The 57671-nt window shown below is 53.0% G+C and carries 49 protein-coding genes and 2 tRNA genes (2 of these 51 only partly in view); 31 read left to right on the top strand and 20 right to left on the bottom strand.

What is annotated here, in order from left to right:
• Positions 1 to 384, top strand: the 3' end of a protein-coding gene (locus ACQ66Q_RS04525; RefSeq protein ID WP_377243007.1) for a class II 3-deoxy-7-phosphoheptulonate synthase. Its footprint begins 966 nt before the window's first position; 384 of the gene's 1350 nt are visible here — the last part of the coding sequence; its start codon lies beyond the left edge, outside the window; the stop codon is at positions 382 to 384.
• A gap of 30 nt (positions 385 to 414) precedes the next feature.
• Entirely contained in the window at positions 415 to 1470 is a 1056-nt protein-coding gene (locus ACQ66Q_RS04520) for a 2-dehydropantoate 2-reductase (RefSeq protein WP_430455704.1), read from the top strand.
• A 4-nt stretch (positions 1471 to 1474) separates the two neighbouring features.
• Here ACQ66Q_RS04520 and ACQ66Q_RS04515 read toward each other — a convergent pair whose 3' ends face one another.
• Positions 1475 to 1927, bottom strand: a complete 453-nt coding sequence (locus ACQ66Q_RS04515) for an HPP family protein (protein ID WP_430455703.1) — start codon at positions 1925 to 1927, stop codon at positions 1475 to 1477.
• A 112-nt stretch (positions 1928 to 2039) separates the two neighbouring features.
• On the opposite strand from ACQ66Q_RS04515, the gene ACQ66Q_RS04510 reads away from it, so the two are divergent.
• Positions 2040 to 2633, top strand: a complete 594-nt coding sequence (locus ACQ66Q_RS04510) for a TetR/AcrR family transcriptional regulator (RefSeq protein WP_430455702.1) — start codon at positions 2040 to 2042, stop codon at positions 2631 to 2633.
• Here the strand turns inward: ACQ66Q_RS04510 and ppsR are convergent.
• The gene (gene ppsR / locus ACQ66Q_RS04505; RefSeq protein WP_430455701.1) at positions 2630 to 3439 is read right to left on the bottom strand and encodes a posphoenolpyruvate synthetase regulatory kinase/phosphorylase PpsR; all 810 of its coding nucleotides are present in this window, start codon (positions 3437 to 3439) and stop codon (positions 2630 to 2632) included. The two genes, ACQ66Q_RS04510 and ppsR, sit on opposite strands and share 4 nt — an antisense overlap.
• A gap of 138 nt (positions 3440 to 3577) precedes the next feature.
• On the opposite strand from ppsR, the gene ppsA reads away from it, so the two are divergent.
• The 3 genes from ppsA (at position 3578) to ACQ66Q_RS04490 (ending at position 10085) form a co-directional block, all read left to right on the top strand.
• Positions 3578 to 5953: a phosphoenolpyruvate synthase gene (ppsA, locus tag ACQ66Q_RS04500; protein ID WP_430455700.1), complete on the top strand. Its 2376-nt coding sequence runs from the start codon at positions 3578 to 3580 to the stop codon at positions 5951 to 5953.
• 172 nt (positions 5954 to 6125) lie between these two features.
• On the top strand, positions 6126 to 7094 hold the full coding sequence (locus ACQ66Q_RS04495) for an ADP-ribosylglycohydrolase family protein (protein WP_430455699.1): 969 nt from the start codon (positions 6126 to 6128) through the stop codon (positions 7092 to 7094).
• Positions 7095 to 7187: 93 nt separating this feature from the next.
• On the top strand, positions 7188 to 10085 hold the full coding sequence (locus ACQ66Q_RS04490; RefSeq protein ID WP_430455698.1) for an FAD-binding and (Fe-S)-binding domain-containing protein: 2898 nt from the start codon (positions 7188 to 7190) through the stop codon (positions 10083 to 10085).
• Positions 10086 to 10174: 89 nt separating this feature from the next.
• On the opposite strand, the gene ACQ66Q_RS04485 is transcribed toward ACQ66Q_RS04490, so the two are convergent.
• Positions 10175 to 11566 carry a Na+/H+ antiporter NhaC family protein gene (locus tag ACQ66Q_RS04485; protein ID WP_430455697.1) on the bottom strand — a complete coding sequence of 464 codons (1392 nt, stop codon included), beginning with the start codon at positions 11564 to 11566 and terminating at the stop codon, positions 10175 to 10177.
• A 46-nt stretch (positions 11567 to 11612) separates the two neighbouring features.
• Positions 11613 to 12557 (bottom strand): N-acetylmuramoyl-L-alanine amidase, encoded by a 945-nt coding sequence (locus tag ACQ66Q_RS04480; protein ID WP_430455696.1) that lies wholly within the window; start codon positions 12555 to 12557, stop codon positions 11613 to 11615.
• Between the two features lie 304 nt (positions 12558 to 12861).
• Here ACQ66Q_RS04480 and ACQ66Q_RS04475 point away from each other — a divergent pair, with 304 nt between their 5' ends.
• Entirely contained in the window at positions 12862 to 13710 is an 849-nt protein-coding gene (locus ACQ66Q_RS04475) for a MurR/RpiR family transcriptional regulator (protein WP_430455695.1), read from the top strand.
• 23 nt (positions 13711 to 13733) lie between these two features.
• Here ACQ66Q_RS04475 and ACQ66Q_RS04470 read toward each other — a convergent pair whose 3' ends face one another.
• The 3 genes from ACQ66Q_RS04470 to ACQ66Q_RS04460 are packed head-to-tail and all read right to left on the bottom strand — an operon-like array spanning position 13734 to position 18431.
• Positions 13734 to 14963: an exo-beta-N-acetylmuramidase NamZ family protein gene (locus ACQ66Q_RS04470; RefSeq protein WP_430455694.1), complete on the bottom strand. Its 1230-nt coding sequence runs from the start codon at positions 14961 to 14963 to the stop codon at positions 13734 to 13736.
• Complete coding sequence (gene murQ / locus ACQ66Q_RS04465) at positions 14951 to 16828, bottom strand: N-acetylmuramic acid 6-phosphate etherase (protein ID WP_430455693.1); 1878 nt, start codon at positions 16826 to 16828, stop codon at positions 14951 to 14953. The genes ACQ66Q_RS04470 and murQ overlap by 13 nt, the downstream gene beginning before the upstream one ends.
• The gene (locus ACQ66Q_RS04460; RefSeq protein ID WP_430455692.1) at positions 16803 to 18431 is read right to left on the bottom strand and encodes a sodium:solute symporter; all 1629 of its coding nucleotides are present in this window, start codon (positions 18429 to 18431) and stop codon (positions 16803 to 16805) included. Before ACQ66Q_RS04460 ends, murQ begins: the two co-directional genes overlap by 26 nt.
• Positions 18432 to 18593: 162 nt before the next feature.
• On the opposite strand from ACQ66Q_RS04460, the gene ACQ66Q_RS04455 reads away from it, so the two are divergent.
• From ACQ66Q_RS04455 to ACQ66Q_RS04425, 7 genes are all read left to right on the top strand, one after another.
• Positions 18594 to 20429, top strand: a complete 1836-nt coding sequence (locus tag ACQ66Q_RS04455; RefSeq protein ID WP_430455691.1) for a glycoside hydrolase family 3 N-terminal domain-containing protein — start codon at positions 18594 to 18596, stop codon at positions 20427 to 20429.
• A gap of 72 nt (positions 20430 to 20501) precedes the next feature.
• On the top strand, positions 20502 to 21296 hold the full coding sequence (locus ACQ66Q_RS04450) for a putative hydro-lyase (protein ID WP_430455690.1): 795 nt from the start codon (positions 20502 to 20504) through the stop codon (positions 21294 to 21296).
• The gene (pxpB, locus tag ACQ66Q_RS04445; protein ID WP_430455689.1) at positions 21297 to 22025 is read left to right on the top strand and encodes a 5-oxoprolinase subunit PxpB; all 729 of its coding nucleotides are present in this window, start codon (positions 21297 to 21299) and stop codon (positions 22023 to 22025) included.
• Positions 22022 to 23050, top strand: a complete 1029-nt coding sequence (locus ACQ66Q_RS04440; protein WP_430455688.1) for a biotin-dependent carboxyltransferase family protein — start codon at positions 22022 to 22024, stop codon at positions 23048 to 23050. Before pxpB ends, ACQ66Q_RS04440 begins: the two co-directional genes overlap by 4 nt.
• Entirely contained in the window at positions 23043 to 23960 is a 918-nt protein-coding gene (locus ACQ66Q_RS04435) for a DUF4392 domain-containing protein (RefSeq protein WP_430455687.1), read from the top strand. The genes ACQ66Q_RS04440 and ACQ66Q_RS04435 overlap by 8 nt, the downstream gene beginning before the upstream one ends.
• A gap of 39 nt (positions 23961 to 23999) precedes the next feature.
• Positions 24000 to 24845, top strand: coding sequence for a D-amino acid aminotransferase (locus tag ACQ66Q_RS04430; protein WP_430455686.1), 846 nt, complete (start codon positions 24000 to 24002; stop codon positions 24843 to 24845).
• A 349-nt stretch (positions 24846 to 25194) separates the two neighbouring features.
• The gene (locus ACQ66Q_RS04425; protein WP_430455685.1) at positions 25195 to 28203 is read left to right on the top strand and encodes a carboxypeptidase regulatory-like domain-containing protein; all 3009 of its coding nucleotides are present in this window, start codon (positions 25195 to 25197) and stop codon (positions 28201 to 28203) included.
• 135 nt (positions 28204 to 28338) lie between these two features.
• On the opposite strand, the gene dacB is transcribed toward ACQ66Q_RS04425, so the two are convergent.
• A complete protein-coding gene (gene dacB, locus ACQ66Q_RS04420; protein ID WP_430455684.1) occupies positions 28339 to 29829 on the bottom strand; it encodes a D-alanyl-D-alanine carboxypeptidase/D-alanyl-D-alanine endopeptidase in 1491 nt (496 codons plus the stop codon).
• Between the two features lie 21 nt (positions 29830 to 29850).
• On the bottom strand, positions 29851 to 30765 hold the full coding sequence (locus tag ACQ66Q_RS04415; RefSeq protein WP_430455683.1) for a L,D-transpeptidase family protein: 915 nt from the start codon (positions 30763 to 30765) through the stop codon (positions 29851 to 29853).
• Between the two features lie 75 nt (positions 30766 to 30840).
• On the opposite strand from ACQ66Q_RS04415, the gene ACQ66Q_RS04410 reads away from it, so the two are divergent.
• Together ACQ66Q_RS04410 and ACQ66Q_RS04405 are read left to right on the top strand one after the other, a co-directional pair.
• Complete coding sequence (locus ACQ66Q_RS04410) at positions 30841 to 32295, top strand: SH3 domain-containing protein (RefSeq protein WP_430455682.1); 1455 nt, start codon at positions 30841 to 30843, stop codon at positions 32293 to 32295.
• Entirely contained in the window at positions 32282 to 33400 is a 1119-nt protein-coding gene (locus tag ACQ66Q_RS04405; RefSeq protein ID WP_430455681.1) for a dipeptide epimerase, read from the top strand. The genes ACQ66Q_RS04410 and ACQ66Q_RS04405 overlap by 14 nt, the downstream gene beginning before the upstream one ends.
• Positions 33401 to 33416: 16 nt before the next feature.
• Here ACQ66Q_RS04405 and ACQ66Q_RS04400 read toward each other — a convergent pair whose 3' ends face one another.
• The 3 genes from ACQ66Q_RS04400 to ACQ66Q_RS04390 all read right to left on the bottom strand — a co-directional run bounded on the left by ACQ66Q_RS04400 (position 33417) and on the right by ACQ66Q_RS04390 (position 36539).
• Positions 33417 to 34706 (bottom strand): serine hydrolase, encoded by a 1290-nt coding sequence (locus ACQ66Q_RS04400; RefSeq protein WP_430455680.1) that lies wholly within the window; start codon positions 34704 to 34706, stop codon positions 33417 to 33419.
• 125 nt (positions 34707 to 34831) lie between these two features.
• Complete coding sequence (chrA, locus tag ACQ66Q_RS04395) at positions 34832 to 35998, bottom strand: chromate efflux transporter (protein ID WP_430455679.1); 1167 nt, start codon at positions 35996 to 35998, stop codon at positions 34832 to 34834.
• A 67-nt stretch (positions 35999 to 36065) separates the two neighbouring features.
• A complete protein-coding gene (locus tag ACQ66Q_RS04390) occupies positions 36066 to 36539 on the bottom strand; it encodes a rhodanese-like domain-containing protein (RefSeq protein ID WP_430455678.1) in 474 nt (157 codons plus the stop codon).
• A 166-nt stretch (positions 36540 to 36705) separates the two neighbouring features.
• On the opposite strand from ACQ66Q_RS04390, the gene ACQ66Q_RS04385 reads away from it, so the two are divergent.
• On the top strand, positions 36706 to 37677 hold the full coding sequence (locus ACQ66Q_RS04385; protein WP_430455677.1) for a GlxA family transcriptional regulator: 972 nt from the start codon (positions 36706 to 36708) through the stop codon (positions 37675 to 37677).
• A gap of 102 nt (positions 37678 to 37779) precedes the next feature.
• Positions 37780 to 38940 (top strand): RsmB/NOP family class I SAM-dependent RNA methyltransferase, encoded by a 1161-nt coding sequence (locus ACQ66Q_RS04380; RefSeq protein ID WP_430455676.1) that lies wholly within the window; start codon positions 37780 to 37782, stop codon positions 38938 to 38940.
• A 34-nt stretch (positions 38941 to 38974) separates the two neighbouring features.
• On the opposite strand, the gene ACQ66Q_RS04375 is transcribed toward ACQ66Q_RS04380, so the two are convergent.
• The 3 genes from ACQ66Q_RS04375 to ACQ66Q_RS04365 all read right to left on the bottom strand — a co-directional run bounded on the left by ACQ66Q_RS04375 (position 38975) and on the right by ACQ66Q_RS04365 (position 40632).
• On the bottom strand, positions 38975 to 39538 hold the full coding sequence (locus ACQ66Q_RS04375; RefSeq protein ID WP_430455675.1) for a hypothetical protein: 564 nt from the start codon (positions 39536 to 39538) through the stop codon (positions 38975 to 38977).
• Positions 39539 to 39626: 88 nt separating this feature from the next.
• The gene (locus ACQ66Q_RS04370) at positions 39627 to 40058 is read right to left on the bottom strand and encodes a hypothetical protein (protein WP_430455674.1); all 432 of its coding nucleotides are present in this window, start codon (positions 40056 to 40058) and stop codon (positions 39627 to 39629) included.
• 10 nt (positions 40059 to 40068) lie between these two features.
• Entirely contained in the window at positions 40069 to 40632 is a 564-nt protein-coding gene (locus ACQ66Q_RS04365; protein WP_430455673.1) for an acyloxyacyl hydrolase, read from the bottom strand.
• A gap of 107 nt (positions 40633 to 40739) precedes the next feature.
• On the opposite strand from ACQ66Q_RS04365, the gene ACQ66Q_RS04360 reads away from it, so the two are divergent.
• Complete coding sequence (locus ACQ66Q_RS04360; RefSeq protein WP_430455672.1) at positions 40740 to 41582, top strand: AraC family transcriptional regulator; 843 nt, start codon at positions 40740 to 40742, stop codon at positions 41580 to 41582.
• Between the two features lie 417 nt (positions 41583 to 41999).
• Here ACQ66Q_RS04360 and ACQ66Q_RS04355 read toward each other — a convergent pair.
• A tRNA-Met gene (locus tag ACQ66Q_RS04355) sits at positions 42000 to 42076 on the bottom strand.
• A 55-nt stretch (positions 42077 to 42131) separates the two neighbouring features.
• Positions 42132 to 42208: transfer RNA gene (locus ACQ66Q_RS04350), tRNA-Met, on the bottom strand.
• Between the two features lie 228 nt (positions 42209 to 42436).
• Here ACQ66Q_RS04350 and rlmKL point away from each other — a divergent pair.
• The 5 genes from rlmKL to rmf all read left to right on the top strand — a co-directional run bounded on the left by rlmKL (position 42437) and on the right by rmf (position 48891).
• On the top strand, positions 42437 to 44557 hold the full coding sequence (rlmKL, locus tag ACQ66Q_RS04345; protein ID WP_430455671.1) for a bifunctional 23S rRNA (guanine(2069)-N(7))-methyltransferase RlmK/23S rRNA (guanine(2445)-N(2))-methyltransferase RlmL: 2121 nt from the start codon (positions 42437 to 42439) through the stop codon (positions 44555 to 44557).
• Positions 44557 to 44793, top strand: coding sequence for a glutaredoxin family protein (locus ACQ66Q_RS04340; protein ID WP_430455670.1), 237 nt, complete (start codon positions 44557 to 44559; stop codon positions 44791 to 44793). Before rlmKL ends, ACQ66Q_RS04340 begins: the two co-directional genes overlap by 1 nt.
• Before the next feature lie 16 nt (positions 44794 to 44809).
• The gene (gene uup / locus ACQ66Q_RS04335) at positions 44810 to 46726 is read left to right on the top strand and encodes an ATP-binding cassette ATPase Uup (RefSeq protein WP_430455669.1); all 1917 of its coding nucleotides are present in this window, start codon (positions 44810 to 44812) and stop codon (positions 46724 to 46726) included.
• A gap of 12 nt (positions 46727 to 46738) precedes the next feature.
• Positions 46739 to 48442, top strand: a complete 1704-nt coding sequence (locus tag ACQ66Q_RS04330) for a DUF3466 family protein (RefSeq protein ID WP_430455668.1) — start codon at positions 46739 to 46741, stop codon at positions 48440 to 48442.
• Positions 48443 to 48708: 266 nt separating this feature from the next.
• Complete coding sequence (gene rmf / locus ACQ66Q_RS04325; protein ID WP_377242831.1) at positions 48709 to 48891, top strand: ribosome modulation factor; 183 nt, start codon at positions 48709 to 48711, stop codon at positions 48889 to 48891.
• Positions 48892 to 48970: 79 nt separating this feature from the next.
• Here the strand turns inward: rmf and fabA are convergent, their stop codons facing one another.
• Positions 48971 to 49483, bottom strand: coding sequence for a 3-hydroxyacyl-[acyl-carrier-protein] dehydratase FabA (gene fabA / locus ACQ66Q_RS04320; protein WP_430455667.1), 513 nt, complete (start codon positions 49481 to 49483; stop codon positions 48971 to 48973).
• Positions 49484 to 49642: 159 nt separating this feature from the next.
• On the opposite strand from fabA, the gene ACQ66Q_RS04315 reads away from it, so the two are divergent.
• Positions 49643 to 49900, top strand: coding sequence for a hypothetical protein (locus tag ACQ66Q_RS04315; RefSeq protein WP_430455666.1), 258 nt, complete (start codon positions 49643 to 49645; stop codon positions 49898 to 49900).
• Between the two features lie 72 nt (positions 49901 to 49972).
• Complete coding sequence (locus tag ACQ66Q_RS04310; RefSeq protein ID WP_430455665.1) at positions 49973 to 50827, top strand: 6-carboxytetrahydropterin synthase; 855 nt, start codon at positions 49973 to 49975, stop codon at positions 50825 to 50827.
• A 51-nt stretch (positions 50828 to 50878) separates the two neighbouring features.
• On the opposite strand, the gene ACQ66Q_RS04305 is transcribed toward ACQ66Q_RS04310, so the two are convergent.
• The gene (locus ACQ66Q_RS04305) at positions 50879 to 52702 is read right to left on the bottom strand and encodes a M61 family metallopeptidase (protein WP_430455664.1); all 1824 of its coding nucleotides are present in this window, start codon (positions 52700 to 52702) and stop codon (positions 50879 to 50881) included.
• Between the two features lie 66 nt (positions 52703 to 52768).
• Between ACQ66Q_RS04305 and hinT the strand changes: the two genes are divergently transcribed.
• The 4 genes from hinT (at position 52769) to ACQ66Q_RS04285 (ending at position 55608) form a co-directional block, all read left to right on the top strand.
• Positions 52769 to 53119 carry a purine nucleoside phosphoramidase gene (gene hinT / locus ACQ66Q_RS04300; RefSeq protein WP_430455663.1) on the top strand — a complete coding sequence of 117 codons (351 nt, stop codon included), beginning with the start codon at positions 52769 to 52771 and terminating at the stop codon, positions 53117 to 53119.
• 86 nt (positions 53120 to 53205) lie between these two features.
• Positions 53206 to 53607 (top strand): acyl-CoA thioesterase, encoded by a 402-nt coding sequence (locus tag ACQ66Q_RS04295; RefSeq protein ID WP_377242821.1) that lies wholly within the window; start codon positions 53206 to 53208, stop codon positions 53605 to 53607.
• Between the two features lie 110 nt (positions 53608 to 53717).
• Positions 53718 to 54812, top strand: a complete 1095-nt coding sequence (locus tag ACQ66Q_RS04290; protein WP_377242819.1) for a sensor histidine kinase — start codon at positions 53718 to 53720, stop codon at positions 54810 to 54812.
• On the top strand, positions 54781 to 55608 hold the full coding sequence (locus tag ACQ66Q_RS04285; RefSeq protein ID WP_430455662.1) for a LytR/AlgR family response regulator transcription factor: 828 nt from the start codon (positions 54781 to 54783) through the stop codon (positions 55606 to 55608). The genes ACQ66Q_RS04290 and ACQ66Q_RS04285 overlap by 32 nt, the downstream gene beginning before the upstream one ends.
• A 79-nt stretch (positions 55609 to 55687) precedes the next feature.
• Here ACQ66Q_RS04285 and ACQ66Q_RS04280 read toward each other — a convergent pair whose 3' ends face one another.
• Entirely contained in the window at positions 55688 to 56686 is a 999-nt protein-coding gene (locus ACQ66Q_RS04280; protein ID WP_430455661.1) for an ATP-dependent 6-phosphofructokinase, read from the bottom strand.
• A gap of 190 nt (positions 56687 to 56876) precedes the next feature.
• Here ACQ66Q_RS04280 and ACQ66Q_RS04275 point away from each other — a divergent pair, with 190 nt between their 5' ends.
• Positions 56877 to 57671: the 5' portion of a DMT family transporter gene (locus ACQ66Q_RS04275; protein ID WP_430455660.1), read on the top strand. The gene runs 147 nt beyond the window's last position; 795 of the gene's 942 nt are visible here — the first part of the coding sequence; it begins with the start codon at positions 56877 to 56879; the stop codon falls past the right edge of the window.

The following is a 57671-nucleotide window of genomic DNA, read 5'->3' as shown; positions in this document are numbered from 1 at the left end:
GGCGCCGACAAACTGGCGGACAAATTACCAGCGCTGGTGCGCCGCGTGCAGCGCGAAGGTCGCAAAGTGGTGTGGAGTTCAGATCCGATGCACGGCAACACGGTTAAAGCCAGCAATGACTACAAGACCCGTGATTTTGAAGCCATTTTGCGCGAGATCCGTAACTTCTTCGCTGTTCATCAGGCAGAAGGTTCGCATGCTGGCGGTATCCATCTGGAAATGACCGGCGAGCACGTCACTGAATGTACCGGTGGCGCTTATGGCTTATCCGAAAACGATTTGAGTCAGCGTTACTTTACGCAGTGCGACCCGCGGTTAAATGCTGATCAGGTGCTAGAGCTGGCGTTTTTGATTGCGGATACGCTCAGAAGCGTACGGAAATAAACAGCCGGTTTTTCCGGTCAAGGACAACCGATGCAGGATCTGCAAACCAAAGTGCAAACCAGTGGTCGTAAATACCGGGTGGGCATTGTCGGAGCAGGCAGCATCGGTTGTTTTTTAACTGCGATTCTGGCGCAGGATTCCGACTTAGAATTATTGTTGTTTGGTCGTGATTACATGGGCCTGGAGCTGGCGGCACATGGTCTGACGGCCAGTTGGCAAAGTGGCTCCGAACATTTTCAGGCGAGCGTTGCGGCGGTTGCTTTTTATACTTCATACGTCAGTCTGATCGAAGCGGACATCGTATTCTTGACCGTCAAAGCCACAGCGTTGGCAACGCTGGTTCACCAAATAAAACCACATCTGCGGCCGGACGTGCCGGTGGTTGCATTGCAAAATGGCATTGGCATCACGGACATCATCCAGTCGCAACTACAGAATCCGGTCTATCGCGCCATTGTGCCTTTCAACGTCGTGAAAACGGCGCCAGGGCAGTTCCAGCAAAGCAGCAGTGGCAGCTTGATTTGGCCAGTCACATCCCATGCCGTCATGCAGTATTTGGCTAAGCTGTTGCAGGTTGAGGGATTGGCAGTACAGGCAGAAGCCGATATGCAGGCAGCAGAATATGGCAAGTTGCTGCTGAATTTGAACAACGCTTTAAATGCGATCAGCGATTTACCGCTTCGACAGCAGCTGCTGCACCGCGATTGGCGGCGGTTACTAGCCGCATCGATGCGGGAATGGCTGGCTATCTGCGACAAAGAGCAAGTGAATCCCCGCCAATATACCGCTGTGAATCCCGGCTTGTTACCGCGAGTGTTAAATCTGCCAGACTGGTTGTTTCGCCGCTTAGCCAGCCGGATGTTGCGGATAGATCCAGAAGCCCGTTTATCCATGTATCAGGATTTACTGCAGGGCCGGCGTACAGAAATTATGTTTTTAAACGGTGCTGTTGTTGCGTTGGGCCAACGCTACGGCATCGCAACACCGGTGAATCAGGCGATTGTGGATTGGGTCCATCAATTCGAAGCAGGCAGCAGCACTAAGCCTGAACCGGCGCAGTGGTGCCGGCAATTAGGACTGAAGTAGCCGCTTAGGAACGCAACGGATGCGCGCAATAGCGGTGATAACACTTTGCCAGCAGTACCAAGCCAATAGCGCCGGCAGCGACTGGTGTCAGCAAAAATAACCAACCGGGTTTGGTCATCATCACGACTAAAGCAGTTGCACCTGCCGGCGGATGTACCGTGTGCGTGCGAAACATCAATAGAATCGATAACCCGACCGCGGCGGCAGTGACTTCGGCACCGTTACCAAAACCATGCAACAACGCCAATGCAACTGTGGCAGCGAGCAGATGGCCGCCAATGACATTGCGTGGTTGCGCCAGTGGGCTGTCAGGCGTGGCAAAAATCAACACCAGCGTCGCGCCAAAAGGCGCCATCAGCAGGCTGTAACCTTGCAGCCAGACTGCCGACTGACATAACAACCAAATCGCCAGAACAGCGCCAAGCGACACCACTAATTGCCAACGAAACAAAGACATGTTCCAACATCCCCACGCAGCAGGCACTGCGGTTTATTTATCTGAAATAGCAGGGTAGACAAGTCGGTCTACCTCTGTCAATCTGTTTCTATGGTCACGATGGAACAGAGTCATGAGTCACACAGCAACACCAACGGTCGTGGATAAAAAACAGCAATTAGTCTCAGCAGCTTTTCAGTTGTTTTATCAGCGCGGTGTCCATCAGGTGGGTATTAATGAAGTGCTGAGCGCAGCCGGCGTCGCTAAAAAAACGCTGTATCACCATTTCCCGGCTAAGCAGGAATTATTACTCGCAGTTTTAGAGCAGCGGGCCACTGCTTGGCTCGACTGGATGGCCGGGTGTTTAAGTCAGGTGCAGCAGGGGGCGCCAGCGCTACAAGTTTTTTTTCTCGCGCTGCACGACTGGTTTGCCGGCGAAGTCCCGCAGTTACACAGTTTTCACGGTTGTTTCTTTACTAAGGTGGCATTGGAAGTGCAGGATCCGGCGGTCCAGGCGCGGTGCCAGCAGTTTCGGCTGGACTTGGCGGCACTGTTAATGCCGCATCTGCAATGCTGTTGGCCACAAGAGCAACAGGCCAGTGCGAAGCTCGCAATGTTGCTGCTGCTAAAAGACGGCGCTGAAACAGAGGCCGCCTTAAACGCCGATCCCACTGCTGCAATGCGGGCTTTGTCGCTGTGGCAACTGGCGGCCCGGCATCCAGCTTAATATTTCTGCCGTTTCAGGCCGGTTTCTGCCATGATTTTCGCGCTGATCTCTTCAATCGACAACGTGGTCGAATTTAAAAACGGCACCCGCTCTTTCTGGTACAGATTTTCCACTTCATCCAGTTCCAGTTTGCATTGGCGCAAAGACGCATAGCGGCTACCCGGCCGGCGTTGTTCACGAATTTGGCTCAGGCGCTCCGGCGTGATGGTCAGGCCAAACAGTTTGTTGCGGTGTGGCCGCAGTGCTGCCGGTAAACTTAACGAATCCATATCCTCTTCAACAAACGGATAATTAGCCGCTTTGATGCCGTATTGCAGCGCCAAATATAGCGACGTTGGCGTTTTGCCGCTGCGGCTGACACCAACTAAGATGATATCGGCCTTGGCATAATCTTTCAGATTGGCGCCGTCGTCATTGGCCAAGGCGTAATTGACGGCGTCGATGCGAAAATCGTAGGTTTTTTCGTGAATGCTGTGCGTGCGGTGCGTTTTTGGTTTCGCCGGAATGCCCAGTTCGCGTTGCATGGGTTCAACAAAGGCGTTCAGGAAGTCATAACAGACCCCTTCTGAGCTGTTGATAATCGCGCGTAGTTGTTCGTCGACAAAAGTTAAAAACACCAAAGGCCGAACTCCGGTAGTTTTATAACGATCGTTAATCCGTTGCTTGGCTTGTTCTGCCTTCAAGGCAGTTTCGACAAATGGGATAGTGACATGGTCGAATTCGGCTTCAAACAGCGATAACAATGCATGTCCGAATACTTCGGATGTAATGCCGGTACCATCAGAGATATAAAAGGCTGTACGCATCTGAAACTCCATTTGTTGTTATAAATTTTCATGAAAAATTAGCGTTTTAATTCAGACGGCCAGCAGTGTAGAATTATTTCGCTTTAGTGGCTGCCGCTGTAAGCTTACATAACCTGCAACAAAAATTGGAGACATACTGTGCAAGAATTCGTTGTTTGGTATCAGGATTTGGGCATGCACGATGTCCCGCGGGTTGGAGGCAAGAATGCCTCTTTGGGTGAGATGATTAGTAACCTGGCCGGCGTTGGCGTGCAAGTCCCGGGCGGCTTTGCCACCACGGCGGACGCATTTAACCAGTTCCTTGAGCAAAGCGGCGTCAACGAGCGGATTTATCAGCTGCTTGACGGCCTGGATGTTGATGATGTGACCGCCCTGGCGAAAGCCGGCGCTCAGATCCGCCAGTGGGTGATCGACACGCCATTCCAACCGGAATTTGAAACTGCAATTCGCGAGGCCTTCGACCAGCTGTGTGCCGGCATGGGTAACGACGCCTCATTTGCTGTGCGCTCCAGCGCTACTGCGGAAGATATGCCAGATGCGTCTTTCGCCGGTCAGCAGGAAACCTTCCTGAACGTGCGTGGTTATCAGCATGTCATTGAAGCCATCAAACACGTTTTTGCCTCGTTATTTAACGACCGTGCCATTTCTTATCGTGTGCATCAGGGCTACGACCACCGCGGTGTCGCGTTATCAGCCGGTGTGCAGCGTATGGTGCGTTCAGATTGTTCTTCCAGCGGTGTGATGTTCTCCATCGATACCGAATCTGGTTTTGAAAACGTAGTCTTTATCACATCAAGCTACGGCCTAGGCGAGATGGTGGTGCAGGGCGCCGTCAATCCGGATGAATTCTATGTACATAAACCAACCGTCAGTGCCGGCCGTCCTGCAGTGGTGCGTCGCACCTTAGGCAGCAAGCTGGTGCAAATGGTCTACTCCAGCGAGCAAAGCCACGGTAAGCAAGTGCGCATTGAAGATGTTGCAGTGGACAAACGCCGGCAGTTCTCACTGACCGATGCCGAAGTCGAAGAGTTGGCCCGCCAGGCGGTGACCATCGAACAACACTATGGCCGTCCGATGGATATCGAATGGGCCAAAGATGGCATCGACGGCAAGCTGTACATTGTACAAGCGCGGCCAGAAACGGTGCGCTCACGTGAAGACAGCAATTCAATGGAACGCTACCAGTTACAGGGCAGCGCCGCCATCGTCACCGAAGGCCGTGCCATCGGCCATAAAATCGGTTCAGGCACGGCCAAAGTCCTGGCCAGTATTGCCGACATGGACCAAATCCAGCCCGGTGATGTGCTCATTACTGACATGACGGATCCGGACTGGGAACCGATCATGAAACGCGCATCTGCCATCGTCACTAACCGTGGTGGCCGTACTTGTCACGCCGCTATTATCGCCCGTGAACTCGGTATTCCGGCGGTCGTAGGTTGCGGTGATGCCACCGAAAAAGTCAAAACCGGTCAGCAGGTCACCGTATCTTGTGCCGAAGGCGATACCGGTTTTGTCTACGATGCCATTCTGCCATTTAACGTGGTGACCTCGCGTGTTGATGCGATGCCACCACTGAAAATGAAGATCATGATGAACGTCGGTAATCCGGAGCGCGCTTTTGGTTTTGCCAAGCTACCGCATGCCGGTATTGGTCTGGCGCGCTTAGAATTTATTATCAACCGGATGATCGGTGTGCATCCGAAAGCCTTGCTGAACTACAGCGTGCAGCCGGCTGATGTCAAAGCGCAGATCGACGAAATGATGGCGGGTTATGCTTCCCCGGTGGAATTTTATGTCGCTAAGCTGACGGAAGGTATTTCGACGCTGGCCGCCGCTTTTGCGCCGGAACGCGTCATCGTGCGGATGTCAGATTTTAAATCGAACGAATACGCCAATCTGGTTGGCGGTCGTCAGTATGAACCGCATGAAGAAAACCCGATGATTGGTTTCCGTGGTGCTTCCCGTTATATCTCCGAAGACTTCCGCGATTGTTTTGCGCTGGAGTGCGAAGCGTTAAAACGGGTGCGCAACGACATGGGCCTGACCAATGTTGAGATCATGATCCCGTTCGTACGCACTTTAAGTGAAGCCGAGGCGGTGATTGGCCTTCTGGCTGAACAAGGCTTAAGACGCGGTGAAAATGGCCTCAAAGTCATTATGATGTGTGAACTGCCGTCGAACTGTCTGCTGGCGGAAGAATTCCTTGAATTCTTTGACGGTTTCTCGATTGGTTCGAACGACCTGACCCAGCTGACTTTAGGTCTCGACCGCGATTCCGGGTTGATTGCGCATCTGTTTGATGAACGCAATCCGGCGATCAAAAAACTGCTGTCGATGGCCATTTCAACGGCCAAAGCCAAAGGCAAATATGTCGGGATCTGTGGCCAGGGCCCATCAGATCACGAAGATTTTGCCGCCTGGTTGATGGATCAAGGCATTGACTCAGTGTCACTGAACCCGGATACAGTACTGGAAACCTGGTTGTATCTGGCAGAAAAATACGGCGGTTAATTCGTTAACCTCGTTTTTATTTGCACATAACAAAGCCAACCCTCGGGTTGGCTTTGTTGTCTGGATCAGGCTGCAAGCCGCATAAATACGGACTTTTGTAAAATCCTAAGCTTGCAATGTGTCTGCACAGCCTGCAGACTGTGCAACAGTTTTAATGCATACAGGAGGTGTCATGTCTTTATCCACATTGCAACGGGCACAGGGCGCGCTGACTGCGGCATTAGCAGCAGATGCACTGGGCACTCAGTTTGAGTTTTGTCAGCCGGCGGAACTCAGACGGAAGCCAGCCGCCGAACTGTTGCAACTACAGGATTGTGGTCCATGGCACACGCTGGCCGGGCAACCGACCGAAGAAGGCGAACTGATGCTGTTGCAGGCCCGCATGCTGCATTATTGCCGCAGTTATCACGAAGATCAGGCGCTGTCAGCTTACCGCTACTGGCTTAGCACTGAACCTTTTGCGCTCGGCGCATCACTACAACGCGCCATTGTCGGTGGTGCCGATGAAAGAGACTACACCGCTAACGCGCTGGCACGGTTAACGCCACTGTGTATTCTGGGCGTCCATTATTCGCTGCCGCAAATTGCCGCCTGGGCAATGGCCGATACTGCGTTGACCCAAAATGCCTTGCAGATGCAGCAGTTAAGCGGTTTGTATGCGATGGTACTGGCCAAAGCCATTGATACCGGCGCAGATGCAGAAATGCTGTATCAGGATGTCGACGTCTGGGCGCAAGAACTCAAGGTTGATCTGGCGATCCGGCAAAGCATCCAACAAGCTTTGTTTATGCCGGGAAGCGCTGAGTTACGTCAACAAAATCCGGCATTGGCAGCTTTTCAGAATCTGTTATTTCAGCTGCTCTACGCCAAATCGCTTGGTGAGGCCATGGTCGACACCATCAGACTCGGTGGCGATACCGGTTCGAATACTGTGATTGTGGCAGCTGTCTTTGGTGCTATAGGTGGAATTGACCAAGTACCGCAGGAATGGCGTGATGCCCTGAAAAACTGCCGGCCACAAGACGGTGTCACCGGGGTGGAACAACCGCGCGACGAAATGTTTTGGCCGGTCGATGCGGAACTGCTGGCGCAACAACTGACGGAGTTGACTCCGCATAGCGCAGCTGAAGCCAATAGCTGACTAAAGCCAGCGCTGCCGACAGTCACCTGCTACCATTCGAATAATTACTGAAGTATATTGGGTAATAGGCGAATAAATTATCGGGTGACTGTGATGGCAATGCATGGCAATCAGGCTACAACGGAACAAACCGTTGCTACGGGCCGGAACCTTTTCAACCAGTCTGCCACCAACGCAGCAGCGATCGCAGCTTTTGCCCGTGATATCAGCCCGCAGTTGCCCGCAGGCGCACTCAACACTAACCCGTTAGATCTCATCGCCAAAAGCCACGATGCCAGTTTTTACCAACTGATCCCTCAGCTTATTTTACGTATTGATAATCTTGAACAACTACAGCAGGTATTGACCGCAGCCCAGCGCTATCAAGTTGGCCTGACGTTCCGGGCTGCCGGCACCAGTTTATCCGGCCAGACGCTGACTGATCAGGTGTTGGTGCAACTTGGAAATGGCTTTTGTTATAGCCAGATAGAGCAGGACGGTTTGTTAATCAGATGCGGTCCGATGGTCAGAGGCGGCGATGCCAACAGCTTGCTAAAACCCTATGGCCGGATGATCGCGCCGGTGCCGGCGTCGCTGGCGAGTGCAACTATTGGTGGCATCTGCGCTAATAATGCTTCCGGGATGAATGCGCTGGATACCTATCAGGTGTTGCACGCAATAAAACTGGTGCTGGCGGATGGTACCGTGCTCGACAGTGCCGATCCGCATAGCGTTAGCGCGTTTCGGCAACACAAAGCCAAGCTGCTGATGGATCTCAGTGCCGTCGCTGCGACGCTGCGTAGTGACGAAGTGCTTAGTAACCGGATCCGTCGTAAGTATCAGCTGAAAAATACCACTGGCTATGGCCTGCGTGCACTGCTGGATTTTGCTGATCCGCTGCAGATGCTGTGTCACTTAATGATCGGATCAGAAGGTACGCTTGGTTTTATTGCCGAAGTCACGCAGCGCACTGTTGCGCTGGATCCCTGCAGTGCCAGTGCGTTTTTGCTGTTTCAGGACTTGCAGCAAGCCGGTCTTGCGGTACAGGCGCTGGCGTTATTGGGACGTCAGGTGGTCGGAGCCTGCGAGTTGCTGGACGACAAAGCGTTGGCGGCGGTCCGGCATCAGGCAGGCGTCCCGCCGGTTGTGGCGGATCTGGAAGCCGGCGTGACAGCACTCTTAGTACAAACCGGCGCTGATACAGCTGAAGCCTTAGCCAGTCAGATCGATCTGATTGAACAGACCATCACGCCATTCAAAGACCGGCGTAGCCTGACATTCAGCACCGATGCAGGGGTATGTCAGCAGTACTGGAATGTGCGCAAAGGCGTGTTTCCGGCGGTAGGCGCCACCAGAGCCGCCGGTACTACGGCGTTGATTGAAGATGTCTGTTATCCGGTGGCGCGGCTGACCGAAGCCTTGGCAGCACTGCGTACTTTGCTGAATCAACATGGCTACGCCGATGCAGTGATCTACGGCCATGCGCTCGACGGCAACATGCACTTTATTTTTGCCCAAGGGTTTTCCACCGAAGCCGACAAACGCAGATATCAAGACCTGATTGATGCGGTGGTTTGTCATGTCGTTGATGGCTTCGACGGTTCTCTAAAAGCTGAACATGGTACCGGCCGCAATATGGCGCCTTTTGTCCGGCGCGAATGGGGCGACAAGGCCTATGCGGCGATGCGCCGGATCAAACAGCTACTGGACCCAAATGGTATTTTTAATCCGGGCGTTTTACTGAATGATGACCCGCTGGTGCACCTGAAACAGTTAAAACCGTTGCCGATCAGTAATCCGTTGATCGACGCTTGTATCGAATGTGGTTTTTGTGAACGGGTGTGTCCATCCCGCAATCTGACAATGACGCCACGCCAGCGCATTGTCGCGAACCGGCATCTCGCCACTTTGGATGCAGAAGGCAAAGCGAAATTGTCGGCCGAATTGTTGCAGCACCATGATTATCAGGCCGTGCAGACCTGTGCCGCCTGCGGTCTTTGTGCAACGCAATGTCCTGTTGGAATTAACACCGGCGATTTGACGCGGCAAAGTCGCAGTCTCGCCCGGCCGGAAGGCAAACTGAGTCAAACCTTGGCCGAACATTTCTCCACAGTGACAACAATCGCGGGCGTGGGTTTGACGCTGGGACATGCCACCGCACGCATCGTCGGTGCCGGCCGGCTACAACGGCTGACCCAGCGTTTACATCCTTATGGTTCGCCGGTTTGGCTTAGTACCATGCCAACCAGTGCCGGTGCATTGGCGCCAGCAGATGAACAGAATGACGTGGATTTTATCTACCTGCCGAGCTGTGTCAGCCGGGTGATGGGGCCGCAGACTGACAATCCGGATCCGCGTAATCTGACTCACATCGTGCGCGCACTCGCGAACAAAGCTGGTTTGCGGTTTGGTTATCCGGCCGCGCTCGCAAGCCAATGCTGTGGTTTGCCATTTCAGAGTAAAGGCCAATTTCATGCTTCAGCGGGTAAATCCGCTGAGGTGCTGGAAGAATTGTGGCAACAAAGCCAGCAGGGCAAGCGTCCGGTGCTGGTTGACACCAGCCCTTGTGCGCACAAACTGCTGGAAGATGCGGCGAAAGATCCGCGCTACGCCCAGCTACAGTTATTAGAACCGGCCAGTTTTGCGCTTAAGTATCTGCTGCCAAGATTGCAACTGACCCCGACAGCGCACAGTATTGCTTTGCATCAGACTTGCTCCAGCCGGCGGATGCAAGCAGACGGCGCGCAGTTGCAACTCGCGATGCTACTCAGCCGCAATGTGGTGGTGCCACAGGATATCCATTGCTGCGGTTTTGCCGGTGACAAAGGCTTCCAGTTGCCAGAACTTAATGCCGCGGCACTGGCACCATTGCAGGCTCAGGTCAGTAGTTGTCAGGGCGGTTATTCTACCAGCCGCACCTGTGAAATCGGTTTATCGGCCCATAGCGGTTTGATTTATCAATCTTTATTACAGCTGCTGGACCAGCAATCGAGTGCCGACGCGAAGTGCTGACTGCGCCGAAAATAGCGTCTGCAAGTTTTGCGTGTCAACACCAATAAAAAAAGCAGCACCAGGCTGCTTTTTCGATGCCATCGTGTTGTTTACCCGATCATCACCAGGCCACAGATCAGATAACCGACCAGAGCCAGCCCTGCGCAAATTAACGCGTAGGGTAGTTGGGTGCGGGTATGCTCCAGCAGGTCACAACCTGCGGCGACTGCACTGACGGCAGTGGTATCGGAGATCGGCGAACAGTGATCACCAAATACACCACCACCCAGAATGGCGGCCAGCACCAGCGGCGGCGGTAAGCCAAGATTCACCACCAACGGCATGCCAATCGGGATCAGGATGGCAAAAGTGCCCCACGAGGTCCCGGTCGTAAACGAAATCAGCGCGCCGGCTAAAAACAACATAGCCGGAATAAGCCACAGTGGCAGGGTTTCAGCGACGACGCCCGATATATACAAACCAGTGCCGAGATTCTTCAGGCTTTGACCGAGCGCCAGCGCCAGCAACAAAATACTGACCAAGCCAAGCAACTCACTCATGCCTTTAAAACCGATGTTGACCAACTGCTGATGATTGTATTGTTTGCTCAGCAGCAACATCAGATAAGCGACCACACAACTTAACGTCGTGGCATACAACACGGATTTAGAGCCAGAACCCTGCGATAAATCACCGTTCCCGGTCCACAGCATAAAACCAACCATGCCGACAATCATCGTCAGCAGCGGTACCAGCATGTAGCGAGCTTTCGTCGGCGCCACTTCCTGCTCATCATGACCGTCGATTTTGTTCAGCTGCTCATTGGCGCGGCGCATCGGCGCCAGATGACGGCCGGTCCAGATAGTGAAAAACAATAAGACCAAGGTGAAAATCGCATAGAAGTTCAGCGGAATCGTCGAGATCAACACCGACACCGGGTTGTCTTGCAGCGCATAAGGTGAAATCAGCCCCAAGACATAGGCACCCCAGCCATTGAGTAAGATCAGGATACAAATCGGTGCACTGGTACTGTCGATGATGTACGCCAGTTCGGCCCGGCTGATCTTGAATTTATCAAACAGACCACGCGATAAAATGCCGGCGGTCAACACCGACAGATTGGATTCAATGAAGATAACGACACCGGTCCAGAATGCCAGCAGCTTGCTTTGCCGCGCGGTTTTGGCGACGCCCCGGTTGACCAGACTGGTCACCAGCGCCGCAACGCCGCCGGAATAGCGCATATAGGCCATCAAGGCGCCCACCATCAACGCAAACAGCAGCAGGCGGGCATTGCCCGGATCTGTCAGTACCGTGGTCATGGCCTCCAGTGTATTGACTGCACCAACTGCGGTTGCGCCAACGACTGAACTGCCGCCTTTGATCAATAACAGCAACTCAGCGCTGAATAATGACAATAACAATGCAACTATTACTTCTTTTCGCCACAACACCACCGCAATCGCCACCACAGCGGGGATCAGCGTCATCCATTCAGCCAAAGTTTCACCTCAATTCAACCAATTAAAAAATTCGATATGGCGCTTATTATTCTAATGTCAGCGCCAGATTTTCAGGACCGCTCAGACTGTCAGGAAAATACTTTTCCAGCAAGGCCCACAGCACTGCAACGGTTTCCGGATCTAATTCGCCACTCACCTGGTTTGGCACAAAATGCCGCTGGAATGCCAGCAACACATCGCGGCTTTGCGCATCCCATTCACCGGTCACGACAATCCCATAGCCATAACGTTGCAGCGCACGTTGCACGGTGCGGGCATCGGGCATCGCCTTGATCCCTTGCCAGTACTTTAACAACGTTGGATTGTCATACCAGGCACCAATGCCTTGGTTTGCCAGCCATTGCCATGGAAAGCGCGGGCCCGGGTCTTGTTTGCGCGACGGTGCGATATCACTGTGCGCAACGACACGGGTGGGGCTAATCTCCGGGTTTCGCGCCAGTATATCTTTCAGTAAAGTTGCCAGTAACTGTAGCTGGGCCGGGTCAAAATCCGGCGTCAGGCATAGTTCGTTGTTGGCGGGATAACTAAAAGGCACTGCGCGTTGATGACACCAGCCCAGATTGACCAGTTCAATGCCAATTGACTGGTCATTCAACGCGCTGCGATCTTCCCAGCGACTGGCGCCGGCGTGCCAGGCTCGTTGATTCTCCGGTACCAGTTGATAGACCTGCAGCGGCTTGTCAGCAGGATAGGTTGGGTCAAAACTCTCCGGTATTAAGTAATGTGCGCTGACGGCAGTGGCACCCGGCTGAGTCAGTGCTTTGAGCGAACGTTCCCAGTTAATTGCCGTGTAATGCAACACCAGCAGCCGGACCCGCTCATTGCGGTTCACTGACTGGTGCTCGGTATTGATTGGCACTGGGCCGGTTTGGCTGCAACTTTGCAGTAACATGGCAAGTAACATCACGAATAACAGTTGCGTTGTGCGGTAACCGAAAAGGGCGCTGCGCGACCTGCCCAAATAATCCATGTTCTGCTCCGCAATAATAGTAGGTAACGCCTATTTTTTAGCACAAATATTCATCTGATAATATATTTGAGGAATAATATATTACGATTATAATCTCGCCAATATGCCACTGTAACTCTGTATTTTATTGGGGTACTGACCAAGCTTACGAATTTTATCGCGAAACTCAGGCATAAGTCATTCGCAACGAAAGCCGTTATTCCTGTCATATGAAATTGCGCGCAGAAAATGCTTTACCGCGGCCTTCGCCTGTAATATTTTCAGGGCAAAAAGGTAAACAGCACTTTAAAGGAAAACCACCAGAATGTCCTGTTTAGTCAAAATTCGCTCGATCAAAGATACCCTGTCGGCCAATGAGCTGAAAATCGCTGATTTTGTGCTGAAATCACCGGCTTTGATCCGGGAGCTGTCGTCGCAGAATCTGGCAGGCGCCGTTGGCGTCAGTCAGAGTAGCGTGGTCAAGTTCACGCAGAAATTAGGCTATCGCGGTTATCCGGATTTTAAGTTTGCGCTGAACGAGTCGGTGTTATCTGAGCCCGACAATACCGCACTGCATGGCAAAATCGTGCTCAGTGATAATCTGCAGCAGGTCAGCGACAAACTGCTGGCCAGTAAAATTGCCGTGTTAAATTCCACCGCCACACTGAACAGTACCGAGCTGGTGGAACAAGCAGTGCAAATGTTACGTGACGCCCACCGCATTCATATCAGCGGTATTGGCGCGTCCGCGCTGGTGGCAAAAGATTTTGCCTACAAGCTACAAAAACTCGGTTTTTGCGCCATGGCCGAAAACGACAGTCATGTGCAGCTGGCGGGCGTATCTACCCTTGGCAAAGGTGATTTGTTATTTGCCATCAGTCAATCCGGCAATACCCGGGAGATTGTAGAGATCAGCCGTCAAGCCCGTGCCAATCAGGCCAATGTGATGAGCCTGACTCGCTATGGCCAGTCGCCGGTTGGTGATCATGCCCATTTACAGCTGTATATGGCGACCGATGAAGAATCCGCGCGCTTATCGTCGATCCTGGCGCGGACTGCGCAGGAATATGTCATTGATTTATTGTTTATCGGTCTGACGCAAGCCTGCAAAACCGGCCGCAGTCTGATGGAAAAATCCAATCAGGCGGTGGCACAGTTTTATCGTTCGCGTTGAGTTCTGGCATGCGAAAGCAGACACTACGGATACAGCAAATAAGGTGTCCGTCGCTTGGCAAACGCCGTTAAATCGGCTTGCCAGCTTTGGCGGATCTGGGCGGCAGTCTGGCCTTGTTCCAGTTGCTGTCGCAGCTGACTGCTTCCTGCCAGTTTGTCAAAAAAAGCGGGTTTATCAATCAAACGCATACCCTTTGCGGCAAAACGTTGCTGCCACTCCAGCCAGACTTCCACCATCAAGCCATGTTCTGGCAGACGTTGCCGAAAATCTTCAGCGCCAATCAATGTATCGCGCCACGGTGGGTTTAATGCCGCACCGGGCGTACTGACCGGCGTCAATCGCCAGACAGCCGGATCTTCGAGTCGCAGCGGATGACCCAATAACTGAAAAGGCCAGGCGGTGCCACGGCCCACCGAAACCGAAGTGCCTTCAAATAGCGCCAGCGTCGGATACCAGGTGATGGCCTGCCGATTGGGTAAGTTTGGGCTCGGTGCGACCGGTAAATCATAGGGCAGGTCACGTTGGTACTGCGCTACCGGCAACACGGTCAGCGATAACGCCTTTGCGCCAGATATCCAGCTTTCGCCTTTGATCATCCGGGCCAGTTCGCCCAGCGTCATGCCATGCAGCAACGGGATCGGATGCAGGCCAACAAAAGAGCTGAATTCGCTGTGCAATAACGGACCATCCAGCCAGCGACCATTGGGGTTGGGTCTGTCGAGTACCCAGAGCGGTAGCTTTGCCGTCGCGGCCGCCTGCATCACATAATGTAAAGTCGATAGGTAGGTATAAAAGCGCGTACCGACATCCTGCAAATCAAATAACAACAGATCAACAGCGGCAAGTTGGCGAGAAGTCGGGGCTTTTTGCGCGCCATACAAAGAGTAAATCGGCACGCCGCTGGTTCCATCACGACTGTCGGCTACCGCAGCGCCGGCATCCGCGTCGCCGCGAAATCCATGCTCTGGCGTAAAAATCACTGTGACTTGCAAACCCAGTTCACTGAGCACATCGACCAAATGACAATGTCCCAGCCGGGAGCTCTGATTGACCACCAGGCCCAGCCGTTTGCCCTTGAGTTCCGCCTGTCGTTGTTTGAGTTGTGCGGTGCCAACCCGGGCGGACAAATCCTGCTTCCATTGCACCTTGTCGGCAAAACAGCTGTTGCGAAGCGCTTCGCCGGCGAACAATGGGCTAGCAAGCAGACCCGCACTGAGCGTCAGCACCCAGGTTAAAAGTTTTAAACGGCACATGGCTGCACGACCAGCGTTTGGATAGCCCGCTGCAGATGGCCGTGCGTCTGCTGCAAGAGCTGTTGCGCGGCTTGCACCTCAGCGGAGCTGATGGCAAGCCGGTCGTGGGCATAGTGATATAACAGAATGGCCAGTTTGACACTTTGTGCGGCCTGATGCAGTAGGTACGCGGCCTCTTCTAAGCTGCAGCCGGTGGCCTGACCGATAATGTTCAGCGCCCGCGCTTTGAGTTTGGCATTGCTGGCATGCAAATCGACCATCAGGTCCTGATAGACCTTGCCACTTCGTACCATGGCAGCGGTTGAAATCATATTCAGCAGTAGTTTTTGCGCAGTACCGGCTTTAAGGCGGGTGGAACCACTGAGCACCTCAGGGCCTACCGCAGCACAAATGGCCAGCTCTGCGCAGGCCAATACTTCAGTTGCCGGATTACAACTGATGCCGGCCGTTAATGCGCCCAGACTGCGGGCGTAGCGCAGACCGGCAATCACATAAGGTGTGCGGCCGCTGGCGGCAATACCAACCAGCACGTCACGGCTACTGAAACCGATAGCGGTTAAGTCGGCCACGGCGAGGGCTTCGTCATCTTCTGCACCTTCTTTGGCGCGAAACATCGCACTGTGGCCACCGGCGATGAGGCCCATCACTTGCTCAGGTTGCACACTAAAAGTGGGCGGGCATTCCACCGCATCCAGCACGCCAAGCCGCCCGCTGGTACCCGCGCCGAGATAAATCAACCGGCCGCCGACCGCAAAGGCTTCCACGATCCGGTCAACCAGCTTAGCCAGCGTTGGGATCGCCAGCGCCACGGCATAGGGCACGGTTTGATCGGCCTGATTCAGTGTTTTTAACAAACTTTCGCTGTCTAACCCGGCTAGATCAAGCCGCAGGGCGGCGCGAGACTCAGTTGGCAACTGACTCAATTGCCGCGCCAACGCTATCGCTGACACATCAGTGTGACAATGTGGTGCGGATGGGGGCAGTGTGCCTGGCTTTGCAACATCAGCCAGTTGCCGCGCAATCAAAATAGCGCCACGCACACTATCGGCTTTGGCGCTCTGACACCAGCTTTGTACCTGTTCAGATAAATAAGGCACAGTTGCAGCGGCAAGGCCGCCAAGCACAACCACGGGTAATGTTGTATCAGCACGCGTCGCTTTGATCAGCAGTTCTACATCGGCAGCATGTTTGTGCAATACACCAAGTGCGGCCTTGCAACTGCCGGCCAGTTCAATCACCCGGGGGGCGAGCGCCGCATATTGATTGGCATTAGCTTGACGTAGCCAGGTCAGCATGTCGGTTTTGTTCTGGCCAATGACGGAAAAAATATACTGGGCCAATGACGAGTAGCTATCCGGGTGACAGTCCTGCTCCCACAGCGCCGCGCGTACGGCGGCTTTGCCCATTGCAGCGCCGCCGCCTTCGTCGCCAATACTAAAACCCCAACCGCCGACTTGTTGTTCTTGTTGGCGTTGATCAAGCCGCATCGCCACAGAGCCAGTGCCTAGTGCAATCGCTACCACTGGCGCGCCGTTATTAGCACCGTGTAAGGATGTTTTGGCATCGGTCGTGACATAGCAGCCGGCATATTGTTCCGGCTTGAGTGCAGTGAGAAGATGCTGTTTTAAGCGGTCATCTCCAGCGCCGGCAATGCCTACGACTAACACGATTTGCGCCGGCGTTAACTGCGCTTGATGCAAGACAGTGGTGATGAGTGGTAAGACAGTGTCGCAGGCGCCAGTCAAATCGTTGGTCAGATGCGCCGGGCCGCTGCTGGCCTGCGCTACCTCGACCCCTTGTGCATCACAGAGCAGCGCCAGCGTTTTGCTGCCGCCACCATCAATTCCGAGCAGATAAACAGGCATCAGGCACCTCATCAGATCGCTGTGCAGACAAACCTTCAGACTTTTCAGTCCAGGTAATAACCGGCTGGGGCTTGCCACTTAATGCCACCAGCGTCGCCAGAATAAAACCGATACAAAGTTGCCAGGTAAAGGCCAAATCAAATTGCCAGGCCGGCGGTAAATACCATTGCTGAATATAGGGCTGCTGCAGCGCGGCAACGACAAAGCCGGTTAACAAAGCGAGGGCACAGCTAGCGGTATTGCCGCGTTGGCTAAACAGGGCAACTGCGAATACCGCCAGCAAACCGCTGTAGGAAAACACCATCACGCCAAGCGCAAATGCCAACAGCGGCGTATCGCTGTATTGCTGCCAATAAAAGCACAACATCGCCATTGCTCCGAGCGCCAGCATTAACAAAAACATCAGGGCTCGTGCCAGCGGCACTTCGGCACGCGCCGATAGACGCGAGCCCAGCCTGGGTTTCAGCATATCTTCCATCAGCACAGAGGCCATGGAGTTTAACCCGGATGTCAGCGTCGACACCGCCGCAGCGATAACGCCAACGGTGACTAAACCACGTAAACCGGCTGGTAATTCGTGCAGCACATAAAACATAAAGACGGTGATCGTCTCACCGGCAAAGCGGCTTTGTGGCGCCAGTCCTCCTGCGCTGTGGTAAGCCGGGTCCTGATAAAATAGAAACAATAACAAGCCGATACCCAGTAAAACGCTGACCACCGGAACCACCAACAGCACCGAACCGACCAAGGCCCAGGTGCCCTGACGGGCATCGCGGCACGACAACGCGCGTTGGGTTAAATCCTGATCCAAGCCAAAGGAGGCGATGAACAGCAAAAAGAAGCCGGTAAAAGTCGACAGTAAATTAAAAGCACCAGCCGGGCTTAGATCGGTACCAAAATCAAGCAAACGGAGTTTATTGCCGCTGCCATCAGCCGGCGTTTGCAGTGATTGCCAAATTTGATTGCTATCGCCCGGCAATTGCCAGAACAGATATCCCAGCACCAGCACCGCAGCCCCAACATAAACCGCACACTGGATCGCATCACCATAAATCACTGAGCGGATCCCGCCCCAGGTCGAATAGGCAAAACTGACCAGACACAGCAGCGCAATAGCACCCAACACATGGGCCGGGGCGATATCAGTAAACAGAATCATCGACAAGGCAATCGCGGCCATATAAAGCCGGGCACCGCTGGCAAACAAACGACCGATCAAATACATCCAGCCGGCGTGCCGTTTGGTTTGCTCACCAAAGCGATGCTGCAGCAACGCATAAGCAGTCGTGACTTTGTATTGATAAAACTTCGGCAGCAGAAAATGCGCGACAAAGAACGCTGCGACTAAAGCGCCCAGATTAGTGGTCAGATAGGTTAAGTCGCCGCGGTAGGCATAATCCGGCGCGCCGAGAAAAGTAGCTGCAGATTGGGCGGTCGCCAGCACCGATACCGCAATGACCCAGGTTGGAATTTGGCGGTCGCCGGTAAAAAACTCGCGACTACTGCCAATATTGCCACGGTTAAACCACCAGCCGGTGAACGCCAGTAAGACAAAATAACCAACGAAAATACTCCAGTCTGCCGACTGAAACGCCGAATTCATCTGGACCCCTGTGCCTTTTTTGCCGCCTTTGTTTATTTTCCAAGCATAGGGGGTATTAAATATTACTTCAAACTATTTCATTCGGAATAATATATTCTTGATTTTCACCACAAGCTCCGGCATAACTAACAGCATTGACTGTTTTTTCTGTGCGAAGAGAAGATGCAAAGCCGCGGTTTTTCCCGTTTAGCCCTGTATGGCCTGTTACTGCTGTTGCTGATTGGCGCAAGTGGTGCTTGGCTGTGGTATCAGCACGCACAGCAACAACAGATCCGTTTTTGGCTGGGGCAAAAACTGATGCTGGACTTGCGTCACTTTTGCACTGAGGCAGTGACGGTTGAAAAGCCTTGTCAGCAACCGGTCACCGAACTCCCGGCTTTATGGCAACAAAAACTGCGCGAGTTGCAGATTGGCGGTGTGGTGTTATTTGCTGTCAATCTGCAGGAGCGGCAGCAGATTAGTGATTTGACCGCGGCCTTGCAACAAAGCGCCATCGACGACCTGCCGTTATTAATCGCCACTGACCAAGAAGGTGGCCGCGTCGCCCGGCTGCCGGAATCGGTGCTTCCGGCATTTCCAGGCGCCATGGCTCTAGGCGCAACTTACGCCAAAAATCAGCAGCATTTTGCTGGCGCGCAAGGCGCGGCACAGGCGCAGACTTTGCGCCAACTCGGTATCAACATCAATTTTTCGCCGTCCATGGATGTCAACAGCGATCCGGCCAATCCGGTGATTGGCGTCCGCGCTTTTGGTGATGATCCTCAGCAAGTAGCCGCGCTGGGAATTGCGTTAGCGCGCGGTCTGCAACAAGGTGGGGTGGCCGCGACACTTAAGCACTTTCCGGGGCATGGGGATACCGCAACCGACAGCCATACCGGTTTACCGCAGGTAGATCATGTGCGCGCTGTCGCTGAAACCATCGACTTAGAACCGTTTCGGCAGGCCGTGCAAGCCGGTGCTGCGCGACTGGTGATGACCGCACATATCCAGTATCCGGCATTGGATGACAGTCAAATCCAAACACAGCACGGCGAATGGATCGCACCGCCAGCAACGTTATCCAACACCATTTTGACTGGTGTACTGCGGGAACAGCTCGAATTTGACGGTGTGGTGATCACAGATGCGCTGAATATGCAGGCGATAAGTGACGCTTTCACGCCGTTGCAAGCGGTCAAATACAGTTTTGCTGCCGGCGCCGATATTGCGCTGATGCCGCTGGAGATCCAAAGCCCAGCCGACTTTGCCAGACTTGAGCAGCTCTTAGACGAACTGGTCGCAGCGGTACAAAACGGGGAACTGGACGTGCAGACACTGGAGCAGTCTTATTTACGCATCCGCGACCTGAAGCTGTGGCTCACGCAACAAGCGAAAACTGCTGCGCCTGCTGCAAATGACGCGAATGCGTTGTATCAAAGCCAACAGCAGTTGGATCTGGCTATTGCAACCAACGCGTTAACGCAACTGGATGGCGATCTCAGCGTTATTGCCAAGGCCAAAGCCTGGTATTTGTTGATGCCGGATGCAGACAAATGCCGGCGTTTTGGCCTTGCGCTGCAACATGAATTCCCGGCAATAGCGCTGCAATGTTTTGACCTTCGCAGCAATCAATCCTTGCCGCAACTTGAACCTGGCGCAGTAGTGATTGGTGCTTATGTCGCGCCGGAACAAAGTGCAGTTGAAGCCGGCGTGCTGGCGGATTTACGTATGGATGTTGCATTCAATGCGCCGCTCAGTGTCGACCAGCAACTGGCAAAGCTACAACAACAGCAACTGGCTGTGGCACGCAGCCAACAGGCCGCTACAGTGGTCGTCGCGCTGCGTTCGCCTTATCAGTTGCCGCAATTTGCCGGCAAAGTGGATATACGTCTCGCCACTTATGGCTATCCGTTTAGCCTGAAACCGGACAAGGAACCCGGCGCGGTGTTTGTCGCGCTGGCGCGATTAATCAGCGGTAAAACCACGGCAACCGGCGCACTGCCGGTGCATTTGGATTGATGCTGCTGGTATGTGTCGTGGCAATATGGCAGTGTAAAAAACGCAAAGACGGCTAAGGATTAAGGAACATCGATGTTATTGGACGCCCATTCAAGCCCGGCAGCGGTCAGAGCAGCCGCGCGGCAAGGACTCTGGCATGGACCGACAGCCGGCCTTGCCAATGGTTATGTACAGGCTAATCTGGCGATACTGCCCAAAGCGCTGGCGGATGACTTTTTGAAATTCTGTCTGGCCAATCCTAAACCTTGTCCGCTGCTGGCGTTCGCCACAGTGCCCGGTCAAACCGAATTTTTGCTGGCTGACCAAAAGCTGGATATCCGCACGGATGCGCCGCGTTACAACATTTTTCGCAGCGGCGTGCTGACCGAATCGGTCGGCGATTTAACTGCACACTGGCGCGACGATATGGTCAGTTTTCTGATTGGCTGTTCTTTTTCGTTTGAAGAGGCGCTGCAACAAGGTGGCATCGAACTGCGCCATCAGACAGAACAGAAGAATGTGCCGATGTACAACACCAATATTGAGTTGACGCCAGTCGGGCCTTTTCAGGGCAAGATGGTGGTCAGCATGCGGCCGATGCGCGCTGCGGATGCGATCCGCGCCATCCAGATTTGTAGCCGCTTTCCGACTGTCCACGGCGCGCCGGTGCATTTAGGCGATCCGGCGCTGATTGGTATTAAAGATCTGCAAGCGCCGGATTATGGCGACGCCGTTAGCATCCATGCTGATGAGATCCCGGTATTCTGGGCCTGTGGTGTCACGCCGCAGGTGGCGATTAAAAATGCCAAGGCCGATTTGGCCTTTAGCCACAGCCCCGGTTGTATGCTGGTGACCGATTTAACCAATGCCAGTCTGGCGGTGCTTTAAATGCATGGCCAGGTGGTAAGCACAGGCATTCCGGTACGGCTGCGGATCCACAGCGAGCAGGCGTTGCTGTTAGATTTATCCGCGCTGGCGCCACAAGGCCCTGGGCCGGACCTGATGCAGATCATGCAGAACTTACGGATGCAGTTACCGCTATTGCTCGGTGATGTGCTGTTGGAGCTGGTGCCGTCTTACACTTCGGTGTTAATTATTTTTGACGTCCTGAAAACTGACCACAGCGAGATTTGGCAGAAAATTGTCTCGGCACAAACAGCGTTGTTCCGGCCAGATCTGCAGGCAAGCACGTTTAAAACCATTGAGTTGCCCTGTTATTACAGCCTGGAAAGCGGGCCAGACCTGCAGCAGGTCGCAACGTTACATCAGTTGAGTATCGCTGAACTCATCCAGCTGCACAGCGGTCAGGCCTATCAGGTGTATGCCATTGGTTTTGCGCCGGGTTTTGCATATCTCGGCTTTACCGACCCGCGCATCAGTACACCGCGGCTTGCCAACCCCAGACCTGCGGTGGCCGCCGGCAGTGTTGCCATTGCTGACCGTCAGACTGCGGTCTATCCGGCCGCATCGCCCGGTGGTTGGCATTTACTGGGCAATTGCCCAACACCGCTGTTTGATTTAACCGCCGACCCGATGTTGCCATTTGCGGTGGGTGATACCGTGCGCTTTGTGCCGATTGAACGCGCTGAGTTTCTGCGGTTAGGGGGCCAATTATGAGCGTTCTGGCCAACCCATCTGAACAGCAAGGCTTATGGGTGCTGCAAAGCCATAGTGGTGTGCAGTTACAGGATGCCGGCCGATTTGGCGGTGCCAGCGCGGGCCTGACTCAAGGCGGCGCTGTGGATCTGACGGCCGCCCGGCTTGCCAATGCGCTGGTCGGTAATCATAACCATGTTGGCAGCACATGTCCGGCAGTGATTGAAATCACGCTGGGTGCCGTTGCCTTTCGGGCGGAGCAGCCGGTGTTAGTGGCGCTGACCGGCGCGGCGATGCCACTGTTAGTCAATAGTCAGCCGGTACAGCGCTACCGCACCTTGTTGTTACAACCCGGCGATCTACTCGAAATTGGTTATAGCCGGGCCGGCGCTCGTGCTTATCTGGCAGTGGCTGGCGGTTTTCCCGCACCGGCCATTTGTGGCAGTGTGGCCACAGTGCTTCGGGAAAAAGTCGGCGGGCCAGACGGACAGGGCAAAGCGATCAGCGCCGGCACTTTGTTATCCTGCGCCGCCTGGCAGCGGCCAGACCCACAGATTTCGTTGCCGTATCAGCAACATTACCGCCACCAGAGTATCCGCGCTATCCCTGTGATTGCCGGGGCTCAGCTGGAAGATCTCGATCCACAGCTGCCACAGCTGCTGACGCAGCGTCTATTTCGCGTCACCGCCCGCAGCGACCGGATGGGTATGCAATTAGGCGGTGAGCCTCTACCTGTTACTGCACAGCAGCTGTATTCAGAAGGGATCTGTTTAGGTGCGATGCAATTGCCGCCGAATGGCTTGCCGATTGTGATGCTCAATGATCATCAAACCATTGGCGGTTATCCCAAAACCGGTGCTTTAACGCGAGGCGCCTGCGAATGTCTGGGCCAACTGATGACCGGCAACTTTGTACGGTTTTATTGGTTGGATGTGGCAGACGCTGTGCTGCAGGAGCGTCAACGTCTGTATTTGCTGCAACAACAGCTGGACGCAATTGCTGCTGACTGGCAGCAAGGCCAAACGCGCGGAGATGACAATGAATAAGCCGGTCAGTTCGCCACAAACGCCTGTTCTGCCTGAAGCCGGACAGCAAGAAACCTGTCAGACAGGCGCCGGACAGACAGAAGCCACAGCGATCGAAGCGTTGCTGGTCGCCCGCAATCCGCGTGGCATGGCGCTGGCACGTCAGGCGCTGCAACCGGGTTATTTAGCGCGCGCCGCAACTTTGCTGAACCAGCCTGGCCGCACTGTGCTCATTGGCACCGGTTTTCCGGTGGCGGGGACCTTCGAAACTGATGGACCTGTTGGTGCCATCGCGATCTACCGCATGTTGCAGCAACTTGGCGTGCAACCGGTGTTGGTGTGTGGCGACCCGTTGTTGACTGTATTGGACGGACATTTCCAGGTCGAAGCTTTTCCGCTTGGTATTGATGGTCAGCAGCGTGCCGCGCAATTATTGGCGCAGTATCAGCCCGCTGCGGTGCTTTGTATTGAAAGGCCAGGGCAGGCGGCAGATGGGCGATATTACAATATGCGCCACGAGGATATCAGTGCCAAAGTCGCCGATTTAGATGCGCTGATGCGACTTGCCCCATGTCCGACTGTCGGTATTGGCGATGGCGGCAATGAAATTGGCATGGGCAAGATTATCGACGCAGTCCGGGCGCTCGATATCAGGCCCGCAGTGACCAGCTGCAGCGAACTGATTGTTGCAGATGTCTCGAACTGGGCAGCGTATGGTCTCGCTTATCACTGGTCGCTGCAAAGTGGCTTGGATCTGTTTGCCTGCTGTGATGCCCTGCCAAGCCTGCAGTTTTTATCCAATCACGGCAGTGTCGATGGTGTGACCCGGCAAAATACCCTGACCGAAGATGGCCTTTCGCCAGAGATTGGCGCGCAGTTGTGCCAGCAGATTTATCAATTGTATCAACAACACCGGTTGGCGCCGGTGTAAGGACCTGAATTGTCAGATGTATATCTAAACGGCAGTTTTATGCCCACCAGTGAAGCCCGTATTTCTCCAATGGACCGTGGGTTTTTGTTTGGCGATGGTATTTATGAAGTGATCCCGAGTTATCAGGGCAAGCTGGTCGGTTTTACCCCGCATATCGACCGGATGCAGCGGGGCCTGGCGGAGATTGGCATTCAGTTTGACTGGAACCATGCCAGCTGGCTCGACATGATCAAGGAATTGCTTGCGCGTAACGGCAATGGCGACCTGGGTGTTTACTTACACGTTTCCCGCGGCACAGACAGCAAACGCGGTCACGCTTTTCCGGCCGGAGTCACGCCGACAGTGTTTGCTTTTACTTTTGCGATCAATCCGCCGCCGACCGGGTTGCCGGGCTCAGCCAAACCTATTCAGGTCGCCTCGGCCAGTGATTTACGCTGGAAACGCTGTCATATCAAATCAACGGCGCTGCTTGGCAATGTATTGCACCACCAGCAGGGCGTCGATGCCGGTTATCAGGAAACGATACTATTTAACGAACAGGAAGAGTTAACAGAGGGCAGTTCCTGTAACGCCTTTATTGTCAAAGATGGTCTGATCAGCACACCACCACTGGATCAGCAGATTTTACCCGGCATTACGCGATTGTTACTGTTACAGATCCTGCGAACCTATAGCACGCTACCAGTGCAGGAACGTGTGATTAGCAAAGCCGAAGTGCTGGCGGCCGATGAAGTCTGGCTTACCAGCTCATCAAAAGAGTTAATGCCGGTAGTTGCCATCGATGGGCAGCCAGTTGGCTCTGGTGAAGTTGGCGCTATCTGGTATCAGGCCCAGCAATTATTCGCTGCGCATAAATTTACTGATTATCCTGCCGCTGAAAGCTAACTGCAGCGTCCCCCGCACTTCCTGAAAGTGCGGGGGTTAAAGCATATATAATTCAGTAAGATATAGGTCCGTCACGCCAACAGTGTGCACATTTTTGTGGTCTGGCATCTTCCTGCCACTGCACTTAATAATTGAATATTCCTAACTTATAAATTAATTCGCATAAGCTATTTCTCATAAAATAATTTATTGCTATCTTTGCTGTGGGCGGGAATAAAATTTCGCCTTGATGGACCGTCTGTGATCAGACGGTGGCAGCGGCAGCGCTTTTGCAGTCGGGCTGGTTTGGCAGCAAATCAGCGTGAAAAGCAGGTCAGCGGTACAGACAATAATAATCCGGGACTTAGCAATGAAAACAACAACATCACCGCAGTATCCGACGACGCCGGTCCGGCGTTTTGGTATCAACCTTATTACCAGTGCACTACTTGCCAGCGCTTTATGTGCCGCGCCAGCGATGGCCCAGCAGGCAGGGGGCATTAAAGGCAAAATCAGTGCAGATTCGGCCCAGAGCTCAGTCGCAGGCTTAACAATCACTGCCAGCAGTAATGTAATGCCAAAACCACGCACCGCAGTGACCAAAGCCGATGGCTCTTATTCTTTGCCATTGTTACTCCCGGGCAAATATGACCTGACGATCAGCAACACAACCGGCGTTGTGCGCAAAATGCAGGTTGAAGTGCAACTTGAGCAAACCTCTACCGTTGACGTTAATCTCGGTGCCGGCGGCGCCGATGTTGAAGTGATCCAGGTGTTGGGTAGCGCCATCTCGCGGGAAGGTAATTCAGCACTGACCAACTCACTAGGCGCAGAAAATATCGAATCTCTGCCGGTGGGTCAGGAATATCGTGATTTATTAAAACTAGTGCCGGGCGTGCAGTACTCAGAAAATGGCACCTTAGGCCCATCCGCCGGCGGTTCCGGTGTTGACAACAAATATGGTTTTGACGGCGTTGATGTCTCTTTACCATTATTCGGTAACCTGGCGTCAGATCCATCTACCCATGATATCGCCAGTGTATCGATGGACCGTGGCGGTGCCAAAGCGGTTGGTTTTAACCGCGCCGGTGGTTTTTCGATTAACACCATCTCCAAATCCGGTACCAATGAATTTGAAGGTTATGTCGAATATAAGCTGCAAGACAAAAGCCTGACAGCCAAAAGTGAGGATGTCGCTAAAGCCTTTAAGTCAGAAAGCAGTTGGATCACCATGGGTCTGGCTGGACCGCTGATTGAAGACATGTTGTATTTCTATGGCTCTTTTTACCGGCCAGAAACAGAACGTGCCAATAAAGAAACCAACTATGGGCCGGTAAAAGATTACAGCAGCGAGCGTGATGAATATTTCGGGAAGCTGACGTTCGCACCGACAGACGACTTGTTGTTCAACATGAGTCTGCGCGATTCTAGCCGTGAGTCAGATGGGGCTTCTGTTGGCGCTTTTGATTCAGATACAGTATCAGTCGGCGAAATATCCGATCAGACGATCCTGACTTTCGATGGCTCTTACCTGCTCAGCAGTAATACCAGTCTGACCTTTAACGCAGGCCGCTTTGAATTAGAAACCGCCACTGCCCCTGATAACCGCTTTTCGTTCCAGCCAGTCATTGGCAATAAACTGGATTTAAACAATCTGACCGGCCTTGGCACTTTGGCGGTCCCGACTTTAATCGCTAACGCGACCACACCGGCGCAGTTGGCATTTAACAACTTTGCCCAGCAGCTGATTAATCAATATGGTTATACCAATGCAGCCGGCGCCAAAGCTGGTGGTGGCCGTGTCGGTGGTGCGCCGCAAATCAACAATCAAAACTTCTACCGTGACAGTCTGGAATTTGCCATTGACCATGAGCTCAGTCATGGCGATACCACGCACAAATTGCATGCTGGCTTTAAATATTCGGATATCGAAGAAGAATTAAGCCGTTTATCCAATGGCTGGGGCTCAATCGCTTACACCGGTGGCTTGCAAAAAACCGCAGCTGGCGTGCCATATTTTTACCAAACCTCGACCGAACAAATGAGTTTGCTCGACGCCAGCGGTAAAACAGTACCACCGATTAAATCTGCTGCACGTTCCTATAACTTTGAGATCAATGACACTATCACGCACGGTGATTTCGACTACAACATCGGTGTGTTAATCAGTAAAGACGAGCTGTTTGGTCAGGGTTTACGCGAAAAAGCCGGCACTGTATCCGGTTTTGAACTGGCGCCCGGCAACAAGTACAAAATGTACACCATCGACTGGAAAGACATGATCCAGCCACGTTTGGGTGCTACCTGGCGTTATGACGGCGAAAATACCATTTTTGCCAACTATGCCTCCTACAATCCGGAAGCGAGCTCGCTGGCCCGCGCGGCATCCTGGGATCGCAGCACGCAGCGCACGTTATTAGTGCGGTTTGATGAAAACGGCAACTATCTGGAAACTGCCAACCGCGGTTCGTCCAGCGGTAAAGTATTTGCCGATGACCTCAAACCGCGCCGGATCGATGAATTCACCTTAGGCACGACTAAAGCGCTGGACGGCGGCTGGTTCCTGCGCAGTCACATCCGTCACCGCGAAGGTTCGCATTTCTGGGAAGATATCTGGAACTATGCGCGTTCGCGTGAAGGTACTTATGGCCCGAATGGTGGTGTGCCGGCAGATTTGCGCGCGCTTGGCGATTATGTGAAGAATCTGGAAGACATCCGCAAAGAAATCGGCGGTTCCACTTATGTTATTGCCGAAGTTGATGGCGGTTACACCAAGTATTGGGAAGCCAGTTTTGAAGCGGAGTGGGTTGGTGACCGCGCCTATCTGAACGCGTCTTATGTCTGGAGCCGTTATACCGGTAACTTCGATCAGGACAACACTACTTATACCAACGATGCCAATACCTTTATCGGTTCGTCCTATTACAACGACGACAAAGGCAAATACGTCTGGGATAACAAGGACGGCACACTGTCGGCCGACAAGCCACATCTGCTGAAAGTCTATGGCTATTACACATTAGACTGGGAAGCCAATATTGGTGCCTACTTCCTGTTCCAGTCCGGCCAGGCCTGGGAGAAGTGGTCAGGCGCTTATTATGGACTGAACCCACGCGGCGCTTATGAAGCCGTCAGCGCTTATGCGGAAAAAGCCGGCAGCAGACGCAGCAGCAGTCATTGGCAAATGGACCTGAACTATACGCAGGACTATGTGATTAATCCGGAACTGGTGGTTAAATTCCGTGCCGATCTGTTTAACGTCTTTAACCGGCAAACCGGTTATGACATTGAACCGATCGATTATGATCCGGAATACGGCACACCAAGACGCTGGTACAACCCGCGCCGGGTCCAGTTGTCAGTACGGGTAGATTTCTAACCTTTGCTAAAATCGCCGCAAACAGCTGCTGTGTTTGCGGCGTGCCGCAGGTAGGAAATAAGTTAATATAGAGAAACAAAAGCCAGTCGTTTGTGACTGGCTTTTTTATTGGACAGCTTGCCAAGCTTTCGCGGTTTAGAACTGACTAACCTGCAGCACCCATTGGTCCAGCAAAGGCCGGCCTTTGGCAACCCCTTGCTCTGCGTTCACCAATCCTACAAAGACCCAGGGCCGTTGCTGGCGGTCAAATACATAGCCGGCAAGGCCAGTGCCATTGCGTAAAGTACCGGTTTTCAGTCTGGCACGGTCGAGAGCCGACGTGGTCCGCATCCGATTCTGCAGAGTTCCGTCCACGCCAGCGCGTGGCAGACTGCTGGCCAAATCCAGCCCCCAGGGTTGCTGCCAGACATGTTGTAATAACGCCGCCAGCTGACTGGCGCTGATGCGGGCCTGGCGCGATAAACCTGAGCCATTGTCCAGCACCAGCCCTTGTGCCGGCAGTTGGCGCTGAGTCAGCCAATGCAACACCACTTGTTCTGCGGCCTGCACCGTATCCGGTTGTTGTGGATCTGCACCCACAGGCGCCAAACGGCCTAGCTGCAATGCCAATATACGCGCCAGGCCGTTGTCAGAATTCTTATTCAGCTGTTGCAGCAATTGCGGTAAAGGCCGGCTGAAATGTTGTGCCACTACCACGGCATCAGTCGGCGTTAGTCCCGGTTGTACGCGCAAAGGGGCGCCAAAACGGCCGCCAAGTTGGCGCCAGAACTGGCTTAAGCTTAATTGCCACTGAGCATCGCGGCTGAGCCAGGCCGCATCTTCCTGAAGCAGGCAGTTACGTGGAAAATCACCACGCAGCACCAGTTCAACGCCGCCGTTTGGCAGTGCGCGCTCATTAAGCACCAGCAAATCAGCATTAAACTGGTCACAGCGCGCGTCGGTTAGTTGCAATTCAGACTTAAGCTGTAAGTCTTTCAGCACCGGTAAACTGGTCAGTTGCACCGAGGTTGCATTGCTGTGTAACTGCAGTTGCAGCATCTGCTGATTGAGCCCGAGCGCATCCGGAATATAGTTGTAACGGGCGCGTGGCGACTCATCAAACGGCGGCGCTGCCGGGTCGGGCAGTAACGGACTAAACCAACTGCGGTCGAGCAGCACGCCAGCGCGTAACTCGCGCACGCCTTCGTTATACAGCTGCGCTAACATAGACGACACTGCCGCATAATCCAGCTCTGGATCGCCTTTGCCGCGCACATACAGCGGCTTGGTTAAAATGCCGCTTTGACGGGCTTGAGCCAAATCTGCGGCATCAGCCAAGAATTCCGTTTCACCGCGCCATAACGGCCCGAGCTGATCCAATGCCACGGCACTAGTGACCAGTTTTAAGGTGCTGGCCGGTTGAAGTAATAAATCTGCATTGTGCTGGATCACGGCAGTGTTCGCTGCAGGCTCACCGGGCATTGCGACCGGCAGCACCACCAGTGCAACCTGATCTGGCTGCAGACCTGCTGCGAGGATCTGCTGCTGAAGGTCGTGACGCAGTTGCATACCGGTCTGATTGGCGCAACCACTGAGCAACAGGGCCACAATAGAAGAAAGTAGGTACCGGGAAACGGGTCTCAACATCAGGGAAAACCTCGGTTTAACTTAGCGAACAGTGGGCAACTGTGGGAGTTGCCAGTCCTGTTTTAGCCGTTGATATTCGCTGGCGGGCAGCAGCAGATACAGCGGTTCGGCCTGAGGACTTAACCATTGCAGCAAAGCCGTCAGATGTTCAGGCGTCAACGCAGTGCAACCGGCCGTTTTACGACCATCCGGTGACTTTAGATGCATAAAAATACAGCTACCGGCACCAGTCTGGCGCGCTTCGCCGGAACTGAAATTATGGTCAATAAACAAACCTTGTTCGTACACGGCGTCTGGTTTTGCCATCAGGTCACGCCGCATCGGCTCTGAACTGCCGGCAGTCCATTCGGATCGATATTGCCGGATATCCAGTGTCTGGTTGTACAAAGGTGAGGCGGGTACATCGATACAATAATCAAACCGGCTCATCTGCTGGTACGGCATCTGGGTGGCAAGTGTTGGCAAAGCGCCAAACGCCGCACTTAACCGAAATAAACCCGCCGGCGCTTTGCCATCACCTTCCTGTTTTTGCGGGCCTTCACTTTGTGCCGGATGTAGACCAAGGCCCCAAGCGGTGCCATTGCGCCCGAGGTCGACCTGGCTAGTCTGACCGTTGTCTTGCCAACGCTGTCCGGCTACACGGGAAAACTGATATAACTGACCGCTGCTGGCATCCCAGCTATCACTGATCACGACTACTAACTGCGTTGTCCCGGCAGGGATCACAGTTTCTGCTGTCACCGGCTGGATCGCGGGCTGCATCGACTGGCTACACCCAGCCAGTAATAAGAGCGACCCCGGCAACACCCCGGTTAACCAGCGCCAGGTGTTTTTGTTCTCTAACTGGCGGTTTGTCGCGCGTTCGAGCACCAAGCCAAGCGGTAAAATGATTGATTTAACAGCTGATTTTGCAAGTTGTTTTGGTCTTCGCATCATGTCGCCTGTGCTTGTAATTTGATCTTGGGTCAGTATACTTGAATAAATAATTCCTGACACACCAATAGGTTTAGAATGATTGGAATAACGAACCGCTACTGCTCTGTGCTGTCCAATCTGGTGCGTTGCAGTCTGCTTATCATCAGCACAGGAGTGATCACGGTGATCCCGACGGCAACAGCCAGTTCGCACGATATTCCATTCCTGAACGCGGCGCAATTGGCGCCGGACTATTGGCTGGCACGCAGCAAAGCGCCTGACCAGATCCTGCGCACGCCAAAACAAATCGCCGCCAGCAATGCGCAGCTACTCAGCACTTTGCCGGATATGCTCGATCTTGCTAAAGCCCCTGGTTCTTACAGCCCACAACAATTACTGACGCTCATCAACCAAAGCTCGGGATTGCCCAAAGCGGCGCGGTTTTATGCCGATGGCAAGCAACTCACGCCGGCGGACTTTGCGCGTTATCAACAAGCCATGGCGCTGCATACCTTGGCTGACAGTAGCGGGGCGAAAGCTGGGGCCAGCGTTCAGGCCGCTTACGCACTCGTTACTAGTCGCGGCATAATCCGCGCTTTTCCGACTTTAGATCGGGTGTTTAATGATGGTATGGACACGGATATCGACCGTTTTCAGGAAACTGCGGTGTTTCCGGGCCAACCTTTGCAAGTGCTGCATTATAGTCAGGACCGGTTATGGGCCTTTGTCCGGCATTATCACTACAGTGGCTGGCTACAGGTTAAACATCTGGCACTGACCGATAAACAAACCGCACTCAATTTTGCCAATAACCCGGACTTTTTGCTGGTGACTGGTGCACGGGCGTTTACCAACTTCACCGCTGAACAGCCAGATGTATCCGAGGTAGCGCTGGATATGGGCGTGCGCCTGCCGCTATTAAAAGATTTCCCGGCGCTGGTGCATGACCAGAATCCGGCATTTAGTTATGTGGTGCAACTACCGGTACGCCGTACGGACGGCACCTTAGCCTTGAAGCCGGCGCTGGTTGCGCGTAGTCAGGATGTGCGCACCGGCTTTTTGCCGCTGACCCGCGCCAATATCATCCGTCAGTCATTTAAGTTTCTCGGCGAGCGCTACGGCTGGGGTCATGACTACAATGCGCGCGATTGCTCCGGTTTTATTGGTGAAGTGTTTAAGACCTTTGGTGTGCTGCTGCCACGCAATACCAGTAGCCTCGGTAAACAACGCTTTGCCGCGGAACTGCAGCTCGATAACGCCACAGCCGCCGAAAAAGCGCAGGCGCTGAGTCAAACCGATACCGGCGATTTATTGCTGATCCCGGGCCATGTGATGCTGGTGCTGGGGCGCGCCGACGACGGGCAGCTTTTTGTCATCCATTCGGTTAATGGCCTGAGTTATTTCCACAACAATGGCCAGTATTATCAAAGTAAATTAAATGGCGTCAGTATCACGCCGTTGTTGCCGCTGCAGCTCAATCAGCACACCAGTTATCTGCAAGCGCTATACAACATCAAAAGCCTGACGCGGGAGATCTATGCGCATCCTTAACATCGACACCTTTTTGTTAGAAGTGCCGTTAAAAACGCCTTTTGTTACGGCGCTACGCCGCGTCGACAGCGTGCAGGATTTAGTGGTTCGGCTTGAGCTGGAAAACGGGATTTGTGGCTATGGCGAAGCGGCGCCGACGCTGGTTATTAGCGGCGATAGCCTGCAATCGATGCAGGCGGTGATCCACACGGTGTTTAAACCGATGCTGGTCGGGCAATCCATCTTCAATTTCCAGTCACTGCTGCATCAGTTGCAGCGGCGAGTGGTCGGCAACAGCAGCGCTAAAGCTGCGGTTGAGATCGCACTTTATGATGTCCGGGCGCAATTATTCGGCGTCCCGCTCTGTCAGTTACTTGGTGGAGCAGTCACCAGCGTGACCACCGATGTGACTATCAGCATGAACCCGGTTGAAGCCATGGTATTGGACGCCCGCAACGCCGTCGCCGCCGGTTATCAACAGCTGAAAATCAAGCTGGGCAGTGAGCCAGAACTTGATGTCGAAAGAGTTCTTGCCATTCATCGCGCCGTACCCGGCCATATCAAACTGCGGCTTGATGTGAATCAGGCCTGGACGGCGAAACAAAGTATCCGCGCGCTACGCCAGATTGAAGCCGCCGGCATTGTGCCAGAGCTGGTGGAGCAACCGGTGCCGGCGGCTGATCTTGCCGGCTTAAAAGCGGTGAAAGACGCGGTGCTGACGCCGGTGATGGCGGATGAAAGTGCCTATAGCCCGGCCGACGTAGTGACGCTGCTGGCGCAGGATTGTTGCGACATTATCAACATTAAACTGATGAAAACCGGCGGGATCAGCGGCGCCCTGCAGATATTGGCGTTGGCTGATGTGGCCGGCAAACCCTGTATGCTGGGTTCTATGCTGGAGTCATCGATTAGTGTTGCCGCGGCCGCACATCTGGCCGCCGCTTATCCGCAGACTATCCGTTATCTGGATCTGGATGGGCCAACCTTATCCAGCTTTGACCCGGTCAGCGGTGGCACGCGCTTTGAAGGCCCGACCATTTCGCTTAATAGCAGCGCAGGTTTAGGCATTCAGGCTGTGAAGGGCTTAACGCATTGGCCCTTGGCAGCGCTGCCAACGCAGCACTAAAACCAATAACGCAGCATTAGGGGCGGGTAGTGCGCTGGCATTGCCCGTTTTTCTGAGTCGTGGCATTGGCCCGCACATGCGCCAATGCCAGCTCGCCGAGACGTTTTAATAATGGCAAACCGACAGTGTCATAGTCGTATTGGTCATCATTTAACACGCCATCCTGATTGACATATACAGCGGCCGACAGGATAAATTCGGCGCCACTGCATTCGTCGCGCACGTAGGCACTGTCTAGCAAAAAGCCATAAGCGTCACCAACTTTATTGTAAATATGGACGCGGGGATCGGGTACGATATCTTTAGCAGCGCCATACAGCAGAAATTTGACATAAGTCGGCCAATACTGCGCCGGATCATAACGAGGGTCCTGGCTGTCACCCGGCAACTGTGCCATTTGCTGTTGCAAAAACTGTAATTCCGCCGCAGACAACAGCAAACGCGTGGCTGGGAGTGCTGTTTCAGGCAGCATAATCAACTGCGTCAACCGATGCATATGCGACAAAGTCCAGCGGTTCTTTTGACTAAAATCCAGCGGCTTGCCCTGCAGTAAACCGTCTTTGAGATAGTCGTTGCCGACTGGCGTAAAAGGCCGTGCTGGCATTGCCGGTGCGACACGGGCAGGCTGGCGATATAACAAGCGGCCCGTCGCGTCGTAAAACCCAATGGCATTAGTGGCCCGGTTATCTTCTGCACTCAGCGGTCGTTCCAACCGGTGTAAGATCTGTGCATCGCGAAAACCTAAAGCCGCGAGCCGTGCATTGATATATTGCTGTCCCATCAATTCATACAGGCGGTTGTACGCGTCGTTATCGCTGACTAACAAGATTTTTTTCACATAATGACGCACGGTCGGCAGGCCAGACGCTGCGCTGTCATCGCGATTGACCAGCACATCGCCGGGTAACAATGGCTCTGTTTGCATCACAGAGTCAGCGGTAACGCCATACACAGCCAGTTGCTGCAGATATTCCAGCGCCAGCGCGGCGATCGCCAGTTTCACGGTCGACGCCGGATACAAATATTCTGCATCAGCCCGGTACTGATGTTCGTGCAGAACCGCTCGGCCAGCGCCATCGCGCTGAATTTCGGTGAATAGAATTTGCAGCCGATATGGATCAGGAGTTCCGGCGATCTGCGGTGCCGCCTCGACGACCCAATGTTCTGGTAACTGGTGTTGTCGGGTGTTCGTCGCCGGTTGTGGCGTTTGGCTGCGGTCGACCCGTTGGGAGTCAACAGTCTGACAAGCGCTCAGCAGTAACAGGATCGCGCCGAGCAGTGGGGCGCGTTTTACGCAAATTGACATCGTTGTGCTCCAGTCGGACGACCATGAAGGGAATAGTTTATTCTTTGTGTAATTTATATCCAGAATAGCTGCGAGACACAACTGCGCAAAACGAAAAGCCTGCAAAACCGCCGATGTTTTGCCTTTTACAATGCCGCGCTCAGGAAAAACAGCAGGCTGCCAAGCGGAACCAACAGTACCGGCGAGCACCAGCCACGCAGCACCAGTGCCATACCGCAGCCGATAAACAACCAATGCCAGCTGGCAGTAACCGCGTGCGGCACGACAAACTGCCACCAACCGGTAGCCAGCAGTCCAACCACAGCGCAATTGACGGCGGCCACAGCGCCAAGCAGCGTGCGGTTCGCACTTAGCCGGTGCCACCATGGCCAGATCGCTGCTACCAATAAAGCACCGGGTAAAAAGATGGCAATTGTCGCCACCAGAGCGCCCGAGACGCCGTGTCCGGCGGCAGCGCCCAGATAAGCGGCAAAACTAAACAGTGGACCAGGCATTAATTGTGCTGTGGCATAACCAGCGAGAAATTCGGTTTGACCGATGGCGCCGGTGGCCTGTTGCTCCAGCAGTGGCAACACGACATGCCCTCCGCCAAACACCAGGGCCCCAGCCTGAAAATAGCGTTCGAACAACAGCAAAAGCGGCGCCTGGCTGTAAAACATGGCCAGAACAGGCAGGCCGAGCAGCAGCACCAGTAAAATCAGCAGCAAGATAAGTCCGGGTTGTGCGAACCTTGGCATGGCGGTCGCTGGCACTGCGGCCGGTGTAATAGGCGCCGGTCGGAGCCACCAAGCACCTGTTAAGGCAAATAACAACAAGACCCCCAGTTGCAGCGCGGGTTGTTGCACCGACAAAAAAACTGCAAAACCAAGCACGGCGAAAGCCCGGCGTGGCCAATCCGGCGTCAGCGATTTGCTCATCAAAAAAATCGCATGGGCGACAATAACGACCAGCGCACAAAGTGCACCCTGGATTGCAGAAGCCCCGAGCCACTGCAGGCCATACAAACCAGCCAGGGTCATCAGCGCAAAAGATGGCAGCGTAAAGCCAAGAAATGCCAGCAAGGCACCGGTATATCCAGCGCGTTGCAGACCGATACCAATACCAACCTGACTGGAGGCCGGGCCCGGTAGAAACTGACACAGCGCGACCAGTTGCTGGTATTGCGCTTTGGTTAGCCAGGATTTTTCAGCGACAAAATGGCGTTCAAAATACACCAGATGCGCCGCCGGGCCACCAAACGAAGTGGCGCCCAACCGAAGAAACTGCAGAAAAATGTCGACACAAATCGCCATGAAATTCAGCCTGAAAAATCTATCAGGCTGCATTTTTACTGAAGCGGCGCTGGAATGCCAGTGTTGCTTAACAGCCACATTGCAGTGCTTGAACGCCTGTTGCAACAGGTGCTGTCACAGCAAATCCTTCGTCCTGATAACCTTGCAGGCCGCCAATCATCATTTTCACCGGGTAGCCGAGCCTGGCGATTTTCAGCGCGGCCTGATCAGCGCCATTACAGTGCGGCCCGGCGCAATACACCACCAACAACCGATCTGCTGGCAGCGCCTGCAACGTCGCGGGGCTGATTTGCCGGTGTGGCAAGTTCAGTGCACCGGGCACATGGGATTGGGCATACGCAGCTTCACCGCGCACATCCAGCAGGACAAAATCATCGGCACCGCTAGCGTTCGCACTGTGCACATCACTGCAGTCGGTTTCAAACTGCAGACGCTGACTAAACCAGCTGATCACTGCGTCTGCTGCTGCGGCCGGGAACTGACAAACCAAAGAAGGGCTCTGTGGCTTGGTATCTGTAAACTGACTATTTGATACGGTCATGCGGACTACTCCTGTGGGGTTGAATAAACACAGCGCTATTTCAGCAAAGTAAGTCCAGTGATAACACTGGCTAAAATGACAAAGAACGCCTGTTTTCAGCCAGGCGCTTGCTGACCTGCCATAGCACCTGCACAATGCTGCGTATCAAACTCAGTGAGTAAAATTTATGTCAACCCAAGTATCGCACCGCGTGGTCATCTGCGCCTATCACGGCCTGTCGATGCTGGAATATGGCGCTGCTGTGGAGATTTTTGTCAGTCACGGCCGGACCAATTCGCCGTGGTATCAAAGTCAGGTGATTGGCACCGATGGGCCGGTGCTGCAACTCGGCGACGGATCGGCGCTACATTTGTCGGCAGATCTCAGTCAATTACAGCTGGCGGATACCATAGTGCTGCCGGGCTGGCGCAATATTGAAGAAAAGCCGCCGCAAGCCTTGCTACAGGCGTTGCAGCAGGCCGCAGCACGGGGCGCCCGTCTGGTCAGTTTTTGTTCCGGCGCGGTGATCCTGGCTTATGCCGGCTTGCTGGAGGGGAAAACCGCCACCACACACTGGAAATATGCCAACGCATTCCGGCGGCTGTTTCCAACCGTAAAACTCGATACCGATCCGTTATATGTGCAGGCCGGCCAGATCTTTACCTCTGCCGGCAGTGCCGCTTGTATTGATTTGGCGTTGGCATTAATTGAAGCTGATTTTGGTGCAGCACAGGCAAATCGGTCAGCCCGGCGGCTGGTAGTGCCGTTTAGCCGCCAGGGTGGGCAACGGCAATTTATCGAGCTGCCGGTATCAACCGCCAGTAAAACATTAAGTGCGGTACTGGACGCGGTACTGGCAGATCTGACTCAGCCCTGGGACATTGATCAATTGGCACGGCAGGCCGGCATGAGCCGGCGTAGTTTTGACCGGCATTTTCAGCACAGCGTCGGGCAAAGTGCCAAGCAATGGTTGCAACAAGCCCGGATTGAGCAGGCAAAATTGTTGTTAAGCCGCGGCGAGCGGGTTGAGTCTGTGACGGGGCTCTGTGGCTTCGCCAGCAGCTCGGCGTTCCGGTTGCAATTTGCCCAGTGGACCGGCGTGTCGCCGAGTCAATATCGCCAGCAGCAGTTACAGCATGTTAGTTTGATCCCGGCCTGATCTCAGCATAAAGCGCAGGCTGGTAGCACGGGGCTTGCCAGTGTGACACGTAGCTCTTATGATCGCGCCTCTTTTAAGCAGCCTGACCTGCCGGAATTATTCATGTCACTTGTTCAGCAAGAAGCCACATCACCGTTGTTGTACGCCATCCTGCAACTAGTCCTGCAACAGGACCAACAATTGGAAAGGGCGATGGCGCAAGTGTTTGGCGCAGCGCGGCCGGCGGTTGGCTTGCAAAGTCAGGTGGTATGGCACTGTGGTGCTTTTCTGCGCAAATTAAATGCCTATCAGCAATTGGCCGGTGCTGACGCCAGCTTAGCGGACACTGTGGCGCTGTATTTTGCAGTGCAGCAGCAAGGTGCGGGCGACATCACAGCGCGTTGGCAGCAGCTGCCGCCTGCAATGCAGGATGGCTGTCCGGATTGGCTGGACCAGCTTGGTCACACCGAACTTGGCACTGCATGGCCTGCAGAGCGCGCAGCGCTGGCGCAGGCTGCACCTCGTTTTATCCGGGTCAACAGTTTAAAAACCAACCGAGATGCGCTGCAACGAGCCCTGGCACAGGGCGGCATCCAAAGCAAAGCAGTCGATGGGGTCGATTCGGCGCTGGAGATCACTTCCGATGGCGCCTTGTTTCAGACAGAGCCGTTTAAACTAGGCTGGTTTGAACAACAAGATGCGGGTTCACAACTCGTTGCAGCTGCTTTACCGGTAAAGCCAGGTAGCCGCGTGATAGATGCCTGTGCCGGTGCTGGCGGCAAAACACTGGCGCTTGCTGCCAGAATGCAGGCCAAAGGCCGCTTATTGGCGATGGATGTCGAACAATGGAAGCTGGACAATCTGCAGCAGCGCGCCAACCGGGCCGGTGCTGCGAATATTGAAACCCGCCTGATCAGCAGCAGCAAAACGATTAAACGTCTGGCTGGCAAAGCGGATTTTTTGTTGCTGGATGTGCCGTGCAGTGGCAGTGGTGTGCTCAGACGCAATCCCGATGCGAAATGGCGTGCGCCGATGCGTCTGACGGAGCTCAGAGTTTTGCAGCAGGACATTCTGCAGCGATACAGCAAAATGCTCTGCGTCGGCGGCGAGCTGGTTTATGCCACCTGCTCGATATTTCCATCCGAGAACCGCGCACAGATTGACGCCTTTTTGGCCAGCCGGCCGGATTTTCAGCTGCTGTCTGAGCAACACATCAGCCCGGCGACCTCTGGTTTTGACGGATTTTATGCCGCACATTTACGCCGGATCAGCGAGCTGAGCTGACCGGCGTGACTGTTACTGACTTGATTTGCTCCGATCAGGTTTTGCTGGCATCCGCGGCCGGTGTGGTTTCCTTGACTTCGTAGGCTTTGCACGTGCTGATCAACGCTTGTAAATGACCACCTAAATCTTTGCTGGCGAACTGCTGGGTTTGGCTCACCAATGTTTTTAGCGTCGCAAGCGCTTGTTCCAACCCTTGCTGATCGATTAGCGTCTTGGCATAAGCCGCTGCATCCGCACCTTGTTCCAGCATTGCCGCGACACTGTCAAAACTGAGTTCCTGCGAAAAAACCTGTTCAATGTCAGACAGTAATTGCGCTACTTTGGCGGATTCGACCAAAGCACCTTCAACAGTAATGAGTTTCCCCATTGGATCTGCCGCCAACCGGCTGGCGACACAAGCTGCTACTGTGCCGGCTTCAGCACTACCGGCCACAGCCGCCAGACCTTGTTCACGAATTTGTTTGACCGCTTCCGCGATTTGCGGATCTTGTTGCAACCATTGTTGCTCCAATGCAGTTTTTGGATTTTCACTGAGGTAACCACAACTGGTCAGCAAAAAGACCAATCCAGCGGTTAATAAAGGACGGGTAACAGACATAGGCAGCTCCATGGCAACAAGACAAAGGACTACAGCGGTCAATAACGCGCTGCGTATAGCTATTCAATTGGCGTTGCTGGCGCAGAATTCAAGGGCAGGCAGCGAAAATCAGTTTTTTTTCTGGCGTGAGCGCGGCTAGCAGGCGCTGGCGCAATGCGGTCATTTGTCTGGCCTGTTTCTGGGGGGAAATTTCAGCGTGACTGTGTAAAGCGACCTGCACCTGAACCTGATATTGGTTATAGAGCTTGTTTAAAACCGGGCTTTGACTGAGGGCAAACAGCTGCTGCCACAGATCTTCGATGTGCTGCAGCTGCGACGCAGACTCTGCGCTGATTTTCGCTTGTTGCAAAGTCTGACTGAGCCGGCGCAACTCCAGATCAAGCTTGCGTAACACCGGCTCTCTGCACTGTGAACTGGTGGCCGCCTGCGGCAGCGGCTGGGTGGCGGCACCTGGTACTTGTTGCGGCAGGAGCAGGGCCAACAGTAACAAAATGGCTTTTGCCAGCACTAAACGTTGCATCTGGGCCTCCTCAGAAATACCAGCCATAGGACAGGCTGATAAAATCAAGACCAGGATTAGGCCGTTTAAAGCCTGCGTTTGAATAGTGCAGATAACGCAGGGTCAGACTTTCAGTGGGGCTCAGCCATGAAACTAAGCCCAACCGATCTTCAAACTGGTAGTGGGTGCTGACGTCTTTGCCGGCAAAACGCGTGTCATCCAGTAACGACACTCCAATGCCAAATTCAAGGTCCCATTGCAGGTCAAACGCCTGTCCGAGCGGGTAGCGCAGCACCGGCGACACGGCGAGCACGGCGTTACTGTCGGAACTGTTGGTTGGGCCGTAACGCCAGAAATTGGCGCTGGCTTCAAACAACATGGTCAGACGTGGGTCCAGGCCGGATAACCAGTCGACATGATGTTGATACGCCAGTTTTAACCCCTGCACATCGCCTTCACCCTGCAGATAATCGATGGCAATCGCCTGTTCACGGCTCTGGGCCTGAGCCATATTGAACAAACCAGTACAAAACAAAGTCAGAACTAACGCCTTAAAAATTGCGCGGTTGATTCGAAGGTGGAAGTTGGCAGTCATTGGATGTTCCTTACAGTCAGTAGCGACTTGGCGCTTTCTCGAATGACTGCTATTATCCGGAACGAACGGTAGCAATAAGTGCTTTATCAGTTGCAAAGAGTATCAAAATGGATCGATTAACCCCATTGCTGGCACATTTTTCACCTCAGGCATCGGTATATTTTCACGGCACCAGTTGTCAGAAAACACAGTTTTGCCCGCAAAGTGGCCGCGCTTATCTGCACTTGATCGAAGCCGGCAGCGGCAGTGTAGAAGTCAATGATCGTCGTTATGCCATCAACGAACCTTGTTTGTTGTTTATTCCACGCGGCAGCGCGCATCAGTTTGTCGTTGACCATCAGCAATCGTTGTTATTGTTCTGCGCTACGTTGGATTGCGGTGAAGTGGCGGGCAATCCGTTATTAGCTGCGTTACCGGATCTCAGTTTGATCCCGTTGTCCGGCTGTTCGTCGCTGCGCAGTACCATTTCATTGATTTGGCAGGAAAATCAGGCCGAATATTGTGGCCGCGACGCCGCATTGCAACGCCTGACGGAGTATCTGCTGATCCTGTTACTGCGCCATATCATGGCGGTGGAACCACCACAATCGGGCTTGTTCGCCGGCCTCGCCGACAAACGACTGGCAACACTTATCACGGCACTACATCGTCAGCCTCAACTGGACTGGACCTTAGACAGCATGGCGCTCGAAGCTGGCATGTCACGCGCGCGTTTTGCGGAACATTTCCGTAAAGTGGTCGGCCAGACCCCGGCCGAATACCTGCAGTACTGGCGTCTGACACTGGCGCGCAAACAACTGTTATCGGGAAATGCACTGAAACAAATCGCGCCGGCCGTCGGCTACCAGAGTGTGGCCGCATTTCACCGCGTGTTTCGCCAGCGCTTTGGCGTCTCACCAAAAGAATGGCTGGAACAACTACAAAGCCCGCTGGCAGAAGCGGCGGCTTAAGTGGTTTATTGAGGCAAGGGGCTTTAAAAAGCGAACCGACGACCGTCGTCGTGATCTGATATGCGTATTGTCGGGATACCAAGCGTATTGTTTGAAGCCACCAAATTTCAGATACAAAAAAACCAGCAAAATTGCTGGTTCTTAAGTTGGTTGCGGGAGCCGCCGGGGTTTTGAAGAGCGAACCGACGACAGTCGTCGGGTTCTAACAGTCGTCGGGTTCTAACATTCGTATTGTCTGAAAACACCAAATCGCAGATACAAAAAAACCAGCTTGATGCTGGTTCTTAAGTTGGTTGCGGGGGCCGCCGGGGTTTTGAAGAGCGAACCGACGACCGTCGTCGGGTTCTAACATTCGTATTGTCTGGAAACACCAAATCGCAGATACAAAAAAACCAGCAAGATTGCTGGTTCTTAAGTTGGTTGCGGGAGCCGGATTTGAACCGACGACCTTCGGGTTATGAGCCCGACGAGCTACCAGGCTGCTCCATCCCGCGTCCGAAAATTACATTTGAGCAGTAAATGTAATTCTTTGTTTTGCAATGATTTAGTTGGTTGCGGGAGCCGGATTTGAACCGACGACCTTCGGGTTATGAGCCCGACGAGCTACCAGGCTGCTCCATCCCGCGTCCGTCATTGCGGGGCGCATCTTATTGCTTTTAGATATCGATAGCAAGCGACAATTGACAGAAATACAGCGACTTTGCACTGACTGCTGATTTTATCAGCACCTTGTGTTTTAAAGCATCGATTTGCGGCTTGAACAGCGCTTTGGCTGATGCAACAGCCAAATTCGACGGCAGTCCGGTACCAACTTCTGATATACTTCGCGCAATTTTTTTGCTGTGGATTTTCTTATGTTGCAATTCTGGGCGTTAACCTCCAAAGGCGTTGAAGAAGTACTGGCCAGTGAACTGACCAGCCTCGGCGCCACCGTCAGTAAAGTCAGCCTAGGCGCTGTTCGGTTTGAGGCAACGTTAGAGCAGGGCTATCAGATCTGTTTATGGTCGCGCCTCGCTACCCGGATCATGCGCCAGCTCGATCAACTCACTATTAATGAACAGTCTGATGTCTATGCCGTCGCCAATGAACTGGACTGGACCACTCAGATGGACCTGCGCCAAAGCCTGGCGGTGGAGTGTGTTGGTAAACATGCCACTATAGATAACAGCCAATTCGGCGCGATGCGTGTGAAAGATGCCATCGTTGACCAGTTCAGAGCCAAATTCGGTGAAAGACCGGATGTCAGCCGACTGGAACCGGATGTCCGCTTCCAGCTGCGGATGGAACGCCAGCACTTTTACTTCCTGAAAGACTTCTCCGGCCCGTCGCTGCATCAGCGGGGTTACCGTAAAGAGCAGGGCGAAGCGCCGTTAAAAGAGCAGTTGGCTGCAGCTTTACTGATCCGCTCTGGCTGGCAGTTCCAACAACCGCTGGTCGACCCGTTTTGTGGTAGCGGTACTTTGTTGATTGAAGCAGTGTTAATGGCGCGGCAATTAGCGCCTGGCCTGAAGCGACTCAAGTTTGCCTTTGAAAATGACAGTGATTTTGACACGAATTTGTATCAGGAATTACGCGCCAAAGCGCTTGGTCAGCGTCAGGTATTAGCGCCAACCAGCAAATTTATCGGTTTTGACACCGATCCTCGCCAGCTAGACAAAGCACGCCAAAACGCGGCGCGAGCCGGTGTGGCAGAATTCATCGAATTTAAATCTGGTGATGCCACTACTTTAGACGCTGCCGGCACGCAAATCCCGGGCGTGGTGATTTGTAACCCGCCATATGGTGAACGTCTGGGCGATATTCCGTCGCTGATCCCGGTCTACAGCGAATTTTCCGTGCGGCTGAAACAACATTATGCCAATTGGCGTCTGGCGATTATTACCAGCAACAGCGATCTGCTGCGCTCGCTGAAACTTTCTAAGCTGAAATCCTACAAATTTGCTAACGGCCCGCTCGATTGTGAATTCACCTTGTTTGACCTGACCGAAAAGCAGGTGCAAATCACCAGTAAAACCCCATCAATGTTTTTTGCCGAAAGCGAATCTTTTGCCAACCGGTTGAAAAAGAACCTGAAACAGCTGGAGAAGTGGGCAAAACGCGAACAAATTAGTTGTTATCGCTTGTACGATGCCGACATCCCGGAATATAACGTGGCGGTCGACTGGTACGACGGCGAAGTTGTGATCCACGAATATGCCGCACCATCGAATGTCGATGAGCAAATTGCCCAAAAGCGACTGTTTGATATCGTCAATCTGGTGCCACAGGTGCTACAGGTGCCAACCGACGCCATAGTGCTGAAAGTCCGCGAAAAGCAAAAAGGCAAAGAGCAATATCAGGCTTTGGCCAAAGCTGGCCAGTACAAAACGGTCAGTGAATATGGCGCGAAGTTTCTGGTGAATTTGCGGGATTATCTCGATACCGGCCTGTTTTTAGATCACCGCGTGACGCGTCGTAGTATCCAGCAGCAAGCCAAAGCTAAAGCCGTACTGAACCTGTTTGCTTATACCGGTTCCGCTTCTGTACATGCAGCACTCGGCGGTGCGCGCAGTGTCACGACAGTCGACATGTCCAACACTTATCTGGACTGGGCAAAACGCAACTTTGCGATTAACGATCTGGCCGGTAAACAATATCAGTTCGTCCAGGCCAACGTGCTGGAATGGCTGGCCGATTGCAAAAACCAGTTTGAGCTGATTTTTGTCGACCCACCGACGTTTTCGAATTCGAAACGGATGGAAGACACCTGGGATGTGCAGCGTGACCACGTCAAATTGCTGACGATGATCAGCAAGCTGGTGGCGCCCAATGGCAAAGTGATTTTTTCTAATAACAAACGTAAATTCAAAATCGCCCGTGAAGAGCTGGAAGCCGCTGGCTGGTTGATTAAAGACATCAGCGCGGCATCGCTGCCGGAAGATTTTAAGCGCAACCCACAGATCCATGTCTGTTTTGAGCTGACGCGGACCGCCTGATGCTGACGTTGTACAGCACCTGGGGTTGCCATTTGTGCGAAGAAGCAGAAGCGCTGCTGCGCGCAGCTGGCGCTGACTTCAGCCTGGTTGATATCGTTGATGATCCGGCCGCATTTGCCTTGTACCGCGTCGAGATCCCGGTACTGACTTATCAACGAGCGGCACAAACCACCGAATTAAAATGGCCGTTTGACGCGGCCGCATTGCAGTTATTTATCACACAGCAAGCGCTGTGAACGGGAAATATTAAGCGTGGAATTACTCAGATTTCAACAAGCCTGCCTGGCTTTTGGTACTCACCCGGTACTGGACCATGTCGACTTTAGTTTGTTTGCCGGTGAGCGGGTTTGTCTGGTTGGCCGCAATGGCGCCGGCAAATCGTCGATGCTCAAAGTGCTGACTGGCCAGCAGACGCTGGATGATGGTCAGGTCGTGAAGGAAAACAATGTCGTGCTGGCGCGGCTCGAGCAAGACCCACCAGCCCGCATTGATGTGACTATCGCCGATTTTATCCGCGAAGGTGCCGGCGACCTTGCCGACAAACTGCAGCGTTTTTATCAAATTTCTGCTGAATTTGACGCCGACGACGAAGCCTTACTGCGTGAATTCTCAGACTTACAAAGTGAGCTGGACGCGCGTGATGGCTGGCAGCTTGAAGCCCGGGTTAATCAACTGTGCGAACAGTTTGTCATGGCACCGGATGCGACGCTCGCCAGCCTGTCGGGTGGTTGGCTCAGAAAAGCGGCACTGGCGCGGGCCTTAGTTGCCAAGCCGAATATTCTGTTGCTGGATGAACCGACTAACCACTTAGACGTTGCTGCCATTCAGTGGCTGGAGCAGTTTTTGCTGCAATTTGCCGGCGCTATTATTTTCGTTTCGCACGACCGGGCATTTATCCGCAATGTCGCCACCCGCATTATCGATTTGGACCGCGGCCAGCTGACGTCTCATCCTGGCAATTACGCTGAATATCTCGACCGTAAAGTTAAAATGCTGGAAGTCGAACAACAACATAATGCATTGTTTGACAAAAAGCTGGCCGAAGAAGAAGTTTGGATCCGTCAGGGCATTAAAGCACGGCGCACCCGTAACGAAGGCCGCGTCCGTGCATTAAAAGAGCTGAGAAAAGAACGGGCGTCGCGCGTCGAACAACTCGGTAAAGTCGATTTTGCCATTGAACAGGCGAATAAATCCGGCAAGCTGGTGTTTGAAGGCAAAAAGCTGAATTTAAGTTTTGGCGGCAAAGCACTGTTACAGGATTTCAACTTTTTGTTGATGCGTGGCGATCGTGTCGCGCTGGTTGGGCCTAATGGTGTCGGTAAAACCAGCCTGATCAAAGTGCTGCTCGACGAATATCCGGTCGAAAGCGGCGACATCAAACGCGGTACTAACCTCGAGGTGGCGTACTTTGACCAGCACCGGATGGCATTGGATTTAGATGCAACAGTGCAGGACAACGTCGCTGAAGGTCGCCAGGAAATTGTGCAAAACGGTCAGAGCCGGCATGTGCTCAGTTACCTGCAGGATTTCTTGTTTGCACCGGCGCGTTCGCGCACACCGGTACGGGCTTTGTCCGGTGGTGAAAAAAACCGTTTGTTGCTCGCCAAGTTATTTGCCAAACCAAGCAATTTATTGATCCTCGATGAACCAACCAACGACCTTGACGTCGAAACGCTGGAGCTGCTGGAAGATATTCTGCAGCAATATCAGGGAACTGTGATCCTGGTGAGCCACGACCGGGAATTCGTCAATAACACGGTGACCAGTGCGTTGTGGTTCACCGGTACAGGCAGGATTGTTGAGATCGCCGGTGGTTATGACGATGTGCTGGCCTACCAGCAGATGCAACAAAGTAAGACTGAAGTTAAAAAAGCGTCGAATGAACAAATAATTACAAAACCAACGGAGCAATCAGCCGCACAGGCTTCAGCTTCGTCGTCGAAGAAGTTATCATACAAAGAGAAACGCGAACTGGAACTGTTGCCCGCTGAGATTGAAAACCTCGATCAGCAGCTCAGTGCCTTACAGACGCAGGTCAATGATCCGGAATTCTTCCGCCAGAGTGCCGATGTCACCACAGCTCTATTGAACCAAATACAGCAGACTGAGTCGAAGCTGGCGCACGCTTATCAGCGTTGGGAACAATTAGAAGCATTAAACCAGCAGTAGCAGGGGAATTGAATGAAATTTTCGCCGTTGTTTGTCGCCATGTTACCGGCCGTTGTGGCCTTTACGGGGCAGGCAGCCACTTACCAGGTCGTTGAACTTGGGCCGGTTGACGGTTATAAATCAAGTTTTGTCGCTGGCCTGAATAATAACAACCAGATTGTCGGCAATTTAAGTAACAGATTTAACTATCCTATTGATTTAAATTCGGTTGATTTGACCAGTACAGCTATTACCGGCAGTTTGACTGCAGCGGAGATTGAAGAGGTCAAAAAGGGCAATATCAACGCGAAAGCGCTGTCTGTGCTGACTAATTACCTGCAGATCGCCAGTGGCCTCTATACAACGCAACGTTTTGCCGGCACTTATCCGGCGCGTCTCGATACCAAGCAGTTGGTGCGGGTCCGCGAAACCGCAGCGGTGCAAACCAATAACGAATACCTGTTGGGTATTAATGATCTGAATCAGATGATTGGTTATGCCACGGCGCCATTCACTAAACAGTCGTTTACGCCAGCCGCAACCACCACCACGCCAAATCCGGTCGCACAACAACTGTGGGTTCCAGCGCCTATGCATATGGCGGGCGTGGTGTTCACTGACAAAGGCAAATATACATTACCACCTGCCTACACCGACTATGGTGGCGGCTACAGCGTCGGCCGTGGTCTGAACAACAACGGCAAAGTGATTGGTTATGGTAGCAGTACCATGACCACAGAGGCACAAACGGCGATCGCGGCCTCATGTGACGGCAAAGCAGAACCAAAAGACTTATGCTATTACCGTAACGCCGTGTCCAACAGCTATGAAACCCGCGGCATGGTGTGGCAACTGGATGCGAATGGCAAACCAGGAACCCCACAAATTCTTGGCTTCTTGGGTGACAAAAACTCTGGTAAAGCGCATACCCGCACTGATTATCCGACCGTTGCCTACAGCAGCACGCCAAATGATGTGAATGATCTCGGGCTGGTTGTCGGTGCATCCATGTACTCAGACAGCGACGACATTCGTTTTTATGCATCGGGTTTTTCTGGTCGCGATGAGGTCTACCATGCATTCCACGCAACTATTTTTGATGGCACTGAGCTGAAGTCATTTATTGATGCCAAAGAATGGAACAGCAGCTTTGCGACCGGCGTGAACAATAAAAACATCGTCACTGGTTATGCGGTGAAAACCATTACCAGTGTCGATCGTAATCGTTTCTTTATTTATGATTACAACACTCAGAAGCTGACATTCCCGGCGGATTTGTTTTCATCTGCCTCGACAGCTCCGGAAGCGATCAACGACAACAATATCATCGTAGGGACAACCGAGACTGCTACAGCCGGTACATCGACTCGTCGCAATGTTGGTTTTATCTATGATATCGCGGCTAATAGTTTCAAAGATATCAATACCTTATTAAGCTGTAAGTCTGCTTATACCATTGTTACTGCAACGGACATCAATGAAAAGAATGTTATTGTCGCCACTGCAGTGAAAGAGGTTGAACGTCGTGACAGTAAAGGTGAAGTGATCAAAGACAGTGCAGGCAATGTGCTCAAAGAAGAGATCGCAGTTGCAGTACAGTTAAATCCAATTGCTAACGGCACTATCGATAACTGTGATACCAGCGCAGAGCAAACTTATGAACGGCAAGGCGCTAGTTTTGGTCTGTTTGGCTTGTTGGCCTTACTGCCATTCGTGTGGTTCCGCCGTCGCGGTTAATCCTCCGCTCGATTGGAAACAAGCCCGCGTCAGCGGGCTTGTTTTTGGCATTTCCTGGCTGGTTCTGAATAATTTAAAAAATAATTTTATTTTTTTGTCGTCAAATTGCAATAAAGTTCAGTTTGTTACTGAATGTCAAACAGTATATCCGCTATTTTGATTTGAACCTTTCTGCACTCAGGTCTATCTATTAAATGTGCGCCGGTGTTGCACCCCAGCAGCTGGTGCTTTCTTCGAAGAACAATTGAGTTGAGGAAGACTGCCGTATGAAAAGACAAAAACGTGATCGTTTAGAACGTGCCCATGCCCAAGGTTATCGTGCTGGTGTTACAGGCCGTTCAAAAGAGCTTTGTCCGTATCAGAGTTTAGATGCGCGCTCGCAGTGGTTGGGGGGGTATCGCGATGCGATGGAAGACCGCGGTGGTGGTCTGTTTAGCAAAGGTCAATAATCCAGTCTGTGATGACTGATGTTTAGAGGAACAAACCCCGCAGTCGCGGGGTTTGTCGTTTCAGGCTTTGCGATATTGCTTAGAAGCTGGACGTATCCTGAAACAGGCCCACTTTTAATTCCTCTGCAGCGTAAATGTCACGACCATCGACACTAACCACGCCATCGGCAATTCCCATAAAGAGCTTGCGTTTGATCACTCGTTTCATATCAATGGTGTAAGTGACTTTCTTCGCGGTTGGCAGAATTTGACCGGTGAATTTTACTTCACCAACGCCCAGTGCGCGGCCTTTACCTGGCCCACCAGCCCAGCCGAGGAAGAAGCCAACCAGTTGCCACATCGCGTCCAGACCTAAACAACCAGGCATCACCGGATCGCCTTGGAAATGGCAGGCGAAAAACCATAAATCAGGATGGATATCAAATTCGGCCACAATCTGGCCTTTACCATATTTGCCGCCTTCCTCAGAAATGTGCAGCACCCGGTCAATCATCAGCATGTTGTCTATTGGCAGCTGGCTGTTGCCAGGACCAAATAATTCACCTTTGCCACACGCGATTAATTCTTCTTTTGTAAAGCTATTCTGAGTCATGTATGTTAGGTCCAAAAAAAATGCCGGATCACTTTAGCGAACAGCTGTACGCTAAACAAGTCCGATTAGTCGCTTTCTACGCAGGGAACAGATTAATTTCATCATGCGTCAGTCAGATGACACCTCGTTCCCGTCACAGATCAAAGAGAAACGTCGCAAATGAGCAAGCCAGACCAGACCCCGCTCAGTAATGCACAAAAACAGCAACGCTACCGCGAAAAACAACGCCAGTCCGGGAAAAAGGAACTGCGTGGTTATTTGACGCCCGAGGCGCTGGCCTGTTATCAGGAAATAGTGGATAAAACCGAATGGAATGACAGCCTGTTACTGAGCAACGCGATCCGACTGATGTATGCGGCGCATAAACTCGGGCAAGTGGGGTTGTTAAATAGCTGGTTAAACGAACATAAACGCTAAACAGCGCAAATTGTGACATCTGCTGTGGTTCTGCCCTATAATGCCATCCCTTTTTCTGCCATAGGTGTTGTGATGATCCTGTTTGTCCGCGATTTAACTGTCATCGATTTCTCTTACCTGTGTCCGCAGCGTGGCCTGCTTGGCGAAAGTTTTATCGTTGATGTCGAACTGCACGGTGGCTTGGATGCCACCTCAATGGTTCTGGATTTTGCTCATGTCAAAAAGCTGATAAAAAAAGCCATCGACAGCCTGGTCGATCATAAGTTGGCATACCCGGCGCTGAACCCGGTGATCCGTTGCAGCCAAATCGATCAAACAGAATTACTGCAAATGGACAGCGATCGCGGGCCAATCCAGATCGCATCACCAGCAGAAGCGCACGTGGCGATCCCAGCGCAGCAAATTACCGAACTGAGCCTGACTGAATTCCTGCAGCAACAAATTAAACCGCTGTTGCCGGCCAATGTTGAGCAGCTGAATTTTGTGCTCAGACCGGAAAAATCGAATGGTTTTTATTACCACTACAGCCATGGCCTGAAAAAACACGATGGCAATTGCCAGCGCATCGCGCATGGTCATCGCTCTACCATCGAAATTTATCAACACAATATGTTAAGCCCGCGGCTGAACAAACTGTGGAGTGAACGCTGGAGCGATATCTACCTGGGTACTGCCGAAGATCAGGTCAGTGCCGGCAGCTGCCAGTGGGTTCAGCCGCAGCCAGACAGCCATTTTTTCCGCTATCAGGCGCCACAAGGTTGGTTCGAGATCGCCTTACCGGTTGCTCATTGCGAGATTGTCCCTTGTGACACCACAGTGGAATGTCTGGCGGAATATATCGCAGGCTGTTTAAAAGCAATGGAGAATGCGCCATACAAAGTCGTCGCGTATGAAGGTGTCGGCAAGGGCGCCATTGCTTTTGCCTAAGTGATGCCAAATGCTAGTCAAAACAAAGCCCGCATTCAACGCGGGCTTTTTTCATGCTGACACTGTGCCGCTTTGGTCTGGCTCGTCAGCTTCTTGCTGCCATGGAATGCCAGGCCAGGCGGTCCGCTGTGACACGGGGTTTAACACGGCGACTGTGGCGGCGGCCGGTGACAAAGTCAGGTCAAGCTGCAACAAACGTTGTTGGCGGAACAGATGGCATTGCAGTACATCGCCGACGCTGGCGCGGCTCAATAGCTGTTTCAGCGTACTTTCACTGGCTTTGAGACCTTGGACGGCAATCAACAGATCACCACTGCTAAAGCCAGCCTGATGCGCTGCGGTGCCATTACGAACCGCGGTCAGCTTCAGGCCTTCCGCGACGCCTTCAAACAGAAAACCGGGTTCTGCTGAGGGCAATGACAGCGACTTGTCGCCGCTGAGGTCAAATGGATGTTCCGGCTGGCGCCAGCTCAAATGTATGCCGAAGATTTCTGCCGCGCGCGCCAACGGCAATATTGCCGCAGTATTTACCCAAGTCTGCACTGTTGCCACCAGCGCATCAGACTGGCTATATGACGCCAGCACAGCAAAGAACGTCGAGTCCTCGCTGCCACTTTCCGGCGCACCATATTGCTGCCAGCAGCGCTGCATCAGGCCATCCAGCGTCAGGCCGAGTGCATGGAGTTCGGCATCGAGGCAAAACGCCAGTAGTGCGCCTTTGGCATAATAACTGACTATCGCATTGGCGGCATTTTCGTCCTGACGGTAGAACCGCGTCCAGGCGTTGAAGCTGCTGTCGGCCAGGCTTTGCCGGGTATTTGCCGGCGCACGTTGCAGCCGGCTGATGGTTTTGGCCAAACCTGTCAAATATTGTTCCAGACTGAGCTTACCGGTGCGTAATAAACTTAAGTCGTCATAATATGAAGTGAAACCCTCATAAAGCCACAGTTGCGTGCTGTATTGTTCGCCAGCCAGTTGATAATCGAGGTACGGCGTGGGACGCGCCCGTTTGACCCACCAGGTATGGAAATACTCGTGGCTGCACAGAGCGAGGAAATTCTGATACTCCTCAGTGTATTCCTGTGGTAATCGGGGATTGGGCAGGTCAAACCGGTTGCACAGCAATAAAGTCGAGTTGCGATGTTCCAGGCCGCCGTAGCCGTTGTCTACGACCCAGGTCAGAAACCAGTATTCGGTTAAATCAGTGGGCAGGGCGCCAAATACATGCCTTTGTGCCTGGCACAGCGGCAACAGATCTGCGGCAATACGCTGGCTGTCGGTGGCCACCGCACCGCAAAGCACTAAATGGTGTGGGATACCGTCGACCTCAAAACTGGCGATATCCAACGCGCCAGCCAGTAACGGGCTGTCAATCAGCTGCGCATAGCTATTGGCCAGATAATCACCAAACGCCAGCGCTGCGGTAGTTGCGCTGCGGGGTAATCCGGTGGCGAGTTGCCAGTGCGTCGGAGCCTGACCGCGCGAGATGCTGATGTGATGCGGCTGCAGTTCCAGACCTTGTACCTGCAGACAAGTAGCGGCCGGATTAATCACGGCAATGTCGCTGCTAAGAAAATTTGCCCGCACCGAAAGGTCAAAGGCGTAAACCCGGTAGCGCACGGTCACTGGCAGCTGCCCCGGCGTTAGCGCCCAGCGCTGTTTGTCCAGCTGTGTGAGCGGCAATACCCCATCAGCGTCTTCGGCGCGAATATCCAGCAAGTGGCGGGCAAAATCCCGAATCATATACGAGCCAGGGATCCAGGCGGGTAACGCCAAGATCACTGGTTGTTGTGGCTGTGGCGCAAAATCAATTGTCACATCAATATAATGGCCGGCTAAATCTGCCAGTTCCAGCTGGTAACGGACTTCAGTCATCACATATACTTCCTGCATCCTGTTTTGTCGGATTATAACGCCGACGCCACGCAATAAGGAGTTGAAATGGCACAAGAAACGATTTTCAGTAAAATAATCCGTCGTGAGATCCCGGCAGAGGTGTTGTACCAGGACGAACTGGTCACTGCGTTTCGCGACATCAACCCACGGGCTCCGACCCATATCCTGATCGTTCCGAACGTATTAATTCCAACCGCGAACGATGTCGCAGCTGAACATGAAGCTGCGCTTGGCCGGTTGTTTACTGTTGCGCGCAAACTGGCAGCTGAAGCCGGCATTGCCCAGAACGGCTACCGGTTAATTGTCAATTGCAATGAACACGGCGGACAGGAAGTGTTTCATCTCCATATGCATCTGGTTGGTGGGAAGGCACTTGGCCCGATGCTGGCGCGCTGATTCAACAGCATCTTTTGCTGGCAATATGCCGTGCATTCACTACAATGCGCGGCCTTTACAAGATAGCGGCTACAGGATGGATAGTAATGATGATGAATGAAGCGCAAGTGGCAGTGCGGATAGAACAAGCGGTAACCCGCGTCACCAAAACAGTATTTCCTGGCCGCACCAACCATCATAACACCTTGTTTGGTGGCGAGGCTCTGGCCTGGATGGATGAAGCTGCGTTTATCGCCGCAACCCGTTTTTGCCGCAAACCGCTGGTCACTGTATGTTCTGATCGGGTGGATTTTAAGGAATCGATCCCTGCTGGTAGCATTATTGAGCTGGTTGCCCGGATTGAACACGTAGGCCGCACCAGTATCCGCGTCAATGTCGATATTTTTGTCGAAGATATGTACAGCGACGATCAACACCGCGCGATCTCAGGCTCATTTACTTTTGTCGCCTTAGGACCTGATCGCAAACCAACGCCGGTCCTGAGCTGACCTGCATTCGCCAACGCTGCGACTAACAGGCACTGAAGCGGGTTTAACGCCGGTTATCCTGACAGCAGCTTTGGTATAATCGGCCTCCCGATACACATGGATATCCGTCCTTGCTCCGAATTCTGGAAGACCGCCACCGTCAGTTTTGGTTATTGCACAGCCTTGGTTGGCTGGGTTTTGCCTTGGTTGCGTTTCTCGGCTCATTATTTCAGGAGATGCGCGATGCGTATCTGCTGGTCGTAGCGCTGGATGCCTACGCTGGTTGGTTATTAACCATTCCGCTGCGTTACCTGTATCAGCGTATCCGCAGTTTTCATCCGGCGGCGCTGATTGGGTCCGTGTTACTTGCGTCGCTGGTGACAGCCGCCTGCTGGTCAGTGATTAAAAATTTCAATTACTGGGAAATATACCGGCATGGCTTTCGGCCAAAAGATTGGCTGCAATATCTGGAACAAACGCCGGTCAGTTTTTATGTGATGCTGAGCTGGAGCGGCTTATATTTTGGTGTGCGTTATTATCAAAGTCTGCAGCAGGAAAAGCAAAAGCTGCTGACCGCGTCGAATAAGGCGCACGAAGCGCAGTTAAAAATGCTGCGTTATCAGCTCAATCCCCATTTTCTGTTTAATACACTCAATGCAATATCGACATTGGTCATGCTCGGTGAGGCTGATACCGCCAATAAAATGCTCAGTCGTTTGAGTGACTTCCTGCGTTACTCGTTATACAAAGACCCGATCAAAAAAGTGCCGTTGCAACAAGAGTTACACGCAGCATCTTTGTATCTGGAAATCGAAAAAGTCCGGTTTTCTGAACGGCTGACGATTGAATATGATATCGCCGATAACACTGAACAAGCATTGGTCCCCAGCCTGATTTTGCAGCCTCTGGTTGAAAATGCCATTAAATATGCGGTAGCCAGACAGGCTGCCGGTGGTCTGGTCGCGATTAAAGCCCGTAAGTTCGGTCATGATTTATTGATTGAGGTGGCGGATAACGGCCCGGGGATGCCAATTGATGCCGGTCTGCCGAAAGAAAATAGCGGTCTTGGCCTGGTGAATACCCGTGAGCGGCTGGCCGCATTGTACGACAAGAATTTTTCGCTGGTGCTGACGCATAATCAGCCGCAAGGCGTCAAAGTGAACATCCGGATCCCGTTTGAGGTGGAAGAAACTGATGAAGAACATTCTGAGAGTCATCGTCGTTGACGATGAGCCGCTGGCGCGTAAGGGCATGTTATTGCGGCTTGCAGCATTTAAAGAATTAGAAGTGGTCGCTGAATGTAGCAATGGTGAAGAAGCGATTGCTGCGGTGCTGACCCACAAGCCAGATGTACTATTTCTCGATGTCGAGATGCCGGTGCTGGACGGTTTTGCCGTGTTAAAACATCTGCAAAGTGAGATGACGCACCTGCCATACGTGATTTTTGTCACTGCTTTTGATCATTACGCGCTGAGCGCATTTAATGTCAGTGCCGTTGATTATGTGCTAAAGCCGGTGGAAGCAGAACGTTTGCAGGCGGCGGTGGAAAAATTGCTACGTGCCTACGAAGCCAGAGATGATCACAAACACAAAGGCCAATTGGCGGAAGTGGTGGCTAAACTGACCGGCGAAGATACTGCACAAATTCTCGGCCGGCTTGATAATGAACAACCGGTGATGAATGACAAATTCCCGGAAGCGATCAGTATCAAAGACTCCGGCGAAATCACCCGGGTGCTGGTTGCCAGCATTGATTGGGTCGATGCTGCCGGTGATTACATGTGTATCCACACCAATGATGGTCAAACCCACATTCTGCGCCGGACGATGAAAGAGTTGGAACAGGAATTAGATCCACGCTTGTTTGTGCGCGTGCATCGTTCGGCTATTGTGAACGTTGCGACTATTGCCAAACTGCAAATGTTGGCGAACGGCGAGCATCAGCTGATGCTGACCAACGGTCAGTCGGTGAAAGTCAGCCGTAGTTACAAAGACCGCGTCAAAACGGTGTTTGGCAGTTAAGTAATCGCAAGAAAATCCAACAAGATAACGGCGTCCGATGGGGCGCCGTTTTTTATTTTCGTTAGGTAATCAGCGTCTGCTACGTCGCTTTATGTTGCTGTAACACGCGGTCTTGCCATGCCAACAGAAATGGATCAGCTTTTTTATGCTGTGCACCGGTTAAGGACAAAGGAAACAACACGGCCTGACCAGCTTGTTCGCCGGCCATCATCAAATGGGCATGTCCCGCCATCAGCTGTTCAACGGCATAGGCCCCCAATTTAGTTGCCAGGATCCGATCTGATCCGACCGGGCTGCCGCCACGCTGCAAATGGCCCAGCACTACAGCGCGGCACTCAGTACCACTTTGTTCCGATAATTCTTGCGCAAGGGCCGCCGCACCGGCCGGATACATGGTTTCAGCCAACACAATGATGTAGCTGCAGGCGCCATGTTGTTTCTGGTAGCTGCGAATATCCGCGGCAATATCTGCGACATCGACGGTCTCGCCATATTCCGGACAAATAATCTGCTCGGCACTACCGGCGATACCGGCTGATAACGCCAGGTAACCGGTATGACGACCCATCACTTCAATCAGGAAAGTCCGTTCAAACGCATCCGCGGTATCACGGATTTTATCGATAGCGTCGAGCGCAGTCTGTAATGCAGTAGCAAATCCTATGGTGAGGTCGGTACCATCCAGATCATTGTCGATGGTGCCTGGTAAACCGACAATCTGGCCCCGGTAGTGATGCGACAGCGCCATGCAACCGCGAAACGAACCATCTCCACCAATCACCAGTAATGCATCGATGCCAAGCTCATGCAGGATTTGCGCGGCAAGTTCGGCACCACCGGGCTGTGGTAGCGCTTTGCAGCGCGCACTTTTTAATATGGTTCCGCCGAGGTGACTAATCTGTCGCACATCTGTGCTTTGCAGTACCTGAAAGTCGCGCTGGAAGATACCATTAAAACCATGGCGAAAACCGATGACTTCAAGTCCGTACTGACTGGCCGTCAATACCACAGCGCGGATCGCAGTGTTCATGCCGGGCGCGTCGCCGCCAGAAGTTAACACACCTATCCTTTGCATCATGCTCATCACTCCGTTACTGAGTTTAAATATGGATGCTACCGAGCTTAAACCAGCTTGTATCGCCCTGTCTTGATATACCGCAAATACAGGCCAATCGACGGAAAAACAAGGTCACAGTGATGGATAACAGGCGACAACGCCGGCGAAAACAACGACAATAGCGCGCTTTTTTCAGGTCAAAGGGTAGGGTATGCATCAGGCGTCTGGCCGCAGTTTGTACGGATTTATGTTAGCGCTGGTTACAGCAGTTTTGTGGGGCATGTTGCCGATAGCACTGAAGCATCTATTGGTCGATTTAACCGCCAATACTATCACCTGGATCCGTTTTTTAGTCGCGGCTTTGTTTGTCAGTGTGGTTCTTTGGCAACAAAAAGCATTACCAACCGTGCGTGGATTCAGCCGCAAAGCGAGCATCTTGTTGACGATCGCCATCGGCGGTTTGTTGTCGAATTACATCTTATATCTGATGGGACTGCACCTGTTAACCGCAGAGACCGCTCAGGTTGTGATCCAGCTGGCTCCTTTTCTGATGATGATGGGTGGGATATTCATCTTCCGCGAACAGTTATTGCTGTGGCAAAAAATCGGTGCCACTTTGTTGCTGATTGGTTTGTTGCTGTTTTTCAACGAAAGATTAGTGCTGTTACTGACCCAATTTGGTCAGGATAGTCTGGGTGTGTTGCTAGTTATTATTGCTGCAGTAACCTGGGCTTGTTATGCGCTGGCGCAGAAACAGCTGTTGATGAGCTTCAACTCGCAGCAAATTATGTGGTTTATCTATCTTGCCGGTGCCTTGTGCTTTTTCCCGGTCGCAGACCTGACTCCAATCCTCCATCTGACAGGTTTACAGTGGGGTTTGCTGGCGTTTTGTTGTTTAAATACAATTATTGCCTATGGCGCATTCGCCGAAGCACTGGAACACTGGGAAGCATCAAAAGTCAGTGCGGTGCTGGCGATCACGCCACTATTGACCATTTTGTTTGCC

Origin of the sequence: Rheinheimera sp. (genome assembly GCF_965283995.1) — a bacterium.
In the GTDB taxonomy this organism is placed as follows: Bacteria; Pseudomonadota; Gammaproteobacteria; order Enterobacterales; family Alteromonadaceae; genus Pararheinheimera.
The sequence above is the reverse complement of the archived record's forward strand: the minus strand, read 5'-3'. Positions and strand labels throughout refer to the sequence as shown.

Coding starts and splice junctions, on each gene's coding strand:
- ACQ66Q_RS04310 (WP_430455665.1), top strand. CDS start 49,973: ATGATCCTGTTTGTCCGCGATTTAACTGTCATCGATTTCTCTTACCTG.
- ppsR (WP_430455701.1), bottom strand. CDS start 3,439: ATGCGTACAGCCTTTTATATCTCTGATGGTACCGGCATTACATCCGAA.
- ACQ66Q_RS04410 (WP_430455682.1), top strand. CDS start 30,841: ATGATTGGAATAACGAACCGCTACTGCTCTGTGCTGTCCAATCTGGTG.
- ACQ66Q_RS04380 (WP_430455676.1), top strand. CDS start 37,780: ATGTCACTTGTTCAGCAAGAAGCCACATCACCGTTGTTGTACGCCATC.
- ACQ66Q_RS04400 (WP_430455680.1), bottom strand. CDS start 34,706: ATGTCAATTTGCGTAAAACGCGCCCCACTGCTCGGCGCGATCCTGTTA.
- ACQ66Q_RS04370 (WP_430455674.1), bottom strand. CDS start 40,058: ATGCAACGTTTAGTGCTGGCAAAAGCCATTTTGTTACTGTTGGCCCTG.
- ACQ66Q_RS04405 (WP_430455681.1), top strand. CDS start 32,282: ATGCGCATCCTTAACATCGACACCTTTTTGTTAGAAGTGCCGTTAAAA.
- ACQ66Q_RS04430 (WP_430455686.1), top strand. CDS start 24,000: ATGCCCACCAGTGAAGCCCGTATTTCTCCAATGGACCGTGGGTTTTTG.
- ACQ66Q_RS04305 (WP_430455664.1), bottom strand. CDS start 52,702: ATGACTGAAGTCCGTTACCAGCTGGAACTGGCAGATTTAGCCGGCCAT.
- chrA (WP_430455679.1), bottom strand. CDS start 35,998: ATGGCGATTTGTGTCGACATTTTTCTGCAGTTTCTTCGGTTGGGCGCC.
- ACQ66Q_RS04470 (WP_430455694.1), bottom strand. CDS start 14,963: ATGTGCCGTTTAAAACTTTTAACCTGGGTGCTGACGCTCAGTGCGGGT.
- fabA (WP_430455667.1), bottom strand. CDS start 49,483: ATGACTCAGAATAGCTTTACAAAAGAAGAATTAATCGCGTGTGGCAAA.
- ACQ66Q_RS04330 (WP_430455668.1), top strand. CDS start 46,739: ATGAAATTTTCGCCGTTGTTTGTCGCCATGTTACCGGCCGTTGTGGCC.
- ACQ66Q_RS04385 (WP_430455677.1), top strand. CDS start 36,706: ATGTCAACCCAAGTATCGCACCGCGTGGTCATCTGCGCCTATCACGGC.
- ACQ66Q_RS04450 (WP_430455690.1), top strand. CDS start 20,502: ATGTTATTGGACGCCCATTCAAGCCCGGCAGCGGTCAGAGCAGCCGCG.
- ACQ66Q_RS04490 (WP_430455698.1), top strand. CDS start 7,188: ATGGCAATGCATGGCAATCAGGCTACAACGGAACAAACCGTTGCTACG.
- ACQ66Q_RS04455 (WP_430455691.1), top strand. CDS start 18,594: ATGCAAAGCCGCGGTTTTTCCCGTTTAGCCCTGTATGGCCTGTTACTG.
- ACQ66Q_RS04495 (WP_430455699.1), top strand. CDS start 6,126: ATGTCTTTATCCACATTGCAACGGGCACAGGGCGCGCTGACTGCGGCA.
- ACQ66Q_RS04480 (WP_430455696.1), bottom strand. CDS start 12,557: ATGGATTATTTGGGCAGGTCGCGCAGCGCCCTTTTCGGTTACCGCACA.
- ACQ66Q_RS04285 (WP_430455662.1), top strand. CDS start 54,781: ATGAAGAACATTCTGAGAGTCATCGTCGTTGACGATGAGCCGCTGGCG.
- ACQ66Q_RS04365 (WP_430455673.1), bottom strand. CDS start 40,632: ATGACTGCCAACTTCCACCTTCGAATCAACCGCGCAATTTTTAAGGCG.
- rlmKL (WP_430455671.1), top strand. CDS start 42,437: ATGTTGCAATTCTGGGCGTTAACCTCCAAAGGCGTTGAAGAAGTACTG.
- ACQ66Q_RS04415 (WP_430455683.1), bottom strand. CDS start 30,765: ATGATGCGAAGACCAAAACAACTTGCAAAATCAGCTGTTAAATCAATC.
- ACQ66Q_RS04510 (WP_430455702.1), top strand. CDS start 2,040: ATGAGTCACACAGCAACACCAACGGTCGTGGATAAAAAACAGCAATTA.
- ACQ66Q_RS04375 (WP_430455675.1), bottom strand. CDS start 39,538: ATGTCTGTTACCCGTCCTTTATTAACCGCTGGATTGGTCTTTTTGCTG.
- ACQ66Q_RS04390 (WP_430455678.1), bottom strand. CDS start 36,539: ATGACCGTATCAAATAGTCAGTTTACAGATACCAAGCCACAGAGCCCT.
- rmf (WP_377242831.1), top strand. CDS start 48,709: ATGAAAAGACAAAAACGTGATCGTTTAGAACGTGCCCATGCCCAAGGT.
- hinT (WP_430455663.1), top strand. CDS start 52,769: ATGGCACAAGAAACGATTTTCAGTAAAATAATCCGTCGTGAGATCCCG.
- ACQ66Q_RS04475 (WP_430455695.1), top strand. CDS start 12,862: ATGTCCTGTTTAGTCAAAATTCGCTCGATCAAAGATACCCTGTCGGCC.
- ACQ66Q_RS04435 (WP_430455687.1), top strand. CDS start 23,043: ATGAATAAGCCGGTCAGTTCGCCACAAACGCCTGTTCTGCCTGAAGCC.
- ACQ66Q_RS04515 (WP_430455703.1), bottom strand. CDS start 1,927: ATGTCTTTGTTTCGTTGGCAATTAGTGGTGTCGCTTGGCGCTGTTCTG.
- dacB (WP_430455684.1), bottom strand. CDS start 29,829: ATGTTGAGACCCGTTTCCCGGTACCTACTTTCTTCTATTGTGGCCCTG.
- ACQ66Q_RS04425 (WP_430455685.1), top strand. CDS start 25,195: ATGAAAACAACAACATCACCGCAGTATCCGACGACGCCGGTCCGGCGT.
- murQ (WP_430455693.1), bottom strand. CDS start 16,828: ATGCCTGTTTATCTGCTCGGAATTGATGGTGGCGGCAGCAAAACGCTG.
- ACQ66Q_RS04340 (WP_430455670.1), top strand. CDS start 44,557: ATGCTGACGTTGTACAGCACCTGGGGTTGCCATTTGTGCGAAGAAGCA.
- ACQ66Q_RS04360 (WP_430455672.1), top strand. CDS start 40,740: ATGGATCGATTAACCCCATTGCTGGCACATTTTTCACCTCAGGCATCG.
- ACQ66Q_RS04280 (WP_430455661.1), bottom strand. CDS start 56,686: ATGATGCAAAGGATAGGTGTGTTAACTTCTGGCGGCGACGCGCCCGGC.
- ACQ66Q_RS04440 (WP_430455688.1), top strand. CDS start 22,022: ATGAGCGTTCTGGCCAACCCATCTGAACAGCAAGGCTTATGGGTGCTG.
- ACQ66Q_RS04460 (WP_430455692.1), bottom strand. CDS start 18,431: ATGAATTCGGCGTTTCAGTCGGCAGACTGGAGTATTTTCGTTGGTTAT.
- ACQ66Q_RS04295 (WP_377242821.1), top strand. CDS start 53,206: ATGATGATGAATGAAGCGCAAGTGGCAGTGCGGATAGAACAAGCGGTA.
- ACQ66Q_RS04520 (WP_430455704.1), top strand. CDS start 415: ATGCAGGATCTGCAAACCAAAGTGCAAACCAGTGGTCGTAAATACCGG.
- pxpB (WP_430455689.1), top strand. CDS start 21,297: ATGCATGGCCAGGTGGTAAGCACAGGCATTCCGGTACGGCTGCGGATC.
- ACQ66Q_RS04315 (WP_430455666.1), top strand. CDS start 49,643: ATGAGCAAGCCAGACCAGACCCCGCTCAGTAATGCACAAAAACAGCAA.